At 35.6% G+C, this 57,671-nt stretch carries 43 protein-coding genes and 1 pseudogene (1 of these 44 running past the window's edge); 42 read left to right on the top strand and 2 right to left on the bottom strand.

Going from position 1 to position 57,671, the window contains the following annotated elements; genetic code table 11:
- The 6 genes from ACK4M9_RS16125 to ACK4M9_RS16100 all read left to right on the top strand — a co-directional run.
- Nucleotides 1-652: the 3' portion of a sn-glycerol-1-phosphate dehydrogenase gene (locus ACK4M9_RS16125; RefSeq protein WP_409852748.1), read on the top strand. The gene continues 542 nt to the left of window position 1, outside the view; the window shows 652 of its 1,194 coding nt (coding positions 543-1,194); its start codon lies off the left edge, out of view; it ends in the stop codon at nt 650-652.
- A 237-nt stretch (nt 653-889) separates the two neighbouring features.
- Nucleotides 890-1,600: an L-ribulose-5-phosphate 4-epimerase gene (araD, locus tag ACK4M9_RS16120; RefSeq protein WP_409852746.1), complete on the top strand. Its 711-nt coding sequence runs from the start codon at nt 890-892 to the stop codon at nt 1,598-1,600.
- A 110-nt stretch (nt 1,601-1,710) separates the two neighbouring features.
- Complete coding sequence (araA, locus tag ACK4M9_RS16115; protein WP_409852743.1) at nt 1,711-3,198, top strand: L-arabinose isomerase; 1,488 nt, start codon at nt 1,711-1,713, stop codon at nt 3,196-3,198.
- Nucleotides 3,199-3,241: 43 nt separating this feature from the next.
- Nucleotides 3,242-4,729 (top strand): alpha-N-arabinofuranosidase, encoded by a 1,488-nt coding sequence (locus ACK4M9_RS16110; RefSeq protein WP_409852740.1) that lies wholly within the window; start codon nt 3,242-3,244, stop codon nt 4,727-4,729.
- Nucleotides 4,730-4,972: a DUF6171 family protein gene (locus ACK4M9_RS16105; protein ID WP_409852737.1), complete on the top strand. Its 243-nt coding sequence runs from the start codon at nt 4,730-4,732 to the stop codon at nt 4,970-4,972.
- Nucleotides 4,973-5,083: 111 nt separating this feature from the next.
- Nucleotides 5,084-5,770 (top strand): HAD family hydrolase, encoded by a 687-nt coding sequence (locus tag ACK4M9_RS16100; protein ID WP_409852734.1) that lies wholly within the window; start codon nt 5,084-5,086, stop codon nt 5,768-5,770.
- A 156-nt stretch (nt 5,771-5,926) separates the two neighbouring features.
- Here ACK4M9_RS16100 and ACK4M9_RS16095 read toward each other — a convergent pair whose 3' ends face one another.
- On the bottom strand, nt 5,927-6,844 hold the full coding sequence (locus tag ACK4M9_RS16095) for an ArsR/SmtB family transcription factor (RefSeq protein WP_409852731.1): 918 nt from the start codon (nt 6,842-6,844) through the stop codon (nt 5,927-5,929).
- A 437-nt stretch (nt 6,845-7,281) separates the two neighbouring features.
- Between ACK4M9_RS16095 and ACK4M9_RS16090 the strand changes: the two genes are divergently transcribed.
- From ACK4M9_RS16090 to ACK4M9_RS15985, 22 genes and pseudogenes are all read left to right on the top strand, one after another.
- Nucleotides 7,282-8,385 carry a GntR family transcriptional regulator gene (locus ACK4M9_RS16090; protein ID WP_409852728.1) on the top strand — a complete coding sequence of 368 codons (1,104 nt, stop codon included), beginning with the start codon at nt 7,282-7,284 and terminating at the stop codon, nt 8,383-8,385.
- 411 nt (nt 8,386-8,796) lie between these two features.
- Nucleotides 8,797-10,299 carry a methyl-accepting chemotaxis protein gene (locus ACK4M9_RS16085; protein ID WP_409852725.1) on the top strand — a complete coding sequence of 501 codons (1,503 nt, stop codon included), beginning with the start codon at nt 8,797-8,799 and terminating at the stop codon, nt 10,297-10,299.
- Between the two features lie 254 nt (nt 10,300-10,553).
- Nucleotides 10,554-11,384, top strand: coding sequence for a rhamnulose-1-phosphate aldolase (gene rhaD, locus ACK4M9_RS16080; RefSeq protein WP_409852722.1), 831 nt, complete (start codon nt 10,554-10,556; stop codon nt 11,382-11,384).
- Nucleotides 11,385-11,573: 189 nt separating this feature from the next.
- The gene (locus tag ACK4M9_RS16075) at nt 11,574-12,530 is read left to right on the top strand and encodes an AraC family transcriptional regulator (protein ID WP_409852719.1); all 957 of its coding nucleotides are present in this window, start codon (nt 11,574-11,576) and stop codon (nt 12,528-12,530) included.
- Between the two features lie 285 nt (nt 12,531-12,815).
- On the top strand, nt 12,816-14,246 hold the full coding sequence (rhaB, locus tag ACK4M9_RS16070) for a rhamnulokinase (protein WP_409852717.1): 1,431 nt from the start codon (nt 12,816-12,818) through the stop codon (nt 14,244-14,246).
- Nucleotides 14,237-15,490, top strand: coding sequence for an L-rhamnose isomerase (rhaA, locus tag ACK4M9_RS16065; protein WP_409852714.1), 1,254 nt, complete (start codon nt 14,237-14,239; stop codon nt 15,488-15,490). The genes rhaB and rhaA overlap by 10 nt, the downstream gene beginning before the upstream one ends.
- A gap of 146 nt (nt 15,491-15,636) precedes the next feature.
- On the top strand, nt 15,637-16,398 hold the full coding sequence (locus tag ACK4M9_RS16060) for a DeoR/GlpR family DNA-binding transcription regulator (protein ID WP_409852711.1): 762 nt from the start codon (nt 15,637-15,639) through the stop codon (nt 16,396-16,398).
- A 264-nt stretch (nt 16,399-16,662) separates the two neighbouring features.
- Nucleotides 16,663-17,811, top strand: coding sequence for an iron-containing alcohol dehydrogenase (locus tag ACK4M9_RS16055; RefSeq protein WP_409852708.1), 1,149 nt, complete (start codon nt 16,663-16,665; stop codon nt 17,809-17,811).
- 212 nt (nt 17,812-18,023) lie between these two features.
- Complete coding sequence (locus tag ACK4M9_RS16050) at nt 18,024-18,239, top strand: hypothetical protein (RefSeq protein ID WP_409852706.1); 216 nt, start codon at nt 18,024-18,026, stop codon at nt 18,237-18,239.
- A 191-nt stretch (nt 18,240-18,430) separates the two neighbouring features.
- On the top strand, nt 18,431-18,745 hold the full coding sequence (rhaM, locus tag ACK4M9_RS16045) for an L-rhamnose mutarotase (protein WP_409852704.1): 315 nt from the start codon (nt 18,431-18,433) through the stop codon (nt 18,743-18,745).
- A 470-nt stretch (nt 18,746-19,215) separates the two neighbouring features.
- A complete protein-coding gene (locus ACK4M9_RS16040; protein ID WP_409852701.1) occupies nt 19,216-20,253 on the top strand; it encodes an autoinducer 2 ABC transporter substrate-binding protein in 1,038 nt (345 codons plus the stop codon).
- Between the two features lie 10 nt (nt 20,254-20,263).
- Nucleotides 20,264-21,409: a cache domain-containing sensor histidine kinase gene (locus tag ACK4M9_RS16035; protein ID WP_409852698.1), complete on the top strand. Its 1,146-nt coding sequence runs from the start codon at nt 20,264-20,266 to the stop codon at nt 21,407-21,409.
- Between the two features lie 12 nt (nt 21,410-21,421).
- Nucleotides 21,422-21,625, top strand: a pseudogene (locus ACK4M9_RS16030) (histidine kinase); the annotation flags it as partial.
- 45 nt (nt 21,626-21,670) lie between these two features.
- Nucleotides 21,671-22,042, top strand: a complete 372-nt coding sequence (locus ACK4M9_RS16025; RefSeq protein WP_409852902.1) for a sensor histidine kinase — start codon at nt 21,671-21,673, stop codon at nt 22,040-22,042.
- Nucleotide 22,043: 1 nt separating this feature from the next.
- Nucleotides 22,044-23,663, top strand: a complete 1,620-nt coding sequence (locus tag ACK4M9_RS16020; RefSeq protein WP_409852695.1) for a response regulator transcription factor — start codon at nt 22,044-22,046, stop codon at nt 23,661-23,663.
- A 172-nt stretch (nt 23,664-23,835) separates the two neighbouring features.
- A complete protein-coding gene (locus ACK4M9_RS16015; protein ID WP_409852692.1) occupies nt 23,836-25,347 on the top strand; it encodes a sugar ABC transporter ATP-binding protein in 1,512 nt (503 codons plus the stop codon).
- A gap of 24 nt (nt 25,348-25,371) precedes the next feature.
- A complete protein-coding gene (locus ACK4M9_RS16010) occupies nt 25,372-26,409 on the top strand; it encodes an ABC transporter permease (RefSeq protein ID WP_409852689.1) in 1,038 nt (345 codons plus the stop codon).
- A gap of 4 nt (nt 26,410-26,413) precedes the next feature.
- Nucleotides 26,414-27,439: an ABC transporter permease gene (locus ACK4M9_RS16005; RefSeq protein ID WP_409852687.1), complete on the top strand. Its 1,026-nt coding sequence runs from the start codon at nt 26,414-26,416 to the stop codon at nt 27,437-27,439.
- An 86-nt stretch (nt 27,440-27,525) separates the two neighbouring features.
- Nucleotides 27,526-28,578, top strand: a complete 1,053-nt coding sequence (gene rhaS, locus ACK4M9_RS16000; protein ID WP_409852685.1) for a rhamnose ABC transporter substrate-binding protein — start codon at nt 27,526-27,528, stop codon at nt 28,576-28,578.
- A gap of 149 nt (nt 28,579-28,727) precedes the next feature.
- A complete protein-coding gene (locus ACK4M9_RS15995; protein WP_409852683.1) occupies nt 28,728-28,904 on the top strand; it encodes a methyl-accepting chemotaxis protein in 177 nt (58 codons plus the stop codon).
- 187 nt (nt 28,905-29,091) lie between these two features.
- Nucleotides 29,092-30,690, top strand: coding sequence for a xylulokinase (locus ACK4M9_RS15990; RefSeq protein ID WP_409852681.1), 1,599 nt, complete (start codon nt 29,092-29,094; stop codon nt 30,688-30,690).
- Nucleotides 30,691-30,940: 250 nt separating this feature from the next.
- Entirely contained in the window at nt 30,941-32,044 is a 1,104-nt protein-coding gene (locus ACK4M9_RS15985; protein ID WP_409852679.1) for a GntR family transcriptional regulator, read from the top strand.
- A 292-nt stretch (nt 32,045-32,336) separates the two neighbouring features.
- Here ACK4M9_RS15985 and ACK4M9_RS15980 read toward each other — a convergent pair whose 3' ends face one another.
- Nucleotides 32,337-32,927: an MSMEG_1061 family FMN-dependent PPOX-type flavoprotein gene (locus ACK4M9_RS15980; RefSeq protein WP_409852676.1), complete on the bottom strand. Its 591-nt coding sequence runs from the start codon at nt 32,925-32,927 to the stop codon at nt 32,337-32,339.
- 247 nt (nt 32,928-33,174) lie between these two features.
- On the opposite strand from ACK4M9_RS15980, the gene ACK4M9_RS15975 reads away from it, so the two are divergent.
- From ACK4M9_RS15975 to ACK4M9_RS15910, 14 genes are all read left to right on the top strand, one after another.
- Nucleotides 33,175-34,899, top strand: a complete 1,725-nt coding sequence (locus tag ACK4M9_RS15975; RefSeq protein ID WP_409852673.1) for a sensor histidine kinase — start codon at nt 33,175-33,177, stop codon at nt 34,897-34,899.
- Nucleotides 34,900-34,926: 27 nt separating this feature from the next.
- Nucleotides 34,927-36,510 (top strand): response regulator transcription factor, encoded by a 1,584-nt coding sequence (locus tag ACK4M9_RS15970; protein ID WP_409852670.1) that lies wholly within the window; start codon nt 34,927-34,929, stop codon nt 36,508-36,510.
- Between the two features lie 30 nt (nt 36,511-36,540).
- Nucleotides 36,541-38,268 carry an extracellular solute-binding protein gene (locus ACK4M9_RS15965; protein WP_409852668.1) on the top strand — a complete coding sequence of 576 codons (1,728 nt, stop codon included), beginning with the start codon at nt 36,541-36,543 and terminating at the stop codon, nt 38,266-38,268.
- Nucleotides 38,269-38,744: 476 nt separating this feature from the next.
- A complete protein-coding gene (locus tag ACK4M9_RS15960; protein WP_409852665.1) occupies nt 38,745-40,088 on the top strand; it encodes an ABC transporter substrate-binding protein in 1,344 nt (447 codons plus the stop codon).
- Between the two features lie 149 nt (nt 40,089-40,237).
- The gene (locus ACK4M9_RS15955) at nt 40,238-41,161 is read left to right on the top strand and encodes a carbohydrate ABC transporter permease (RefSeq protein ID WP_409852662.1); all 924 of its coding nucleotides are present in this window, start codon (nt 40,238-40,240) and stop codon (nt 41,159-41,161) included.
- Nucleotides 41,158-41,991 (top strand): carbohydrate ABC transporter permease, encoded by an 834-nt coding sequence (locus ACK4M9_RS15950; protein WP_409852659.1) that lies wholly within the window; start codon nt 41,158-41,160, stop codon nt 41,989-41,991. Before ACK4M9_RS15955 ends, ACK4M9_RS15950 begins: the two co-directional genes overlap by 4 nt.
- A 43-nt stretch (nt 41,992-42,034) precedes the next feature.
- The gene (locus ACK4M9_RS15945) at nt 42,035-45,052 is read left to right on the top strand and encodes an FAD-dependent oxidoreductase (RefSeq protein ID WP_409852656.1); all 3,018 of its coding nucleotides are present in this window, start codon (nt 42,035-42,037) and stop codon (nt 45,050-45,052) included.
- 265 nt (nt 45,053-45,317) lie between these two features.
- Nucleotides 45,318-47,324, top strand: coding sequence for a beta-galactosidase (locus tag ACK4M9_RS15940; protein ID WP_409852653.1), 2,007 nt, complete (start codon nt 45,318-45,320; stop codon nt 47,322-47,324).
- A gap of 378 nt (nt 47,325-47,702) precedes the next feature.
- The gene (locus ACK4M9_RS15935; RefSeq protein WP_409852651.1) at nt 47,703-48,542 is read left to right on the top strand and encodes an AraC family transcriptional regulator; all 840 of its coding nucleotides are present in this window, start codon (nt 47,703-47,705) and stop codon (nt 48,540-48,542) included.
- Nucleotides 48,543-48,804: 262 nt separating this feature from the next.
- Nucleotides 48,805-50,076 carry a sugar ABC transporter substrate-binding protein gene (locus ACK4M9_RS15930; protein ID WP_409852649.1) on the top strand — a complete coding sequence of 424 codons (1,272 nt, stop codon included), beginning with the start codon at nt 48,805-48,807 and terminating at the stop codon, nt 50,074-50,076.
- A gap of 70 nt (nt 50,077-50,146) precedes the next feature.
- Entirely contained in the window at nt 50,147-51,472 is a 1,326-nt protein-coding gene (locus ACK4M9_RS15925) for a carbohydrate ABC transporter permease (protein ID WP_409852647.1), read from the top strand.
- Between the two features lie 35 nt (nt 51,473-51,507).
- Complete coding sequence (locus ACK4M9_RS15920) at nt 51,508-52,320, top strand: sugar ABC transporter permease (protein ID WP_409852900.1); 813 nt, start codon at nt 51,508-51,510, stop codon at nt 52,318-52,320.
- Between the two features lie 40 nt (nt 52,321-52,360).
- Complete coding sequence (locus ACK4M9_RS15915; RefSeq protein WP_409852644.1) at nt 52,361-54,451, top strand: beta-galactosidase; 2,091 nt, start codon at nt 52,361-52,363, stop codon at nt 54,449-54,451.
- A gap of 147 nt (nt 54,452-54,598) precedes the next feature.
- The coding region (locus ACK4M9_RS15910) for a glycosyl hydrolase 53 family protein (RefSeq protein WP_409852641.1) at nt 54,599-57,671 on the top strand (3,073 nt) is incomplete at its 3' end.

The raw sequence follows: 57,671 nt of genomic DNA, 5'->3' as shown, positions 1-57,671 counted from the left end.
GATTGCAGCTGGTTTTGGTGATATGTTAGGCAAATATACTTCACTAGCCGATTGGCGTTTTAGTAGCCTTATCGGTGGAGAAGCATTTTGTCCGTTAAGCTTCGATGTTACTAAGGGTGCATTAGAAACTTGTGTAAATAATCTTGAATTGATAGCGGCAGGGGAGAGTGAAGGGATTAAAGTTTTAATGGAAGCTTTAATTAATTCAGGATTCGCGATGCTATTAATCGGACAGTCCTTCCCAGCCTCAGGAGCAGAACACCATGTATCTCACTATTGGGAAATGGAGTTTATCCGGAGGAAAAAACCGCAAGTTCTTCATGGGACAAAGGTGGCAATCTCGTGCCAATTAGTAGCAGATTTTTATAAAAATACTGTTAGAAAGTCGGTTGTTCGGGGGCGAAGTATAAATTCAAAAAATGAAATTTTAAAGAAAGTACAAGGAAATCTGGACACTGTTTTAGAGATTATTGATAGTATTCCAGAGAGTAGTGTATTAAAAGAAATGGTAATTAGATTAGGTGGAGAAACATTGCCAGCCGAACTGGGAATTAGTAATGCGCTTATTAAAAAAAGCTTAAACGAAGCGCATTATATTAGAGATCGTTTTACCCTTTTGCGTTTTTATAATGAATATATTCGAGGACAATAAAGGTTCCTAGAATTTATCAGAGCTTTTGTCATAAAAATCCATACTTAGTATTACGTTTGCATTTGTACGTACATAAAATGTTTAAAGTGAAAAAACACTAGTATATCTAATAAATAAGCTCATATTTTTAGAAAAAGTTCAATAATTCTTACGATATATTAAAAAAAACAGTGGAAAAATGTACGTACAAGTGTATAATTAATTTGAAGTTGAATTTAGCATGGAAGGAGAAAAAACATGTTAGTACAGTTGAAAGAAATTGTATTTAAAGCAAACCTCGCGTTACCCAAACACGAATTAGTTACTTTTACATGGGGGAATGTTAGTGGGATTGATCGCCAAAGTGGTCTTGTAGTTATTAAACCGAGTGGTGTTGAGTATTTTGAAATGAGAAGTAGGGACATGGTCGTTGTTGATTTGGATGGGAATGTCGTACAAGGTGATTTAAATCCATCATCTGATACAGCTACACATCTAGTTCTTTATAAAGCTTTTCCTGAAATTGGTGGAATTGTGCACACGCATTCGAGAAATGCAACAAGTTGGGCGCAAGCAGGACGGTCAATACCAGCGTTTGGTACGACTCATGCTGACTATTTTTATGGAAGTATTCCATGTACAAGAGAAATGAGAGAACACGAAATAAAGGGTGCCTATGAGCTCGAAACAGGAAATGTTATTGTTGAAACATTTGAGACATTACAGCTCAATCCTTTGCATACTCCAGGTATCCTAGTCCATTCACATGCTCCATTTACATGGGGAAAAGACCCATATAGTGCCGTTCATAACGCAGTCGTTTTAGAGGAAGTTGCCAGAATGGGGCTTAATACACTGGCGCTTAATCCACAAACGCCACCGATGGACCAAACCTTGTTGGAACGTCATTTTTTACGAAAGCATGGAGTAAATGCATACTACGGACAAAGTAAAAAAAGAGAGGATTAATTTTGGGCGCGATGAAAATATTGTGATGAAGCGTTTAAAATCAATTTAAGAACAAAATTAGGTTTTAGATTAATAGATTTACTATTACATTTTTTAGGAGGACAATATCAATGCTAAAAACAAAACAATATCAATTTTGGTTTGTGACAGGTAGTCAACATTTATATGGACATGAAACAATTCAACAAGTAGAAGATCATTCTCGTCAAATCGTCGAAGGTTTAAATCAAGATGAAACAATCCCGTTTGAAGTTGTTTTAAAACCAGTCTTAACAACGCCGGATGCTATTCGTAGGCTGTGTATCGACGCAAATACTGATGAGAATTGTGCAGGACTGATTACATGGATGCATACGTTTTCACCAGCAAAAATGTGGATTGCAGGTCTTTCTGAATTAAGAAAGCCACTATTGCACCTACATACACAATTCAATCGTGATATTCCATGGGATAAAATTGATATGGACTTTATGAATCTAAATCAGTCAGCTCATGGTGACCGTGAGTATGGATTTATTGGTGCGCGTATGAAAATTGCCAGAAAAGTTGTTGTTGGCCACTGGCAGGATCCAAAAGTAAGAACAAGAACAGCAGACTGGATGAGAACAGCAACTGCTTTTACTGATGGAAAGAACCTGAAGGTCGCGAGATTCGGAGATAATATGCGCGAAGTCGCAGTAACTGAGGGAGACAAAGTTGAAGCTCAAATTAAATTAGGATGGTCAACATCTGGATTTGGGATTGGTGATTTAGTTCAAAGAATGAATGACATCTCAGAACAAGAAGTAAATGCTCTTTATGAAGTCTACAATGAGTTATATGATATCGACCCAAAGGCTACTACTTCAGCGGATTACCGTAATTCAATTTTAGAACAAGCGCGGATTGAATTAGGCATGAAAGCCTTTTTAGAAGAAGGTGGGTTTACAGCTTTCACAACAAACTTTGAAGACCTTCATGGAATGAAGCAACTACCAGGTCTAGCTGTCCAACGTTTAATGGAGCAAGGGTACGGCTTTGGTGGAGAGGGCGATTGGAAAACTGCAGCTTTACTCAGAATGATGAAAATCATTGCTGGTGGAAAAGGGACTTCATTTATGGAGGACTATACGTATCATTTAGAATTAGGCAACGAATTAGTACTTGGATCACATATGCTAGAGGTTTGTCCAACAATTGCTGCAAATCGACCGAAAATCCAAGTTCATCCATTGGGAATCGGTGGGAAGCAAGATCCTGCAAGGATGGTGTTTGATGGTGACGCGGGCCGTGCGTTAAATGCATCGATTATTGACTTAGGTCATCGTTTCCGTTTAGTTGTTAATGAAGTAGATGCAGTAAGACCTATGAAAGAGATGCCAAAGCTTCCGGTAGCAAAAGTACTATGGAAACCGCAACCATCATTAAGTGAATCGGCAGAAGCGTGGATCCACGCAGGAGGAGCACATCATACAGTATTCTCATTCAAGGTAACACCTGAGCAATTGTTTGATTGGTCAGTAATGACTGACATCGAGTGTGTGTTTATTAATAATTCAACAAATGTGATGAGCTTCCAAAACGAGTTAAGATGGAATGAGATTGCTCGAAAGTTTTAAAATTTTTTATAGATTCGAAAAAAAATAGGAGGCTTCCTACTTTATGAAAAATACAGTAATCATTAATACTGATGTTGAAAAAGGAATTATTAATAAAAATATTTATGGCCAATTTGCAGAGCACTTAGGTAGATGTATCTATGAGGGTCTATGGGTAGGAGAAAATTCCCCAATCCCAAATACAAACGGTATTAGAAATGACGTTCTTGAGGCGTTAAAAAATATCAATGTTCCAGTATTACGTTGGCCTGGTGGTTGTTTTGCAGATGAATATCACTGGAAAGATGGAGTGGGCCCGCGCGAGCAGCGAAAAAGAATGGTAAATACGCACTGGGGTGGCGTTATTGAAAACAACCATTTTGGAACCCATGAATTTATGCAACTGTGTGAACTGCTCGATTGTGAGCCGTATATTTGTGGTAATGTAGGAAGTGGGACTGTCCAGGAAATGTCAGAATGGGTAGAGTATATGACACTAAATGGAGAATCACCAATGGCCGATTGGAGAAAAGAAAATGGTCGCGAAGAGCCTTGGAACTTAACGTACTTTGGTGTAGGAAACGAAAACTGGGGCTGTGGTGGAAATATGCGCCCAGAATATTATGCGGATCTTTATCGACGTTATCAAACCTACGTAAGAAATTATGGGAAAAATAAAATTTATAAAATTGCTGGTGGCGCTAATGTTGATGATTACCGTTGGACAGAGGTGCTGATGCGTGAAGCTCACTGGCTAATGGATGGTTTAAGTCTTCATTACTATACTATACCAGGAGATTTTTGGTTAGGGAAAGGATCTGCAACTGATCCGAGAGCTGAAGAATGGTTCGTGACAATGAAAAAAGCACTTCATATGGATGAATTAATTACAAAGCATTCAACAATTATGGATAAGTACGACCCAGCTAAGCGGATCGGTATGATCATTGATGAATGGGGCACTTGGTTTGACGTAGAACCTGGTACAAACCCTGGTTTTCTCTATCAACAAAATACAATTCGGGATGCACTAGTAGCAGGAGTTCACTTCCATATTTTTCATAAGCATAGTGATCGTGTACAAATGACAAACATCGCACAAGCAGTAAATGTATTACAAGCGATGGTCTTAACAGAAGGGGAAAAGATGCTCCTTACTCCTACTTATCATGTATTCGAAATGTTTAAAGTACACCAAGATGCTACCAAATTAGATATTGAGACAATTGTTGAAGAATATGAGATGAATGGTGAAAAACTACCATCTGTCAGTGCATCTGCATCAAAGGATGCAAATGGGAAAATTCATATCAGTTTGTGTAATCTTAATCATCAAGCAGAAAGTACAGTAAACATCGATTTACGTGGGTTATATGATGGTATAGCCAAAATTTCAGGAAGAATTTTAACTGCAGATAAACCTAATGAACATAATACATTTGAACAACCAGAAGTAGTAAAGCCAGTTGAATTTAAAAGCTTTACAGTATTCAATAGTGAGTTAACTGTAATACTACCAGCGATGTCTGTTGTTGTTTTAGCTGTAGAGTAAATGAGTAGAAAAACCGAATGTAAATGGTGCCGTCCTATTGTTGTTGAAGGTATCAATGATATTGATGAACTTGATGATACACAAACAGTCTCTGAGGAGATTTATGAACAAAGATTGGCGATTTGTATGGATTGTTCTTCCTTGCAATACGGAACAACCTGCAAACATTCAGGATGTATCGTAAGCTATCGAACTTTGCTTATAGATAAGAGCTGTCCTTATCCAGGGGAAGCTAAGTGGTAAAACGAATAAGGTAGAAATAAATATATTTAGGGGTTATTCTATGTAGAGTAACCCTTTTTTTATTGTTGATCATTTCAACATAATAAAAATTTAGTGGCGGTGATAAATATAATGGTAAAAAAAGCATTTTTCTTTGACCTTGACGACACTCTCTATGATCAATTACAACCTTTTAAAGAAGCAGTTATTTGTTCATACAGTACTATAGAAGAGTTGCCATTTGAGAAAATATTTAAAAGATCAAGGGAATATAGCGATATACTTTGGGACCAATATTGTTCGAATAAAGTAAGTTTAGAAGAATTAAGGGTAAAAAGACTAGTACTTGCATTTGAGGATTTTAAATACAAGTTAGAACCTAAGCAAGCAATGGAAATCCAAGAAAGATATGAGGAAAGACAGAATAAAATTAAACTTTCTAAGGGGGTTATTTCCTGTTTGACTAGTTTAAAAGAAAAAGGGTTTTTGGTCGGTATAATAACAAATGGTCCAGTTGAGCATCAGATGAAAAAAATTATAAATTTACAACTGGATGCATTTGTATCAAAGGAGCTAATTTTTATTTCTGACGGGGTAGGAATTGCAAAACCAGATCCCCGAATTTTTTTACATGTAAATAATAGAATTGGGATTAAACCGGAGAATTGCTACTATGCCGGGGATTCCTGGCGTAATGATGTAGTTCCATCCCTTAATGCGGGATGGAATAGTGTCTGGTATAATTTTCGTTGTAGGAAACCAGAAACAACGGATATCCCATACAAGGTGATTTATAGTTACCATGAACTTGATATGTAAGTTGTCAAGAAATAGCAGTTAAAGAAAATGAGGCTGTCCCACGTTTCAGAGCACCTCGAAATCACACTATAGATAGAGAAGTGTATGTTTGTACATAATCTATTTATAGTAGGGGAGTTGACTGATACATTGGGACAGCCTCATATAGATCAGTTGTCATTCGTTTTTTTGGTAATATAATTTAAAAATAATGTCTTGATTATAGTTGCCAAACGAGGAGCCGAATAACGTTAGCCCGCCAACATGTTTTGCATCTTCTAAGACGGCAAGTCGGAAGGTCCATAAATTTTGATTTACATTTAATTGATCTATAGTGACATTGGAAATTTGTTGACCATCAATAAAAGTTCCAACTGAGTTAACCTTTAAAACTTTTAGCAGTCCATATTGATTGATTTCATCCCACCACCAATCAGGTGTATACTTTCCTTTTTTACCACCACCAAAATCTCCTGGGCTAGTCCAACTTCCAATTAAAACTCCATTTAAAAAGAAGGAAATATCTGAAGGCCAATTATCATTTGCATACGGTGCTTCAGAACATAATTCCATGGAGATTTCTAATTCAGTAGGTTCTTCATCCTTCATTAAGTAATTTGGCACTTTGTACTCAACGAAACCTTGTCCGAACCAGAAGATACCAGCATTAACTCTTTCAGGGTCAAGAAAATATCGTGGCTCATCAAAAATCCCAATTACATTTTGAGAGGTGGCGATCCCACATGTAGGTTTTATCTCAAAATCAGTGTAATGGCCTACGGATACTACGGTTTTGTGATAATGCTTCTCTTGAATGTCTGATTTTTGTGGGAAGGAAATTTCGATCGTTTTAGTAATTAGTGAACAAACTTTTTTAGTACCGCCTTTTCCAGGGACCATCTTTGTTTTAATAATTCCAGCCTTTTCCAATTTTCTTATATGCATTGTCATAATGGCACTACTCAGCTCAAGGGCTTCTGCAATCTCTTTAATGTTCATTTCTTTATCTGCTAACAAATGAATAATTGACAACCTAACTCCACTTGCCAGCGCTTCATATATTGGTAATGAATTAGTTGAAATATCAGCTTCCATATTAGTCCTCCCGGTATTAAAAAATGTTAATGCTAAGAGCATCAAACCTTAAGTTTCTTTTCATAAACATAATCATTAACTATAATATAACGCTATTTCATTATAAAGCAAGAGAAATAGCGTTTTATATTAATTGTAAAACCCTTGAATGGATAACGATAACATTAAGAGTTACTCGGAGTAGATTTACTTCGTATGGTATGATCACCGAGTTGTCACGAATACAAACCAAATTTTTTTATTGGATAATAATAGTAACATAAAATAAAATTAATTATAGTGAAAGATTGTCCGTACAAGTGTATAATGTTTTTATTAGGGATTAAAAATTTACAGGTTGAAAAACAAAAATGACTTTGTAATACTCAAATATAAAAAATGAAACTTTCTTTTTATATCAGTAATGTCGCAAGGTTTAGAAAAAAAGAGGTGTCTATATGGAGACAAAATATAGTATGGTCAAACAAAACATTAAATCGAAAATACTTGATGGCACGTTTAATTCTCAACAGCGAATAAGTTCAGAAAATGATTTAATGAAGGAGTTTGGGGTTAGTAGGCACACCGTTAGGATTGCTATTGGAGAATTAGTAAATGAGGGTTGGTTATACCGGGAACAAGGTGCAGGGACATTTGTGGCTGACCGTTCGAAAGAGGAGAATAGAGCCGAGAAAAAAACGAAAAACATTGCCATTGTTACAACTTTTATTTCTGATTATATCTTTCCATCGATTATTCGTGGAGCAGAGTCTTATTTAAGTGAAGAGGGATATCAGGTCAGTTTGTATAGTACGAATAATAATCACGAAAGTGAGATGAGGATTTTAGAAAATCTCCTTTCCCAAAACATTGATGGAATTATTATCGAACCAACAAAAAGTGCGTTTTCCAATCCAAATATAAACTACTATTTTAACCTTGAACGCTTAAATATCCCTTATATTATGATCAATGCTTTTTATGATGAACTAGAGCCAATTTGTTTAATTATGAACGATGAAAAAGGCGGTTTTATTCAAACGGAGCATCTAATTAAGCTTGGCCACAAAAATATTGTTGGTTTTTTTAAAAACGATGATATTCAAGGAGTAAAACGAATGAAGGGCTATATAAAGGCTCATCGCACAAACCAAATACCTATAAATCCTACAAATATTATTACGTATAGTTCAGAGGAAAAAAAAATCAAGCCAGTGGAAGAATTAAAAAAATTATTAGCATCAGGTGAACAACCAACTGCTCTTGTCTGTTATAATGATGAGCTCACTCTGTTTTTACTAGACGTTCTAAGAGAAAAGAAATTGCATGTTCCCAATGATATTTCGATTGTAGGTTATGATGACTCATTTTTGGCTCAGGCTTCTGAGGTTAAATTGACGACGATCAAACATCCCAAAAATGAATTAGGCGAAACTGCTGCAAAAATGATTGTTGAGCTTGTAAAAGTAAAAGAAGGTAATAGTCGAAAATCAGACGTTAAAGTTGAAACGGTTGTTTATGAGCCTGAACTGGTCTTAAGAAGTTCTACAAGGAAGCTGTAAAGATATTATAGAAATAAAAATGCATATTTTCTTTTGGAGTTCAGGTATGAAAAGTGGCTAGAACAGTTTTTTTAGAAGTAGTGATAAAGGAATTAATCCCTATCTGAAAAACCTAACTGTGAAGTGAACTGCTCACAGTTAGGTTTAGTATTAATAATGAGTCCATTTTTTTAGTGAGCACGGAAGATTTCCATCATCGTAGTACGTCTTCTTTATTTGCCTGCCACGTAGCGATAAGCTAACGAGCCATTAAGCTTAAGAAACAAATGCGGTATTCCTTTATTGAGGAATGTATGAAATACAGCTATGAAAATATGAAAAAATAATTATATATATTAATAGCTAAATCAGTTTCATTTACCTTATACTTAATCATGGTAAAGAATTAAAACAACTAGGGAGAGATACATATTGAGTAATGAAATTACGGAATTAAACAAAAAAGAAGAACTTATCTATTTAAGGAACAAGCTACTAATTTTGGTTTTGTGGTTTACATCCATTCTTAGCATGGCATTTATCATAATGTCAGGTTTTGGTATTATTGAGACACTACTCATGTTTTCAATAAGTATATTCATTAATGCGGTCATAACATTCCTTGTTATTAAGAGACTGTTTATTTATGTTACAAAATATATCATTGTAGGTTCATTTATAATATCTATTTTTTTCACATTCTTTGGACCAGCTGTAACCCTGTCTTTATTTTTTCTTATCGCATTTTACGTAGTATTAATCGCAATGTACGAAGATTGGATTTCAACTCTTATTGTTGGGGGAGGTTCCTTAATTATAGCTAATATTGGCTTTTCTAAAAGTTATAACTTCGCACTTCCTGAAAATTTATTGCCGGAATTAATCTCTATTAACTTCTTTCTTGTTTTAATTATTGGAGTTATTTTTGTTCATGGTCGTTTTAATGTAAAGGTAAGAAACCATGTCGAGTCTTTAATAAAAGAAGTAATAGAAATGAAAGATAGAAGTGAGCAAAATAATGACTCTATTAGGAAATCTGTTACAACTTTAAAAAGCTTTAGCACTGGATTGGTTAAAAATATAAGTTCCACATCTAGCATCTCGCAAGACCTGTCACAAACGTTTAATGAAATGGCAACAGGGTCTTCTAATCAAGTAGAGAGCATTTCAAGAATTAATGATTCTATTCGCAATACCTCTAATTTTACAAATGGAGTAAAAGAAACAGCTGATGATATGTCTGGGAAGTCATCAGAAAATTTAAATGTTGTAAAAGAAGGGAATCAAAATTTAAACAAATTGCAGAACGAGATTGGTAACATCTCTAATGTTATAGGCGGAATGGTTAACGTTACACAAGAATTAAATGAACAGAGCTCAAAAATTGCAGATATCATTGTTGAAATAAATGATATTTCCAACCAGACTAATTTACTAGCACTTAATGCGGCAATTGAGGCAGCTCGTGCCGGAGAACACGGAAAAGGCTTCGCGGTAGTAGCAGATGAAGTTCGAAAACTAGCTGAGAGTTCCCGAAAATCAACAGAATTAGTTCAAACCATTTTAAATGGAATAGAAGAAAAAGTTCACATGGCAATAGAGCAAGCTCAAAAGGGTGACGAAGCTGCAGAATACAGTGAGAAAGCCCTATCATCTGTTCAAACTGTTTTTGAAAAAATAATATCAAATGCAGAAGAAACGACCAGTGCTTCTAAAAAAATCGAAAGAATGCTAAGCGAACTAAATCAATCCTCCGAAAGTATATCAGCAGAGGTAGAAGCAATCGCAAGTGTTACAGAAGAACATAGTGCATCTACACAGGAAGTGTTAAGTAGTTTTGACGAACAATACTCAAGGATAAAGGATATAGAAGCTCAATATACTGAATTAGAAAAGATCATTGAGCAACTCGATGAAATTGCAAATAAAAAATAATAGTAGAGTTTGTTTAGGAAAGGAGGGATTTTTAATTCCCTCCTTTTTTTCATTCTCTTTATTGGAACTACAGGGAAGAACATGTCATTGATAAAATAATTGTGACAAAAACAAAAACAAATCAAAGATAAATTTTGATTTGTTTTTGTTTGTTATTGACTCGTTTTGTTTTGTGGAGTAAGATAAAGCAAAGTTAATTATTAATTAATAATATTTTTAAATATATAAATAAAAGTAAAGAGGAGACGATCAAAATGAATACTTTAAAGATGGATGTACTGAGTGCCCAGTTTATTCAAGATATGATGAAGACAACAGCTAACCTTTATCGTTTAGGCTGGGATGAGCGAAACGGGGGAAACATTAGCTATTTATTAAGAGAAGAGGAAGTTACTCCTTATTTAGATATCAATGATGTGAAACGTACAGTGAAGATTAGCTTTAATGCAAAAGAAATTGCAGGAAGTTACTTTATCGTAACTGGTTCTGGTAAATATTTTAAAAACGTAATCGATGAACCAGAAGGGAATTTAGGAATAATTCGTATTGGTCAAGATGGAACAAGTGTTGATATTTTATGGGGCTTTGTAGGCGGAGCAGTTCCAACAAGCGAATTATCTTCTCATTTAATGAGTCACATTGAAAGACTTAAAGTAGATACAGAACATCGTATTGTTATGCACTGCCATGCTACACACTTAATTGGAATGACATTTACTCATGAACTTGATGAAGCTCTTTTCACAAAAACACTTTGGGAAATGTGTACCGAATGTATCGTTGTTTTTCCAGATGGTGTAGGCCTTATTCCATGGATGGTACCTGGTACAGATCAAATTGGACAATCGACTGCTGACAAAATGAAAACAACTCGTTTAGTAATATGGCCACATCACGGTATATTTGGTACTGGAACTACTATGGATGAAACTTTTGGGTTAATCGAAACAGCTGAAAAAGCTGCAGAAGTTTATACAATTGTTTGTGCTCAAGGTGGTAAGAAGCAAACAATTACAGACCAACAGTTAAAAGATTTAGCAGATGCTTTTGGTGTAGTACCGCGTTCAGGCGTTTTAGAGTTATAAAAATAATCCATGAAGGCTGAGACCTACTTTAGTAGGGGCAGTCTTTTTTTGTGGAAAAGGGGGACGGAGCGCTGTAACAAAGAAGTGAAATCGTTGAAGAAACTCTGCTCCACAGCCTTAATTAGAATTCCTAAAACATTGATTAAGTGATAGGATATCATTAGTAACTATTTTGTTGGAGGGGTAACAATGGATGAGCTTCTATATGAATTAATTCAGTTGACTGATGAGGAACAGCTAATCCTACAAAGTGATAAAAAAGTCTTAAAAGATATGTACACTAGCCAACGAAATTTTATTATTGAAAGTGAAAAGTTTTTAAGTAAAGATAAAATGATTATGGTACGAAAACATACACGGTTTGTTGATTTTCCTATGCATAAGCATAACTATATTGAAATTAATTATGTTTATAATGGAACGTTAAAGCAAAAAGTAGGAAAAGAAGAAATTACCTTAAAAAAAGGAGAATTACTTTTTTTAAACCAACATATTGAACATGAAATTGATGCATGTACAAAAGACGACATCATTATCAATTTTATTATTCAACCTCAATTTTTTGAGTTTATCCTTTCTTACTTAAATTCGGAAAATTTAGTTAGCGAGTTTCTCATTAGTAGCTTATACAACCACACACATAATGGCCATTTTCTTTATTTCCAAGTATCAGAAATTGAAGAAATTCAAGAATTAATTAAAAAGATGATTGTTGAAATAATGTCGCCAAGTTTGTTATCAGATTCTTCAATTAAACTGTATATGGGCCTTTTAATGGTTCAGTTAATAAAAAATGCCAGTAAAGCTGTTAATAATAAAGACCAATCTCTTCAGCACTATATAATAGTAGAATCACTAAAATACATCGATGAAAATTATAAACAGGCTTCCCTTTATGAATTAGCAAAAAAACTAAAGCAACCACATTATTCGTTAAGTAAACAGATTAAAAAAGCAACGAGTTATACTTTTAAAGAATTACTTCAAGAAAAGCGTTTATCTAAAGCTAAAGAGCTTTTTGATAGCACGAAATTACCAATAGTAACCGTTGTCGAAGAAGTAGGTTATGACAACATTAGTTATTTTTATCGAATTTTTAAAAAGAAATATCAGATGACGCCTAAGGAATATCGGAAGTTGGAATGAAACAGATTGCTATTACCGTAATGGTAGTAGTTTTTTTTGCTTTTGGATAATATAAAATTTTATTTTGAAAGCAGTCTAGCTACAGGTGCAGGTGCAGGTGCAGGTGCTTGCGCTTTCTTACTATCTTAATATGATAACTATGAAATTATTCTATGAACAAGAAGTTTACCAGTTTTTAAATGCAAATAAGGACAATAAAAAAACTACTGACGATATTATTAAATCTTGAAAATGCCTTTAAGATAGGAAATATAAGTAAACGTTTTCAGGTAAAGGGTGGTGCAAATGAAAAAATATAGTTTAGCTGTTGACATCGGAGCTTCAAGTGGAAGGCTCATACTAGGTTCACTTGATCAACAACAATTAAAACTAGAGGAAATTCACCGTTTTGAAAATAAGATTGTTCAAAAAGATCAACATTATTGTTGGGAAGTAGACAAGTTGTTTGACGAAATCAAGACAGGAATTAAAAAGTGTCAAGAAAAAGGGATCAAGCCAGAGAGTATTGGAATTGATACGTGGGCAGTTGATTTTGTTTTATTAGATGAGAATGATAAGTCGATCACTGAGGCAGTTGCTTATCGTGATCCGAGAACAGATGGGGTCATGGATGAAGTATTCAAACAAGTATCCAAAGAAAAAATTTATCAAGAGACAGGAATTCAATTTCAGAAATTTAACACTATCTATCAGTTATTTTCGCTAAAAATGAAACAACCTGAAATCTTAAATAAAGCAAGGACATTCTTAATGATCCCTGATTATTTTAACTTTTTATTAACAGGGAAGAAAGCAAATGAGTATACAAATGCTACTTCGACACAGTTGGTAAATGCATCAACGAAAGATTGGGACGATCAGTTATTAGATCAATTAGAGATACCTAAGAAAATGTTTCAGGAAATTAAGCCACCTAAAACGATCTTAGGTAATTTATCAGACGAACTCGTTGCAGAATTTGGTTTTGGCATGAAGGTGGTTCTTCCTGCTACTCATGACACCGGTTCGGCAGTTATTTCTGTACCAGAGTTAGATGAAACAATCTATTTAAGTTCTGGAACTTGGTCGTTAATTGGAATTGAAAATTCATTGCCTATTTGTGGTCCAAAAGCACTTCAATATAACTTCACCAATGAGGGTGGAATTGATTACCGTTACCGTTTCTTAAAAAATATTATGGGGCTTTGGATGATCCAAGAAGTAAAGAGAAATTATCAAGATCAGTATTCCTTTGCTGAATTAGTAGAATTAGCTCGTCAAGCAGATGGCTTTGCTTCTGTCGTCAACGTCGATGATGAAAGATTTTTAAAACCAGAAAATATGGTTATGGCTATACAAGGATATTGTCAAGAAATGAACATGCCCGTTCCAAAGACAGCAGGTGAGGTTGCCAAGTGTGTGTTTGATAGCTTGGTTAATAGCTATCAACAGGCTATCAATCAAATTGAAGAAATTTCCGAAAAGAGCTTTACTAAAGTCAATGTAATTGGCGGTGGTTGTCAAAATGAATATTTAAATCAACTTATTGCCAACAAGACAAATAAAGATGTATATGCAGGACCAATTGAAGCAACAGCAATCGGGAATATGGTTGCTCAACTAATGGCAATTGGCGAAATATCTGGTATTGATGAAGCGAGAACAATTATCATGAATTCTTTTGAAATTAAGAAATATACAACTAATTGTGAAGGGAAGGAAACGAAATGTCAGTAAAAGAAGCGTTTCAATGGGCGAAAAAAGAGTATGAAAAATGGGGGGTTGATGTCGAAGCTGCAATCGAAAAATTAAAAAATGTTCCGATATCGATACACTGCTGGCAAGGGGATGACGTAGCTGGTTTTGAAGTGAATGCAAGTGAATTATCAGGCGGAATTGATGTAACTGGAAATTACCCTGGTAAAGCGACAACACCGGAACAGCTACGTGCAGATTTAGAAAAAGCTCTGTCGCTTATTCCTGGTAAGCATCGAATTAATTTACATGCGATTTATGCTGAGACTAATGGAGAAGTAGTGGAAAGAGACCAACTAGAGCCAAAGCATTTTGCAAATTGGGTGCAATGGGCAAAAGAACAAGAGTTAGGCTTAGATTTTAATCCAACATTATTTTCGCATGAAAAAGCAAGTGATGGACTAACATTGTCTCACCCGAATGAAGAAATAAGAGAATATTGGATTAAACATTGTATTAAAAGTAGAGAAATTGGTGCTTATTTCGGGAAAGAACTAGGCACACCAGCTTTAACAAACATCTGGATTCCAGACGGATACAAAGACATTCCAAGTGATCGTCTTACTCCAAGACTTCGTTTGAAAGAGTCATTAGACAAAATCTATTCAGTAGAAGTAAATGAAGACTATAATATTGATGCAGTTGAAAGCAAAGTTTTCGGAATTGGTTCTGAATCCTATGTTGTCGGTTCACATGAATTTTATTTAAGCTATGCTTTAAAAAATAATAAATTATGTTTACTAGATACTGGACATTATCATCCGACAGAAACAGTATCTAACAAAATCTCTTCGATGCTTTTATTTAATGAAAAACTTGCCTTACATGTCTCTAGACCAGTACGTTGGGATAGTGACCATGTAGTCATTTTAGATGATGAATTAAAGGAAATTGCTCTTGAAATCGTTCGTAATGATGCTCTAAATCGAGTTATTATTGGGCTAGATTTCTTTGATGCAAGCATCAATCGTGTAGCAGCATGGACAATCGGCACGAGAAATATGATTAAGTCGTTGTTGTATGCAATGCTTGTACCAAATGAAAAGTTAAAACAATTGCAAGAAGAAGGCAACTTCACAGAAAGACTAGCGTTAATGGAAGAATTCAAAACCTATCCATTTGGGGCTATTTGGGATTACTATTGTGAAAAAATGGGTGTTCCAGTGAAGGAAACATGGCTAGAAGAAGTGAAAAAATACGAAGAAGAAGTATTGATTAAAAGATAAACAAGTATAAATAAATGGTGGAGGGATATCTTTATTTAGATCCCTCTGCTTTTTTTGTTTAGACATGTTATAATAAAAAAAACAAAGTAATCAAACATAAATAAACAATATACTTTTAAAAGGTATCAAGATATGGAGGAGACAGTATGTTAGTCGCAGAAAGACAGCGGAAAATCGTTGATTTAGTCAATGATCGACTTAGTATTAGAGTAACGGAATTAAGCCGAATTTTTTCAGTTACAGAAGAAACGATTAGACGGGACTTAGAGAAGCTAGAAAAAGAAGAAAAGTTGCTTCGTAGTCACGGAGGTGCGGTAAGTATTAAGAAAGATCAATCAGAACTTTCATTTGAAGAAAGAGAAATATTAAATGCAGCTGAAAAGAAAGCGATCGCAATCGAAGCCATTAATATAATCGAACCAGGTGAGCAAATCGTTTTAGATGCCAGTACGACTGCTTGGTACCTAGCAAAAGAATTACCGGATATGCCCTTAACCGTTCTCACAAACTCCATTAACGTGGCGATTGAACTTAGTAAAAAAGAAAAAGTGAAAGTCATATCAACTGGTGGAATGTTATTAGGTAAATCATTATCTTATGTAGGTCCTTTAGCAGAAAGATCTTTAAACATGTATCATGTGAATAAAGCATTTATTTCATGTAAAGGTGTCCACTTAGAAACAGGTTTGAGTGATACGTTAGAATGGCAAGCCTTGCTAAAAAAACAAATGATGTCAATAGCAGACAAAACCATTTTAATGGTCGACTGTTCAAAGTTTGGAATTCGCTCTTTTGCACATATTAATCCACTAGATAACGTCAATCAAATAATCACAGGAGGTTCTATGGACTCTCTTTATAAAGAAACAATGACAAAAATGAACATTCAAATAACGACAGCCAAATAAACTTAGGATAGTCACATGGATAATGTGGCTATCTTTTTTAAGTGAAAGAAAAATAAACAAAAGTTTAATGATGTCTAAATGGTGAATAAATAAAGAAAAGCAAAAATAAAACCATTAAAATTTGTTTGGATATGTTGACTGTTTAACAACTGGAAATTAAAATATATATATATAAGATAACCGCTGAAAGCACTTCACAAAAGGTGAAGTATTTCTTAGAGAATTATTGTGAAGTGTTGAACAAAAAATTAGGAGGAATAGAAAATGAGTAGAGTATTTACTGTACCATCAACTAATTTAATGGGGAGAGGTTGCCTAAATGATGTCGCGCCTTTCATTCAGGAGCTAGGATTAAAGAAAGCATTCGTCGTAACTGACAAATTTTTAAATAGTAACGGAATTGCCGATAAGGTATTATCTGTTTTGGCTGCAAGTGAGATTGAGACTGTTGTTTATGATGATGTAAATCCTAACCCAACAACTAAAAATGTTCATGATGGCTTAGCTTTTTATCAAGAAAGCGGTTGTGATTTTATCGTATCAATAGGTGGTGGATCACCACAAGATGCAGCAAAAGCAATCGGAATTGTAGCTACTAACGGCGGACATATTCGTGAGTATGAAGGTGTAGCAATGTCCAAAAACAAGTCGGTTCCAATTGTTGCTGTTAACACAACAGCAGGAACTTCAAGTGAATATACAATTAACTATGTAATTACTGATGAAGAGCGCCAAGTAAAAATGGTTATGGTTGATCGTAATAGTTTAGTAACGATCTCAGTAAATGATCCTGAATTAATGGTAGATAAACCAGCTGCATTAACAGCAGCAACAGGTATGGATGCCCTTACTCATGCAATTGAAGCAATTGTGACACCAGGTGCTTACCCTGTAACAGATGCAACAGCACTAGCATCAGTAGAAATCATTTTTAACTATTTACCAAGAGCAGTTAAGGATGGACATGATATTGAAGCGCGTGAACAAATGGTTTATGTTATGTTCTTAGCAGGAATGGCATTTAATAATGCAGGTCTTGGTTTTGTTCATGCAATGGCTCACCAGCTTGGTGGTGTATACGACTTACCACACGGTGTTTGTAATGCGATGTTATTGCCAATCGTTGAAAGAGAAAATGCGAAACGCGATCCTAAGAAATTCCGCGCAATTGCTAAAGCAATTGGAATTGAAGTAAATGGAAAAACAGATGAAGAGTGTGCAGATGCAGTGATCGAAGCAATTACAGCTTTATCTAAAGAAGTAGGCATTCCTAGTAAACTATCGGAATTAGGAGTTAACGAAGTAGACGTAAACAAATTAGCGGATAATGCATTAAAAGATGTTTGCGCACCAGGAAATCCATTCCAACCAACAAAAGATGAAGTTATTGCAATGTTTAAAGAAATAATTTAATGAAAAGGATAGAGGCTAGGACATAACAAAGTATCAGACACCGCCAGGCACCGAATATAGACATATGATAAATCTGTAAGTCTATATTTAGTTAAATCCTCGTGGTGTCAGACATTTTTGTCCTAGCCTCTTTTCCTTTTATAGAATTAAATTAAATATTTATTAAATCAGCAGACAAAGTAAATCAGAAAAATCGGTTTGCGGTAAGTGCTGTGTTAGGAATTGTAGCTTCGATTATTTTGACGTTTGGTAATATGGGGATCATTGTGTTAATGCTATTTGTAACATTATGGGGAGTAGCTGCCGGGTTTGGTGCACTAGCATTTTATGATTTGTGGTCAGCGGAGATAGTTCATACGAAGTACAGAGCAGGTGCACAAGGATTACTATTCTTTATTGCTCGAGTAGGTGTAGGTATCATTTCTTAAGCTGTTCCAATTATGTTAACAATGTTTGGATTTAAATTTGCAGGAACTTAATGATTGTTTTATTAAATATCCACTTTATTGTCGGGGTATTACTAGCTCCAAATAATAATGGTAATTCTTTAGATCAAATCCAATAAGATTCCTATGGTAAATCTGCATAAAAATTAAAATGGTAAAAGGTGGCGAGAAACATGATCCGTAAAGCTTCAATTATGAAAGTAAATCCTGATAGCTTTGAAGAATACAAAAAACGTCATGATGAGCTTTGGCCTGAAATGGCTAGTTTGTTAAAGGAGCATGGCTCACATAATTATTCGATTTTCTTAGATGAAGAAACGGGGACGTTATTTGCTTATGTCGAAATTGAAAGTCAGGAGAAATGGGACCAAGTAGCTCAAACTGATATTTGTCAAAAGTGGTGGGCATTTATGAAAGATATTATGGAGACTAATGAAGATAGTAGCCCAGTGTCGAAAGAACTTCTGGAAGTATTTTATTTAGCTTAAAAAGAGTTTAAGCAAAGAGGCAACAAATTTCGTTATCAATTGTTACTGAAGAGAAGGGTTGTCTCTTTTTATTATTCGCATTTATTGTAGATGGTAAAAGACGTGAGTAACTTATGCTATGTTAACAATGTAGTTATTATATAAACAGAAGTAAACAGAAATAAATAGATTCATACAAATAAGAAATATATTTGATTATGTTGACTAGGAGGATTGTTTGAAATAAAATATTGATAAAATAGTAGTACTTCATTTTTATCAAAGGTAGGTAGTTGAGAATAAATATGGTGTTAAGATTTTAGTAGAACAATTCTATGATTAAAAATATCATGGGATTATTCTTTTTTATTATCAGTTAATGTAAAATTTTAGTAACTGTAGTTTTTTGTTTCGAGTTAATTTGTAAACGCATTCACTCTTATGTTATTATTCAAAGCTCTTAAAATTTATCAAAGGAGAATGAGTAAAAGATGAGACAATATTTCATTTTTTTTTGCATCTTATTTTTTATGAGTGGTTGTTCTTCAAATTCGATTAATGAAAGATTTGAAGTAGTATATACGATAAATTCACGTTCTTCTTTTCAATTAGAGGGCGAAACTAGACAACAAGTTACTATTGCTGTTGTCCCTAAGCTCATTAACATTTCTTATTTTAATGCTGTGAGGGACGGAGCTTTAGAAGCAGGTAGAGATTTAGGAGTGGATATCATTTATAAAGGTCCGTTACTTGCGGATGTTAATCAGCAAATGGAGATTGTTAAAGAATTCATTGACTTAAAGGTTGATGTGATTGCGGTCTCGGCAAATGATCCGATTGGATTGGCTCCGATTTTATTAAAAGCAAAAGAGGAAGGTATTCACGTAATTACATGGGATTCAGATACTGTCACGGAAGCTCGTGACTTTTTTGTAAATATGGTTGAGCCTGAAACACTAGGAAGGCACTTAATGAATACGTTAGCCTGGAATACAGAAGAAGATGGTGAGTTTGCTATATTAACAGGCTCCCTATCTGCTTCAAATTTAAATGAATGGCTACACTGGATTAAAGTACAGAATCAAGAGTTTTATCCTAATATGAAATTAGTTGAAGTCGTTGCTACTGATGATGATCCAACTAAAGCGTATATTCTTTCTAAGGATCTACTTACTTTATATCCGAACCTAAAAGGAATTATCGGAAATACATCAGTTGGTCCACCTTCCGCTGCCCAAGCAGTGAAAGAATTAGATAAAGTTGGTGAAATATCTGTTGTTGGCTTATCACCACCGAATCAGATGAATGAGCATTTAAAGGATGGATCAGCACAAATTGTTACTTTATGGAGTCCTAAGAAACTAGGCTACCTAACTGTGGCCCTTGCAAAGAATATCCAAATGGGTGTGTCTCCATTTGATGGCCAAGAAATTCCGAAGGTAGGAAAAATACGTGTTATTGATGATATGATTATCATGGAACAGCCAATTGATTTTACGAAGGAAAATGTGGACCAGTATGATTTTTAAGTGGATAAAATTGCAAAATCTTCGTTTACGTACGAAGTTAATTGTATCTTATATTTTTCTTACTGTGCTTCCAATGTCTCTATTAGGTTACATTGCCTATGGACAATTTACTGATTCTATTGAGGCAGAGGTTGGAGAATACATCCCAAAGCTATTAGAACAAGCAAATGAAAATATAGATAATCAACTAAGAGAAATACGTCAGTTACCTAATCAACTCTATAATTCTAGTCAAGTCATTGCTGTATTACGAAAAGATGCTTACCAAAACCAGTCATCATTACTTACTGACCAATTTATCGTAAATAACTACTTAACAAGGTCCTATATAAATGGAAGTCACATAGATATTTTGGGTGTGTTTATATTATCAAAGAATCGAACCTATGAGAGTGTGAAAGTGCCATATTCAAATTTTGATTTATCTCAACAAATTTTACCTTATGGAACCAATTTAGATTTACGAGGAAATGAAGAATGGGTAGTTCTTCCCCATCAAACGACTCTCCAATTTCAAGGCGCCCCTCCATATATTATTTTTATGAGACAGCTTACAGATTTTGAGAATCAAACCAATTTAGGTACGATGCTTATTGTTGTTGAGTTGACATTCATAAAAAGCGTTATCAATAAATTAAATGCAGACGAGAAAGCTGAATTATGGATGATGGATAAGAATGGACGAATTATCTATCATTCTAACCCACTGTTCATTGGTGAAATTGATGAGGACTTTAGCTATTATCCAAAAATAAATGGAAGTTTTCGAACCGTTGGAGAGACTTCCAATCGTTTAATAAGTATCAATGAGTTAGAGAGTTGGGGATGGACGTTAGCTCACAGTATATTAATGAAGAATTTAACGGAAAGAACAGAAGTAGTGAAAAATATGACCGTGATTGTCTTTCTGATTATCATCGGTTTTAGTATAGTCATTTCGATCATCATGGCCATGACGGTTACTAATCCGCTCAATAGTTTAATGAAATTAATGAAAAGTGTTGAAAAAGGAAACTTTAATGTTGATTTTCCAATTCATTCAAGGGATGAAGTAGGGATGCTTGCTAAAAGCTTTAATTCGATGGTTAATGAAATTCAGGATTTAATACGTGAAAAATATCAAATTGAATTAAAACAAAAAGAAGCAGAATTATAAGCATTACAGTCGCAGATTAACCCTCATTTCATGTACAACACACTTGAGACGATTGCCATGTCCGTCGAGGATGACCATAAAGATATGGTTGTAAAAATGGTTACAATCCTAGGTAGGATGTTAAGATTTTCGATTAGTAATAAAGATACAATGGTTCCTATCTCTCAGGAACTATTACATATGAGAGATTATTTAACAATCCAAAAAATTCGTTTTCAAGATAAACTAGAGTTCGAGATTGAAAACACTATTGAAAGTTCCGTGTATTATACACCTAAATTTATTTTACAGCCTATTGTTGAAAATTCAGTTAAATATGCACTTGTAAGTGGACATATTACAACGATTAATGTTTCTATTGAAAAACAATTCAATTTAGAACTAGGGTCAGAAGATATTGTCCTCTTAATTAAAGATAATGGACCAGGTATGAACAAAAATATGCTTGTTACCATTCAAAGTTATCTTGAGTCAGACCCAATGGCTAAACGTGAGGCTCAATTTGGATTACTTAATGTTCAAGCTAGAATCAAAATGAAGTTTGGTAAACACTACGGCCTACGTATAGATAGCTGCGAAAAGAAAGGGACTGAAGTAGAAATAAGAATTCCAGTTTTATATGGAGCGGAATAGGGTGGATAAATTGACTCATAGACAAATTAGAACTGTAATTGTGGATGACGAGACATTACTGCGCAATGGGGTTACTAAATTGGTTCAGTCACTTGGTGAAGAGTGGAATGTGATAGCAACATTTTCAGATGGGCAGGAGCTGGTTGATAAATATATACAGGAACCGTTTGAATTTGATGTACTGATAACGGACATCAGAATGCCTATCATGGATGGGCTTACTCTCATAAAAGAAATGAAAAATTATTTAACCTTTAGTCCAATCGTTATTAGTGGATATGACGACTTTACCTACCTCCAAACAGCGATACGTGAAGGAGCTCATGAATACTTAATTAAACCTATCGATCGAGATGAATTCAGAGAACAGTTAACTAGAATTAAAGAAACAATTAAAAACAAATGGGCGGAAGATGAACAAATTATCTATACAAAGCAAGTTGAGTATTTATGTGAAATTACTAGAAATAGTGAAGTGGAACCGTCAATAAATTTGACAGAAATATTCCCTTCTGGAAACTTCTTCCTTCTTAATCTTGACCTTGATAGCGCGTATAGTTATTCAAGGTCGCTAGCAAACGACGAATGGAACAGTTGGTTATTTGCTTACGAAAACATTTTAAAAGAAACATTAAGTACTTCCAGTGAAAAGTACTGGAAATGGAAGGGGGCAGGGGCTTCTTTTTGGGTTTTGTTTTGTTGTGAGGAAAAGAAAACCGATGAAGATAAAAAGAAAGTAATTTTAAATTTTGCTCACCTCTTACAAGAGAATATCCAATCATATACACTGTTGACAATATCTATTGCTATCAGCAAAGTTTTTCAAGATTTAAGTGAAGTAAATGTGATTACAAAGGATTTAGTAGTACTTTTACAATACAGATTAATATTTGGAGAAAGCCAAATATTAGAACAAGATTTAGAGGAAAAGCTAATCAAAAACGATAAAGAAGTTAGTTTAACTAATGAAGCACAGATAACTATAAAAAAATTAATCCAATCGCTTGAACAGCAAACTGAAATCACTCTTCAGGAACAACTTGCTATTTATATTGAAGAGTTAAAGACGTTTCAATCGCCGATCAAAATAGAGTGGTATGTTCAGGCGCTTATGATTGAATTAACTCATTATCTATTAAGGCAGACACCACGGTTAAATAAAGAAGTACTTAAGATTCGAGAAACAACTGAGTTAGTAAGTAAAATAGGAAACTTTAGAGAGTTAGGATTGGAGCTTGAAAAAATAGTAATGTCTGTTTACAAAATTCTTTCAAAAGCTGACGAAGAAAAGGTACATGATCAAGTAGAAATAGCTAAAAATTGGATAATGGACCATTTGAATGAGAATATAACGATTGTGAAGATATCTAGTCAAGTCTATATGAATCCGACCTATTTTTGTGAATATTTTAAAAACCAAACGGGTCAAACCGTCCTTGACTTTGTAACTAGTGCTAGAATCAATAGGGCACGTGAATTATTATTAACAACAAATTTAAAAGTTTATGAAGTCGCAGAAAAAATAGGTTATTCTGACACAAAATATTTTAGTAAACTTTTTAAAAAACATTATGGTGAACTACCCTCCAAATACAAAAGCATGATTAAGTCAAAAGGATGAAAACCTCCAACTTGAAGGGGGTTTTTCTTTTTATTTATGGATAGGTTAATACTTCTGAATAATCACCACCTATATCCGAAATTCATCTTATTTTTGTAAACTGAAAAATGAACTAAACTTAATGTAAGCGTTAACAACGAAGCGTTTGAAAAGAAAAACTAGGAGTGAGGCTATGACAGAGTATGTTCTTGAATTACGTGGAATAACAAAGAAGTTTCCAGGTGTTACTGCTCTTAACAATGTGCATTTTAAACTAAAACCGGGTGAGATCCATGCATTGATGGGAGAAAATGGAGCAGGTAAATCTACTTTCATAAAAGTCATTACAGGAGTCCATTCTCCAAATGAAGGCGAGATTTTTCTAAATGGTCAAAAGATTGAATTCTCAAATCCAAAAGAAGCTCAAGCTGTTGGTATAGCTGCCATCTATCAACACGTGACAAACTATCCTGATCTAAGTGTAACGGAAAATATTTTTATGGGGCATGAGAAAGTTCAAAAATTGACTGGAAGATTACTTTGGAATGAAATGCACGAAGAAGCAAGAAAACTCCTTAGATCGCTAGGATGTTCAGTCGATCCAAAATCAGAGATGGGTGCTCTAAGTGTAGCACAACAACAAATTGTTGAAATAGCTAAAGCAATTTCTACAAAAGCAAAAATTATTATCATGGATGAACCAACCGCAGCATTAACAGCAAGAGAGAGTGAGGAACTCTATAAGATCGCAGAAAATCTTCGAGATCATGGTGCTTCCATCATTTTTATATCACACCGCTTCGAAGATATGTACAGATTAGCAACTCAAGTGACGGTATTACGCGATGCAAAATATATAGGTTCTTGGAAGGTTGATGAAATTTCAAATGAAGACCTTATTGTAGCAATGGTTGGTCGTGAGATTACCCAAGTGTACCCTGCGAAAAAAGGTCAAATTGGAGAAAAGTTATTAGAAGTAAAGGGTCTTTGCAAAACGGGTTATTTTGCAGATATCTCATTGACTGTTCACCGTGGTGAAATATTAGGGTTGACGGGCCTCGTTGGTGCTGGCCGAACGGAAGTATGTCAATCATTATTTGGAATAATGCCTTATGACAAAGGAGCGATTTTCATAAATGGCAAGGAAGTAATAATTAAAAATCCTAAGCAAGCGATGGGGTTAGGAATTGGCTATTTACCTGAAGATCGACAATTGCAAGGTCTTATCCTTCAATGGGGAATTGGAAGAAATATTACTCTTCCTGCTTTATCAAGATTAGGGAAAAAAGGCTGGTTAGATGAAAATAAAGAATCTGAGATAGCGAAAGAATTAGCAGAAAAAGTACATGTAAAGGCAAATAGTATTTTTGATCTTATTAGTTCTTTGTCAGGTGGAAACCAACAAAAAGTTGCAGTTGCCAAACTATTAACAGCTGACTTAGATATTATTATCCTTGATGAACCAACAAAAGGTGTTGATGTTGGTGCGAAATCAGCTATTTATGAAATCATTAATGAATTAGCTGCTACAGGCTATGGAATCATTATGATTTCTTCAGAAATGCCTGAAGTCATTGGAATGAGTGATCGAATAGCTGTTATGAAATCAGGCAGAATAACTAGAGTTCTAGATAAAGAAGGTGTAACTCAAGAGCTAATACTTGAAGCAGCTATGACTGATTTTTCGAAGAAAAATGTAGGGTGACAGAAAGGATATGAGGTGAAGCATATGAGTGAAACTGTATTACAGGGAGCAAACCCTCCTGAACCTGCCGAAGAAAAAACATCGATACTCGCTTCGATTTCTAAGTTTCGTGAGTTAGGGTTATTAGGGTTTATCATACTACTTTCAATCGTAGTTCAAATGAGAAATCCTAGCTTTTTAACAGTAGAAAATATTAATGACATGATTACGAATACGGCCATTTTAAGCATTCTAGCCCTTGGGATGGCGCTGGTTATTATTACAAGAGGAATTGATTTGTCTATTGGTGCTACATTAGCTCTTTCAGGAATGATTGTAGCTCAGACTGTAAGTGTTTACCAAGGTTTAAACCCTTTATTAGCAATTTTACTTGGAACAGTAATTGGAATTGCTTGCGGGTTGGTAATCGGTTTTCTTGTTTCAAAGATTGGGATCCTTCCTATCATTGCAACTCTCGCAATGATGAATATATTTCGGGGATTAACTTTTACAGTAAGTGATGGGAAATGGATTAGCTCATATCAAATGCCTGAAAGTTTTGTAAGTATTGCAACGAGTAAAATTCTTGGTATTAATACATTAATTGTCATTGCTATTGTTATTTATTCTATTGCCTTTTACTTTATCGATCATACGAGAACTGGTAGACAAATATACGCTGTAGGTAGTAACCCAGATTCTGCCAAAGTAAGTGGGATTAATCAGACTAAAATACTGATGCTTGTTTACACAATTATGGGTGGTTTAGCAGGTTTATCTGGAGTATTATGGGTTTCAAAATTTGCTTCTGCACAAGGAGATACAGCTTCTGGTTATGAATTAACCGTCATTGCTGCTTGTATCCTAGGTGGAGTTAGTATTGCGGGTGGTTCAGGGAAGCTGTCTGGTGTTATTCTAGGCGCATTGTTATTAGGAATTTTGAACAACGCACTACCATTATTAAATGTTTCACCATTTTGGCAAACAGCTATACAAGGGTTAATTATTCTTGTGGCAGTTATTATCAATGTTCTAGTAAAACGCGGTGTAGATCGTAATAATCTACTGAGGAGGAAAATATAACGCCATGGAACAGAGAATACAGAGTGAGTATGTGCAAAGAACATTGACAAATAGACAGGAATTTTCTCTAAAGAAATTTTTCTTTCAGTGGGAATGGTTATTAATCTTAGTCTTTCTACTAGTGATGATAATTAACACAAGTTTATCGCCATATTTCTTAACTGCGTCTGGCTTACGTGATGCTACTATGATCTTTTTAGACAAAGCATTTATTGTATTTCCAATGGTTATGATTATGATTTTAAGAGATATCGATATTTCCGTTGGTTCTACGGTAGCTTTATCATCAGTGGTAATGGCAACTGTTTATAATAGTTTAGGTGTTTCAATGGAAATAGCCATAGTTATATGCTTATTTGTTGGTGCTTTATGTGGTTTAATTAACGGCTTACTAATTGTAAAGTTTAAAGAGCTTTCAGCTGTAATTGTAACACTAGGAACGATGATTTTATTCAGAGGTATTGCATATGTCATTCTTCAGGACCAAGCTTCCGGTAATTTCCCTGATTGGTTTAGCTTCTTCGGTTGGGGTCATGTTGGTGGAATTCCTTTTATTCTATTAGCTTTTATCATTTTTGCGATCGGTTTTACCTTGTTACTTCATAAAACCACCTTTGGTAGACAAATATTTGCTATGGGGAACAATCCAACAGCTAGTAGATTTTCAGGGGTTCAAGTAGATAAATTAAAAGTGATTGTTTTCGTACTAGCAGGTTTAATGGCAGCAATTACCGCTATTTTCCTTACATCCAGAATGGGTAGTACAAGACCGAATGTGGCAACGATGTACGAACTTGATGTTATTGCGATGGTAGCACTTGGTGGTATTAGTACGGCTGGTGGTAAAGGCAGAATGATCGGAGCAATTATCGCGATCTTTATCATTGGGTTCCTCCAGTATGGGCTAGGATTAATAAATGTTCCTTCTCAAACCTTGCTTGTGATAGTCGGTATTCTGTTAATTGTATCAGTAGCTATCCCGAAATTAAATGTATCAATGAAGTTTGGCAAAAAGAACCAATCCAATTAAGTTACTTGATAGAACATTACAAGTAGTGTAGTTGTCTCTATTACGTATAAATAATCAAAATATTACATCGAAAAGGGGAAGAAAAGATGAAAAAAATCTTGTTAAAAACAATGGCAGCAGCTCTAGCGTTGGTAATGGTTGTAGGATGTGGCAGTGAACCATCGAATAATAATTCTTCTGATCCAAAAACGAATGGATCACAAAGTGAAACAATGAAATATGCAATGGTGTTTAAGAATACAGGAAACCCTTATGGAGAAAAAATGTTGGAAGGTTTTGAACAAGCAATTAAAGAAATTGGTGGCGAGGTTATTTTAAGGTCCCCAGATCAACCGACTGCTGAAGGGCAAATCCAGATTATTGAGCAGTTAATTACTCAAAAAGTGGCTGCGATTGCGATTGCTGGTAATGATTTTGATGCACTTCAACCAGTACTGACAAAAGCTATGAACCAAGGAATTAAAGTAGTTTCGGTAGACTCTGCAGTTAACTCAAAAAGCCGTATCGTTCATGTAAACCAAGCTAACCCTGAACGAATCGGTCGAATTCAAATTGAAGCGGTATCGGATATGATTGGTGGCGAAGGCCAAATTGCTGTATTAAGTGCAACATCACAAGCCGCCAATCAAAACTTGTGGATTGAATGGATGAAAAAGGAATTAGAAAAACCTGAATATGCCAAAATTGAATTGGTCAAAGTAGCTTACGGTGATGATTTAAGAGATAAAAGTGTATCAGAAACGGAAGCATTATTAAAATCATATCCTGATTTAAAGGCGATTATTGCGCCTACTACTGTAGGAATAGCAGCAGCTGGAAAAGTTATTACCGATAAAGGTTTAAAAGGAAAAGTGCTTGTTACCGGTTTAGGTCTTCCTAGTGAAATGGCAAGCTATATTGAGAGTGGTGTATCGCCATGGATGTACCTTTGGAATCCTATTGATGTAGGTTATGCAGCAGGAATCACAGCACATGCATTAGTAGAAGGAACTATTACTGGTGCAATTGGTGAAACCTATGAATTAGGTCGCCTTGGATCTAATGACATCGTTGAAGATGGTGATGGAACTCAAGTAATGCTAGGAGACCCATTCCGATTTGATGCAAGTAATATTACTGAGTGGAAGGAAGTTTACTAATTTGATAGGTTCTGAAAAAATGGTGGGCGTGTAAGAAAGATTGTTTGAAAACTAAAAATGGTAATAATTCAATCAAAGAGTTGACGGAAACGTTTTTATTAAGCATAGTGAATACTAAACCAAGTGAATTCGTAAGTTAATAAGCTCTCTTGTCGTTTACAGACAGGAGAGTTTTTGGCGAGTATATTTTTAACCAGACTCAATTACTAGCTCTAAATGCGGCAATTCAGGCAGCTCGTGCAGGAACACGGATAAGACTGGCGGTAGCAGAAGAAGTTCGAAAACTAGTTGTCAATTACCGAAAACATTATAGAAATCCCTTTTAAAATTGTACGTACTATATATAAAAATAAAAACGAAAATATTTTCTTGTACGTACAAAATTGATTGTAATGCATGAACATCTATTTTATAATAGTTTTAACAGATACTTTTTATGGAGCCAACTACGATTGGTTGTTTTCTAATGTTTAGAAATTTATTTATTTGAAACTATTATAGGAGGAAATGTATATGGTTCTTGATGTAAAAAATGCCATTCAGAGTGGCAAAACTGTACTTGGTATTGAACTTGGTTCAACTCGAATTAAAGCAGTACTTATTGGAGAAGATAATGCACCAATCGCTTCTGGTAGTCATGATTGGGAAAATAGCTACGTGAGCAATATCTGGACATATAGTGTAGAAGATATTTGGAAGGGTATACAAGATAGCTACCAAAAACTAGGCAATGATGTAAAAGAACGATATGGAGTCACTTTACAAACGGTAGGAGCAATCGGTTTTAGTGCAATGATGCATGGATATATGATTTTCAACAAAGAAGGGGAGCTTCTAGTACCTTTTCGTACTTGGCGTAACAATATTACCGAACAGGCTTCGGTAGAATTGACAAAGTTATTTAACTACAATATTCCTCAAAGGTGGAGTATTGCTCACTTGTACCAAGCGATCTTGAACGAGGAAGACCATATTAATGAGATTACCTTTCAGACAACGTTAGCTGGTTATATCCACTGGAAACTGACAGGGAATAAAGTTTTGGGAGTTGGTGAAGCATCTGGTGTTTTCCCAATTGACTTGAATACGAAGAATTATAATCAAAAAATGGTTGGTCAGTTTAATGGACTACTTGCATCTAGAAATCTAGCGTGGACACTAGAAGACATTTTGCCAGATGTTCTTGTAGCTGGTGAAAGTGCTGGAGTACTTACAGAAGAAGGGGCAAAGCTTCTTGATGTCAGCGGTAACTTAAAGCCTGGTATTCCACTTTGTCCGCCAGAGGGAGATGCAGGAACTGGGATGGTCGCAACAAACAGTATAGCGAAACATACTGGTAATGTTTCTGCTGGGACTTCAGCATTTGCAATGGTTGTATTGGAGAAAGATTTGTCCAAAGTATACCCAGAAATTGATCTTGTAACAACACCTACTGGTAATCTAGTAGCAATGGCTCACTCGAATAACTGTTCTTCAGACTTAAATGCCTGGGTAGGATTGTTTGAAGAGTTTACAAAAAAAATGGGTATAGAAGTAGACGTGAATAAATTATATGAAACTTTATTTCAGCAAGCTCTTCAAGGTGATCCTGATGGTGGAGGTCTGTTATCTTATGGATACCTTTCAGGTGAACACATGACCCATTTTGAAGAAGGGCGTCCATTGTTTGTTCGTTCTTCAAATAGTAACTTCAATCTTGCAAATTTCATGCGTATTCATTTATTCACAGCATTTGGAGCGATGAAAATGGGTATGGATATTCTTCTCAAAGATGAAAAAGTAAAACTGGATGAAATTTTAGGTCATGGTGGATTATTTAAAACAGAAGGTGTAGGACAAAGTATCTTAGCGGCTGCTCTTAATGTACCTGTTTCCGTAATGGAAACAGCTGGAGAAGGTGGAGCATGGGGGATTGCTTTGCTTGGATCATATATGATTAACAAAAAGAAGACCGAAACATTGGAAGAGTATTTAAACGAGAAAGTATTTAAAAATCAATCGGTAAAGAATGTGTCTCCAGATCCGAAAGATGTCGAAGGTTTTGAGCAATTTATGGAACGATATAAAAAGGGCCTTGGGATTGAAAGAGCTGCAGTAGATAACCTTAATTAGTATACTGAATTGGTGCTTACTTACCTAGTATAATTCAACAAAACACGCAAAGTTCAAATAGTACGTTGATCTATCTCTTACTGTGGTACGTTCTTACAGTAAGAGATTTTTTTGTTTAAAAACTTGTTATGTTTGGCAAAACTAGTTGTAAACTGTCCGTACAAATGTATAATTAAACTTATTTAAATAGAGTACTGTTTTTTAGAGAGTTTATTAAATAGTTTGGCAAAAGTAGAAAAGAGGTAGTTTGATGGAAACAAAATATAATAAGGTAAAACAAGATATAAAATCAAAGATTTTAGATGGTACATATAATTCCAATCAGAGAATAAGCTCTGAAAATGAATTAATGAGAGAATTTGGTGTAAGCCGACATACAATAAGAGTGGCTTTAGGTGAATTAGTAAATGAAGGATGGTTGTACCGTGAGCAAGGAGCAGGAACGTTTGTAGCAGAACGAACAAAAGAGGGTATTCGTCCAGAGAACAAAATAAAGAATATCGCTATTGTAACAACGTATATTTCGGACTATATCTTTCCATCGATTATCCGAGGGGCGGAGGCTTACCTAAGTAACCAGGGATATCAAGTTAGTTTATATAGTACAAATAATAATCATGAAAATGAAAAGCGTGTTTTAGAAAGTATTTTATCTCAAGATGTTGATGGGGTAATTATTGAACCGACAAAAAGTGCTTTTTCTAACCCAAATATAAACTATTACTTTAATTTGGAACGTCTAAATATCCCATACATAATGATTAATGCCTTTTATGATGAGCTTGAGCCATTATGCTTAGTCGTCAATGATGAATTAGGTGGCTTTATGCAAACTGAACATCTTTTAAAGTTAGGTCATAGAAATATTGTTGGTTTTTTTAAAACAGATGATTTACAGGGCATTAAACGGATGAAGGGCTATATTAAGGCACATCGTATTAATCAAATTCCAATTTCCCCAAACAATATAATTACCTATTCTTCCGAAGAAAAAACTAGGAAAGCCCCAGATGAACTGAAAAAACTATTATCTTCTGAAGAAAAACCAACTGGAATTATTTGTTATAATGATGAAATAGCTCTAATCCTCCTAGATGTTTTACGAGAAAAAAAGCTACAAGTGCCTAAAGATGTTTCGATCGTAGGGTATGATGATTCATTTTTAGCTCAAGCTTCAGAGGTGAAATTAACGACGATTAATCACCCAAAAAATGAAATGGGAGAAACAGCTGCCAAAATGATTGTTCAGCTTGTCAAAGGTAAAGATGGTCCTAATAGAAAATTCGATGTAAAAGTAGAGACAGTCATTTATGAGCCTGAATTGATCGTAAGAAGTTCTACAGCAGAGCTGTAAATGAGGGCGGGACAGATACATCCAATCGGGGTTTATTAGATATCTTCAATCTCACTTTCATGACCTGCTCCGTGTGAGCGCTTATGGAAATCTGAAAATAATTGCTAAGCTTTCCCGAAAACAATCGCTATTCCCCCTAATAAATAAAAGCTTCTCGTGAAGATACGAGGAGCTTTTATCTTATGGACAGATAAGTAATAATAAAGGTGGATTTAATAAAAATCCCTTTGTGGGCAATAGCTAAGGAAAGTGTCAATCCCTACTATGAGCTTCATAGTAAGGATTTTTCAGATCAATAATCTATTCCATTTATCTTCAAGTGAGCACGAAAGATCTCCATCATTGAAGGTACATCTTGATTTTCTGTCCATGCTTCATGATTCCATATTGCAGCTTCACTCAATGCTCTAGGACAATGAATAAAACATTCCTCAACGTCTACACCTATGCCTAGTAAAGGAGGTTTACCCTTTAAGTTCATTTTCTCAAGAATGTTATTATCTTTAATAATTGTAGCTTTCCCATTCATGCGCAGCACCTCGTCAAAACCAGGGATTAGAAAGATTAAGCCAACATGAGGATTAGAAAGGATATTTAAAATCGAATCAAGTCGTTTATTACCAGGGCGATCTGGAATGACTAGCTGATCATCATTTAATACATAAATGGAACCTGGTTGGTCTCCTCTTGGGGATACATCACAGTTGCCATTAGCATCAGATGTAGCAAGAAATAGAAGTGGTGATGCTGCGATAAATTTTTTAGCTTGTTCATCTATCTTTGTAATTGTTTTCTTTGCAACAAGGTCATGGGGGTTACCAATGAGTTTTCTCAGTTCTTCTTCTGATGTTATCGCAGTATCTTTAAAATTTACTGTCTTCACTTGACCATCCTCATTTCTCATTGTTCGTTTTAAGTTAACATAACATAATTGACGTTTGGAGACTAGTGGGAAAAGTTGCTTAATTTGAACTTATAGAAACATAGTACACGTCCATACACTATAATAATAGTGGGAGTTGAAGTCCATTAACACGGCTTCACTTTCCTCTTAGAAGAATTGATATTTACACTATGTTAGCATGATAGTTATAATAGATTTAATCTAAACGGCAGCCTGGAGTGATGATATGTTAAGTAAGTGGGGAATTTTTCAACGCTTAATTATCTTAATCTGTTTATTGTTAATACCAGTAATTCTCATTTACAGTTATTCCAATCAGAATATCCAAAGGAGCCTGCAAAGGGAAATTGAGTCTACAAGTCTTAATCATGTAAAGTTTTTTTTAGAACAGTTTGAATCCTTAATCGACTACTTTGAAAACGCTTCCATAGTTTTTGCGCAAGATCCAGATATAACACAATTTCAATATCATCATTTGTATAGTGACAGCTTTGAGCAACTCGTTTCTGTTGATAAAGTATCTACGAAGCTATTATTTCAGAGTACGGTAAATGAACCAGGAAGTTATTTTGCAGTCATTTCTCCTCAATCTGAAAAAAAAGTTTTTTCCTATAACTCCAGTGTGCATACGATGTCGTATTTATCAACTGAAGATGATATTAAGCAACAGTGGTATTTTAAAGAAGATACAATTGGTATTGACAAAAATACCCTATTAAAGTGGAATGTTCTCATTCCTTCCTATGCCTATAATGATTTGGAGAAAACCAAACTAATTGTACAAGTTGGAATATCAGAAGAAAGAATAAGAGATTTATTAGATCAATTTAAGCAGAATGGAAAAGGAGACCCTTTGTTAGTGTTTGATGACGCCTCTTTAATTACTAATCGAACGGTAAATGAAGATATTGCATACCCAATTCTTAATAATTTACAAAAATCCTTTTATAACGAAGCGGGAAATATAGTTATTAAAATTGCTAGGAAGGACTATCTAGTTAATTATGTAAAGGTCCACCAACTAAACGCATATCTCATAAATTTTGTACCTTTACAAGAGTTGTTTGTGCCAGTAAAAAGAGGTCAAAAATTATTTTATCTAACAGTCATGCTCCTTATTTTACTTGGAATATGGCAAGTAGGTTTACTGTATAAAAACGTAAAAATTCCTATTAAAGAGCTACTAACTGGAGTACAAAGTTTTGAAAAAGGTGATTATTCAGTCCGTATAAAGGCAAGAAAGGGCTCAGAATTTTATTATTTATTTAATGGATTTAATAGAATGGCAAACCGTATTCAAGAACTGATTGAAAGAATATATCTTGAAAAGATACGAGCAAAAGATGCCACCCTCAAGCAGCTACAATCTCAAATAAATCCGCACTTTTTATATAACTGTTTATATTTTATTGAGAGCATGGTTCAGCAAGATAAAAAGAAGGCTGCAAGTGAAATGGTGATGAATTTAGCAGATTACTATCGTTCTACCATTCAAATGGATGATAGTTTAGTCGAACTAAGAGAAGAAATCAAAATTGTAGAAAACTATTTAAAAATACAAAGACTAAGAATGAACAGAATTAGCTATAAGATACTTATACCTGAAAATATTCTTAATTTGAAGGTGCCAAGATTAATTATTCAACCACTAGTAGAAAATTCTATTATCCATGGTATCGAAAAGAAACTTACAGGAGGAAGTATTTTTATTTATGCAGAAAAAGAGTGTAATGAATATCGAATTATCATTGAGGATGAAGGGGAAGGATTAAGTGAACAAGATATAATACTACTTGAAGCTAGTCTTAGCAACCATGATGAAAATAACGATAGAATTGGTCTTCACAATGTACATGAAAGGTTGAAGTTAACCTATAATAGTCAATCAGGTCTAAAATTTGAACGATCTAAATCTGGTGGTTTAAAAGTAATAATTTATATTTTTACTTAACTATCAATCATGGAAGGCGAGGGTGCTATGTATAATTTACTTGTTGTTGATGATGAACAATATGTGACTGATTATCTGACAAAAACGGTATCCTGGGAGTCAGTTGGAATAGATAAAGTATTTTCTGCACTCTCTGCACAAGAGGCAATAGAAATAATGGAAAGTGAACCAATCGATATAATAATTACTGATATACGAATGCCTGGTATGGATGGTATTGAGCTAATTAAAGTAATTAATAATAAGTACCCTACAAAATGCATAATGCTATCTGGCTATGCAGATTTTAATTATGCAAAAGAAGCGCTAAAGGCAAAAGCAGTAGAGTATTTACTTAAGCCAGTAAGGAACAGTGAAGTACTTGAAGTGGTTAGTAAAACTGTAAACATGATTAAGGATGAAAAAAAACAGCAAGAGCTATATCAATCTGCATTACACACATTAAAAGATAATTCACAAGTGATGAGACAAAATTTTTTCCAAGAACTTATCGAGGGAAAAGAATATACAGATGAGATGATAGATCATAAAGTAAACCAGCTTAATCTTCCTTTAAAGCAAGGTGATTTTTTTACTACTATTATGATTAGGGTTGAAAAAGAAACAAACACAATTTCAGGAAGTTTATCCCTAGAGATTTTTGCCACAATGAACATAGTAAATGAAATTATGGAGCCTAATTTTGAGTTATGCTACTTTAGAGATTCTTTCAACTACCTTGTTCTTTTAGTTAAATATAACAAAAATTATAATAAATCTTTGCTCGAAAAATCAACAAAGGAAATTGTACAAATACTTAAAAGTTCTATAGATATTGATATTTCAATAATATTACTTCAAAATGGGATCTTTCCTACCGATGTAATATCTCAATACCAACAAGCTATGTTGAAAATGCGTAGAAGTGTAGGACAAAGTAATAAAACTATAGGAATAACAAGTCTTGAAGAATTTGTAGACACGACCTACACTAGTGCTTTGTATGAACCCCCAAGCTTCATGTATGTATTAGAGGAAGGCAATTGGGATGAAATTGATAGGAGGTTAGACAGTATTTTTGAGGAATTAAGATGTAAGGATAATCTAAATCATGATCAACTGATGGAGGTTTTTTTTCATCTAACGAACGCATTTATCTATGTCATTCGAAAAAAAAATTTACAATTACATGATGTTTTTGGTCTTAAACTGGAAAAGTTATTTACTCCACTAAACACTCTGGTATCATTGGAAAGTTGGGTTCGAGATATAGTACATGGTGTGAAGCAAAGTATAGTCATTGATCAAAAAGGAGAAAGAGTAAAGATTGTGCAAAAAGTGAAGGGTTACATCGATAGCAACATTGCAGAGGATTTATCTTTACAAAAAATATCCGACTTTGTTTACCTTCATCCGACCTATTTGTCAAAGATATATAAAGATGAAACGGGTGAAACATTGAGCGACTACATTTGCAGAATTCGAATGGGGAAGGCTGCGCATTTGTTGAGACACACACACCAAAAAATAAACGATATTTCAAAAAAAGTGGGATATAGCAACCCTTCTTATTTTATCAAGGTGTTTAGAAAGTATTTTGTATTAACACCACAAGAATACCGTAAAAAATAAAATTATATTTTTATAGGCGGTTATATTAATATGAAAAAAGAAAAAAATCTTCTACTAATTATAATTACCTTTATATTTATTTTTATTGTACTAATTCACTTTCTTTTCCAAGAAAAATCGGTTGATACATCTAACCAAAATGACAAAGATGTTCAAAAAAATAATCAGTTAGGAAAAAGTGTTTACTACACTGCGATATTTAAAGAGGGGAGATATATCGAACCCGTTAGAATTACGACAGCTAGAGTATTGGATGGTAATGTTACATTTAAAAATGGAGAGACAATGAAAGAAAATGTGCATACGAGATGGGCAAAAGATACTTTAGGGATAGAAATCGACACAATATGGCATACAGATACACTAGAAGCATTTGCGATAAAAATCCGCCTATTATTAGCTTCTAATGAAGAGCTTCCAGACATTATCCCTACAAGGGATATGGGGTTAGCACAAGAACTAATTGATTCAGGATTATTTATGCCTATTGATGAATTATTTAGAACATATGCATCAGACATATGGAAAGAGGCTGCTGCTATTGACCCAAATGTTTGGACGCCTTTTATGAGGGATGGATTAACGTATGGAATTCCCGTACTAGACTTTACGTATAACAATGATCATATATTATGGATTCGAGAAGACTGGTTAGAAAAATTAGAACTAGAGGTACCAACTACGATGGGGGAATTGGAGAAAGTCTTACATGCATTTACCTATTTAGACCCTAATGGTACAAAGCAACATGATACCTATGGCTTAGCATTTTCTTATAGGCATGATTTAGAAGAACTTAGTTGGATTTTTGGCGCATATGGTACAATACCTAGTTTTTGGCATGAAGATGTATTGGGAAATCTAACATATGGTTCCGTTCAACCAGAAATGAAAGATGCATTAAGAATAATAAGTGAATGGACAAAAAAAGGTTATGTTCCAAAAGAAGCCTCATTACTTACCTGGTTGGATTCAGCGGAACTGTTTGTTACTGGGAGGGCCGGTATAATCTCTGGTCCCCATTGGATGCCAACCTGGCCTCTAAACGAGTTAGCAAAAAACATCCCGGGTGCTAAGTATAAGCCTATAAAAATTCCTGCTGGTCCCACTGGACAAGCTATGCGCTGGGGGAACGACACTTACAATGGTGTAATATTGATCAATAAGAATATGAAGCATCCAGATGCATTTTTTGTATACCAAAACTATTTATTTGACAATTATGCAAATCCGATAGAAGGAAGTCCCTTCGAATTTGGCTTAGCTAAAGATTATGACTGGACATTGGTGGATGGGCGACCAACAACAGTCCCAGAAAAAATCCCTGGTGGCTGGGCTAATGTAACAAAATATACGTTAATGTTTGATGGTGCGAGAATACCAGATATATATATGAGTAGTTTGGCAAAATTTCATAAAGGGAAGAAACCCGAAACCCCATTTGAAACGATTATACATGGGAAGTTTCCTCCAGCCGCTTGGGAAGCGGCTGCAATCTTACTTGAACAAAAAGATATCTCGACTACTGATAAATTTCAAGGACCACCAACTAAAACTATGGTTGATATCTGGGGTTTTTTAGAAGGGTTAGAGAAACAAATGTTAACTAATATTATGACTGGAAGCGCGGAGGGCGATACATTTGATGAATTCGTAGAAAGGTGGAACAGTAAAGGCGGGCAAATGATAGTACAAGAAGTTAATGAATGGTATCAGGAAACAAAATACCTTGAGAGAAATAAATTTCTGTCCAAATAAGTTGTGAAATTATTGAGATTCTGAAAAAAAGTGAATGGCAAAAAACAAGGGTACGGTAACTCGTACCCTTGTTTTTTTATAAAAGGTTTTTTAACTCACACGGAGAAAGGATTACTATTATATTTAAATTTTTTAATTCACTTGCTGTAAAGTCTAAGTTCAAATTTAATATGAAATTGAGATAGTTTCATAATCCAAAGATTTTATTATATAAACAAAAAGTAAATTAACCTATATTTAAATTAACAAGATCCTTAAACTGTTTCTTTAACTACAGGGTGCAACATCTGACATAAAGGTGCGCTGCTAGTTTATATGTAAACGCTTTCCTTTTGTTGAGGTGCTCCGGATGAAAGGAAATAGTTTAAGTAATGATTTTGCAACAATGAAGATGACCAACTTTTGAGGAGGGATTAAATCTAATTAGAACGATATTTTTAATATTAATTAAATTAATTAACAAAGGGGTGTTTAAATTGAAAAGAAACTTATTCAAAACTATGAATTTGATGGTTATTATTTTTTTCGCAGCTTTGGTTAGCGTTGGATGTAACTCTAATTCAGAAACAGGAGGAAAGTCTGAGCCATCTGGTGAAGGAACAACTGATTCCTCTGGTGAAAAAGTAACACTTGATTGGTGGGATTGGGGGACGCTTCAAGGAGTAGAAGCAATGACTACTGCTCTGTTTGAAGCATTTCCAGAATATGAAGATCAGCTTGAAATTAGTGGTGTTCTTCAAGAGAACGAGCAAGCTATGGCATCGCAGTTGAGGCTTCTATTATCTGCCAACGAAAATGTCCCTGACATTATTAAATTTAATAGAACACAAGTCATAGAGTTTGCGCATGCGGGTATATTAGAAGATCTAACTAGTCACGTTGCTCCATATTTGGATAATGTCGTCCCAGGTGGTCATGAATTAATGATGTACGGTGAAGAAGTAATTGCTTTCCCTTATGAAATAAAGCCAAAAGTTTGGTTCTATAGAACAGACATGTTTGAAGAAGCTAACATTGATGTAAATGACATTAAAAACTTAGATGATTTTATTAATGCTGGTAAGAAATTAAAGCAACATTTTCCCGATAGTTACATGTTTAATATGGGCGGAGAAATTGCTACGTATACATTGCAAATGGTACTAAGTGGTAATGGAGCGAAATTTGTAGATGATGATGGTAACTATATTGTTAATAAAGATCCTGGAGTTCGAAAAGCCTTTGAAGCGTTTAAAGAATTAACCGACTCTGGTGTAGTAGTAAACATTGGTGATTGGACTCCAGACTGGGAACATGGATTCGCTGACGGAACAATCGCATCAACATTACTTTCTGGTTGGTTTGTAAACTTCCTCCCAACTTATGCTCCAGATCAAAAAGGCTTATGGGGTGCGACTACTTGGCCTGAAATTGGAGGCGCAGTAGGTGGAAGTGATGCTGGAGGATCCGTGTTTGTTGTCCCAAAAAATGCTCCTAATAAAGACCTAGCGATCGAAATACTAACAAAATTAACTTTAACTGAAGAAGGTAGGGTAGGCTTATTTAAACATCGTTCTATTCTTCCTATTATTGAGTCAGTACACAATGATCCTATCCTACAAGAGCCTCATCCTTATTTCGGTACAGCGTTAATGGAAGCTAATCGAAAGGCTTTAGAGAACTTTAGTGTCTTTCCATTCACACCGGCAACATCCTTAGAAATGCCAATAGTGGAAGAACACCTTAATGCTTATAGAAGTGGAAGTGTAACACTTGATGAAGCTTTGGATAGGGCACAGCGAGATTTAGAAACGCAAATTGGAAATCCATTTGATTTTTAAGTTAAAGTAAGAGGCTGGGACAAAACAAAGTGTCAGACACCGCTAGGCACCGAATATAGACATATGATAAATCTGTACGTCTATATTTAGTATGATCCGCGTGGTGTCAGACACTTTTGTCCCAGCCTCACTAATAAGGAGGGTTATCCGTGGCTATTATTCAGAAACAGGCTCAAACGATCGCCCAAAAAAAGAAAATATCTTTTGGTAAAAAGAAAAGCTGGGATAAGCTAGTGCCGTATATGTTTATTTCACCATTTATATTTACTTTTTTTGTATTCTTTTTATTTCCTTCTATTTATTCGTTTGTTTTAAGTTTCTATCGTTACAGAGGATATGGGGAGGCGAGATTTGTTGGAATTGACAACTATCTAAATTTATTGCAATATCCAACTTTTTGGACAGCTGTCTATAATACGATGTTTTATTTAGTTATTCATATATTCCCAGTAATGATTATTTCCTTTTTATTAGCGGTTGCTATGAATTCCAAATTCATCAAATGGCAGAAAGTATACAAACCATTGATATTCTTACCTCAAATTATGGCGGTTGTAGCAGCTGCCCTAGTATTTAGAATTCTTTTTTCAACAAGAACTGGTGTAATTAATAATGTCTTCGGAACACAAATCCCGTTTCTTGAAGATCCGTCCCTTATGAAATGGACCGTTGTTATCTTAATAGTATGGAGAGCAGTGGGGTGGTTCTTAGTCATATTTTTGGCAGGGCTCACTACAATTAGTCCTAGTCTAAATGAGGCAGCTGAGATAGATGGCGCAAATGCTTTTCAACGCTTATGGTATATTACGATCCCATTAATGAAACCAATTCTTTTATTTGCTTTTGTAATAGACACGATAGGTTCCTTGAAGATCTATGCAGAACCATTAATACTAATATCTGGTTGGATAAATGCCCCTACACATGTTATTCCAATAATGGCTTTATTAACAAACAACCTACAGGGCGGAAACTTCGGAATGGCCTCTGCGGTTGGTTGGGTATTATTTCTAATGATTCTCGTTGTATCAGCCATACAATTTAAGCTTTTCAAAGGGTGGGGGAGAGAATGAAACTAAAAATAGTTAAATTTTCACTGAATATTGTAGTTATTATTATAGCTCTACTATGTTTATATCCATTCATAATTATGGTTATTGGTTCACTGAAAACTGCAGCAGAGCTTTCATCTAATCCTGCAGGTATTCCATTGAGACCAACGATTGAAAATTATATTAGGCTATTAACTCATAGTGGCGGACTTGTAGCGCGCACTTTCTTTAATGCGATTTTTATTTCTGTGACACATGTAGTACTTACGCTAGCTGTTTCTTCATTAGCTGCGTTTGCCTTTGCGAAATATACATTTAGAGGAAAAAATATTATGTTTGTTATCTTATTGGCAACTATGATGGTGCCTTTTGAGTTAGCAATTCCACCTTTATATGTAATGCTTAGTCGAATTGGTTGGCTGAATACTTATTCAGTTCAAATATTTCCAGGTATTGCTAGTGTGTTTGCGATGTTTTTGTTAAGGCAATTTATGATGAAAATACCGGATGATTTAATAGATGCAGCCAAAATTGATGGAGCAGGTCATATTCGGACATTTCTTAGTGTCATAGTGCCAACTTCTGCCCCAGTATTAGGAGCATTAGCTGTACTCATATTTTTAGGTAAATGGAATGACTTCTTATGGCCAGTTATTATGGTTAGAGACACGGCGAAACTTCCCATTATGCTTATCCTACCTTTACTAAGTGATACAGATCAAACCTACTCCTTACCATGGGAATTAATATTGGCAGGTTGTACATTAGTCACAGTTCCACTTGTTCTCGTATTTTTGAAATTTCAAAAAAAGTTCATGTCTAGTGTCACAATTGGAGCAGTGAAAGAATAAGGAGATAGCTCTTAAACTAAAAAATATGGGAGAGATAACTATTATGAGAATGAACGGGTTAATATCCCCTCAGCTTAATTCGGATGTGTTGGTTATTGGTGGTGGATTTTCTAGCGTTTCAGCTGCATGTGAAGCGGCAGATAATGGGATGAAGGTCACCCTGATCGAATCCCGTACTTATCTTGGAGAAGAGTTAATGGCTACTCTAAACTCATGGGTTTCATCGGAAGAATATGATCAAATTAATGATTTGTTTAATTGGAAAGACAAAAAGTATGTTAAATTACTCGAAAATGAAAAGGAGTACCCGATAATACCAGATCAACTGAAACTAGCATTGGAAGAAGAGCTCCTTGCTAGAGATATTAAATTAATTTACAATGCAAGAACAATTGGCTGGGAAAAAATAAATAATTTATATAAGGTTGAGATTGTGGGTAAATTTGGTATCAAATATATCTATGCTAAACATGTTATTGATGGAAGTGAAAATGCGGTTAGTCTTAGAGGGTCTGTCAGCTCGAAGCCACGATATCAAGATAAGGTAGTTTCGAGTAGAACCTTTGAAGTAAGCGGTGTAAATCTGGAAGCGTTGGAGAAACAGTCCATCGAAATTCCGAAGGAACTGACTCCTGAATATAAAATCTATAAAGGAGCTTATGAGAGAGGACATCTATATATTGAGTATACAAATGAATTACAGGTAAACTCACAGAAAAATTGGTTAAACGAACAAGAAATTCAATCTAGGTTTCTCACCATGGATATTTTTAAATGGTTAAAGACGACACATGAGGCATTTCAAAAAGCTCGTATAGTTAATACAGCACATAAGCTTTCTATTCCTCCTTTAAGAAGGGTTAAAAGTAATCACAATTTAAAAGGTACTGTAAGAACTTCCTTTGGGGACATTCCGCTTCGTCAGTTTTATAGTGAAAATGGGATCTGGGTGGCTAGTGGTGCGGCAGACTTTCCTAATGATATATCAGAATCTACCTTCAAGAGTCCAGTTGCCATGTTACAAATTGGGAAAGCGATTGCTCGTCATTTATCCGCCCATGAGTTGGTAGCAAAGGTTACTGGTTCGTGTATTCTACCAGTACAGAAACAAGTAGTTGATGTATTGGTTATAGGTGGAGGTACAAGTGGTGCCTCTGCGGCCATTGCTGCAGCAAGGAAAGGAAGTAACACGTTACTAATTGAAATGAATACAAGCTTAGGTGGATCTGGTACTGTTGGAGGAGTGGATAGTTACTGGTTTGGAAGGCGTAGTGGATTTAACCTGGAAGTAATAAAGTGGGTTTCTGAAGTTCATGAGTGGATGGGAATAACATGGACTGGAAAAACTGCGGAGAAATGGAATGTGGAAGGGAAAATGTACGCACTATTAAATGCTGCTCAAAAAGCAGGAGTGGAAATTCAGTTTAATAGTGTTTTAGTTCAAGTGAAAAAGAAAAAAAACAAAGTAATAGGAGCTGTTGTAGTTACTCCAGAAGGTATTATAGAAATTACCTCAGAAGTGATCATTGATGCAACGGGTGATGGTGATGCAGCTGTTATGGCAGGTGCGGAGCACTTCTATGGTTCTGACAGGGAGAGTGCTACCATGTGGTACTCAAAGGTTCCGCAAATCAAGCCAGGTGTTTATATGAATAACTTTACAAGCACAGTAAATGTTGGTGATGCAGATGATTATACCCGAGCAATTTTATCAGCACGAAGAAGATTTGTTGGATATGATCATAGTCCTTATCTAGCAGTAAGAGAGTCTCGGCATATTGTTGGTGAGGTTAGATTGACATTAACGGATCAACTAACCTTTAAAAAATGGCCAGATGTGGTAAATATCGCTTTTAGTAATCATGACATGAAAGGCCATACTAGTTCAGAGTGGGTCCGCTTAGGATTAATACCCCCAAACTTAGAAATTGAGGTTCCATATCGTGCGTTAGTTCCTAAAGATATTGATGGATTAATTATTACAGGTAAAGCTATATCAGCGACACATGATGCCCTCCCAGCCATCAGAATGCAGGCAGATTTAGAAAATCTAGGAGCAGTTTGTGGAATAGCTGCAGACATGGCAGCTAAACAAAAAAAGGAACTGAGAAATCTAGACATCTCTGAGCTACAAACTAATCTTATTGAGTGGGGGATTATACCTGAGAGTGTGGCAGATAGAAAGATGCAAAGTGTAAAGCAAAGTAAGGAAGAGATGGCTTATTGGGTATCTCAACTAAATGATGAGGATAAACTCTATGAATTTGCCAATATGAATTTCATAGACATTCATACAGAACCAATTCCTATTGTAAAAGTGTGTACTGCTGGCAGAGAAATTATCCCTTTGCTTTATAAGGAGCTAGAAGATCAAACCTCCCCTAGAAGATTAATGGCTGCTAGGGCGTTAGCCTGGTACGGTGACCGAGCTGCAACACCTATATTAATCGAGTACTTAGATCCCGTTCTTGAACTGGACGAATTACCTGGAAGAGAAGCAAAAATTAAATATGTACACGCACCACCTGATCATGGAGCCATGCCAGAGCCAGCCTATTTATTATACACTTTAGCAATGGTAAAAGATGATAGATCTATCTCTGTATTGGAACGTGCTATCGATAAATTAAAGCCTACAAAGGAAAAGTTTACTGATGTTAATCACGGTCTGTTCTATTATGTAGATAGCATTTGTCATATTGCTGAGCGCTTAGGACTACGAGCGTGTATTCCAAGCTTGGAGAGGCTACATTCCGAAACGTTATTTCACAATAAAATGAATAGAGACGTTATACAGCAAGATTATTTTGAAGAGCGAATGGCATTTTTAGAAATAGTTATTGGTAGAGCGTTAGCTCGCTGTGGCAGTAAGGGAGGTTTATCTATTATCATTGATTATTTACAAGACTCACGTAATTTACTAGTTCAACACGCTTATCGAGAATTAGTAGATATTAGTGGTGAAACATTAAGAAACGACCATATGGAATGGAAGCAATGGCTTTCTAGTTTAGAAGAGTTAGAACCTAAACCATGGGTGGAACCAAAAGAAATGGTATAGTGATCCACTGAAAAAAAGAGTGATTTGGTTGTAATTGCTAGAGGATTGAAAAAAGTAAGTGAAATTACTAGAGAGTTGCCTTGTGAGAAGACTTCTCTCTTTTTCAATTCAAGAAAAAACTTAAAATGGATGATGGCTAGAAGTCAGGAGTCGTTATACTCAATTCCATTATTGAAAAGTGAACCTATATTAAAATGAAGTGGAAATTTTACGGATTGAAAATTAACTTTTTTAAGAGAGCTTTTATAAGGGAGGATTGACATAAATGATAATTTCTAACTTAATTCCTAGGATTAGTTACGGTGGGGACTATAACCCAGAACAATGGGAAAGGTCGGTATGGCAAGAGGATGTCGAATTAATGAAAGAGGCAGGAGTGAATATGGTCTCCCTCGGTATTTTTAGCTGGGCAAGCTTAGAAAAAAAGGAGGACGATTTTTCATTTGAATGGTTAGATGAGATCATGGATTTATTACATGATAATGGGATTTCAATTGATTTGGCAACAGCTACGGCTTCAACACCAGGGTGGTTTGTTCGAAAGTATCCAGAATCACTTCCGGTGGATGAGAAAGGTAGCCGATACGCCTTTGGAAGTAGACAACATTATTGTCCTAATAACTTTGATTTAAAACGGCGTATTCAAGTCATAGTTACGAAACTGGCAGAACGTTATCAATCACACCCTGGGTTAAAAATGTGGCATATTAATAACGAATATGCATGTCACGTTTCTCGTTGTTACTGTAATACATGTGCAAATGCGTTTCGAACGTGGCTGAAAAATAGATATGTGAATTTGGAAGAATTAAATGACCGATGGGGTACGCGGTTTTGGAGTCAATATTATTATGAATGGGAGGAAATAAATCCTCCAAGAATGGCCCCTACCTTTTCTAATCCAGGACATGAGCTAGATTATACTCGATTTATGAATGATTCCATTTTTCAATTGTATTTAACAGAAAGGGATATCTTAAGAAGGTTAACACCAACTATTCCAATTACAACGAATTTTATGGGACCGTTTAAGCCTTTAAATTATTTCGAGTGGGCAAAGGAAATGGATATAGTTAGTTGGGATTCATATCCTGATCCAACAGAGGGTACCCCAGTCACACAAGCGATGTGGAATGATCTGATGCGAAGTTTTCGTAAAGGGCAGCCTTTCTTTTTAATGGAACAGGTAACAAGTCATGTAAACTGGCGGGATATTAACGTACCGAAGAGCCCAGGAGTAATGCGGGCGTGGAGTTATGCCACAATTGGACGTGGGGCAGATGGAATACTATTTTTTCAATGGCGCCAAAGTAAAGCTGGCTCAGAAAAATTTCACGGAGCGATGGTTTCCCATGCACCAAAAGAAAAAAGTAGAACTTATCAAGAAGTAAAGCAATTAGGGAATGAATTAAAGAAACTTGAAAAGATAACCGGTTCCACTATAGAAGCGAAAGTTGCAATATTATTTGATTTTGAAAATTGGTGGGCATTCGATCTTCCTTCGAAACCACACAATAAAATAAATTATATAGAGCAAGTTCAAAATTACTTTCGTCCTTTTTATGAAAAGAACATTCCAGTAGATTTCGTACAACCAAGCGATGATCTAGAGCAGTATGATTTAGTTTTAGCACCATTATTATATATGGTGAAACAGGGAGAAGATAAAATGCTCGAACAATTCGTTTCCAAAGGCGGAACATTAGTAGTTTCCTTTTTTAGTGGCATAGTCGATGAGAATGACCGAGTACATTTAGGTGGTTATCCAGGTCCGCTGCGCGACTTGCTAGGAATATATGTTGAGGAGTTTGTTCCTTTGGCAGAGAATGAATGTAGTACTTTTAGTTCAAATAATAAAGAGATCAGTTGCGGTTTATGGCGTGAACATATTCATCTAGAAGGAGCCAATGTGTTAGCTGCTTTTAAAGAAGATAATTTTCTTGGGAGGTCACCTGTGATCACAGAAAACCAATATGGTAAAGGAAAGAGTGTTTATATTGGAACAGATCCAGAAAGAGGCTATCTCTCTGAATTACTCCTAGAATTGGCAAGTGAGAAAAATATTTCACCGCTATTAAATGTTCCTGAAAACGTAGAGGTAAGTGTGAGGGTTTCAAAAGAAAAGCAATTTCTTATAATAGTGAACCATAATGATGAGCAAGTAACCGTAAATATTCCAAATTTTGTTGATTATCAAGCAATAATAGGTGCCGATTTTGAAGAAGAGAATTTGGTCCTATGTGCTTATGGTGTCGCTGTACTGGAAAAGTAAAAGACTAGAGTTCTGCTTTCGTATCTCTCCTGATAAGGGTCCAATATCTAATTCTTTTTAAAGATACAATTTTTCGCTAAGGCGATGTTTTGTGTCTTTTTTTTGCTAAATTATGTATTAGCCTTTTTAAACAATAACTCACCAGTAATGATATTATTATAAAAGGTTTATCTGATATGATGAGTTTAATATCCCCCTTTTGTGGCTCTAATCATGATTAAGTAAATTGGAACAAGAGAACTGGATGGCATCTGGTACTAGCGAGAACTTTTTTACGTGAAATGATTTTTAATTGAGATAGAGCATGCTCACATTGAAAAGTCCTTTCAATGTGAACCGTTACGGTTAAATTACAATTAATCTGAGGTGATGAAACAAATGCATTACAAAAAAGTGAGATATACATATACTACAGCGGAGGATGCATTGCCATTGTATGTGGAAAGTGTCGGTTTTAACCCACAAGAGCAAGACTTCACGAGACCTGAAGGTTATCCTTACTATCACTGGTTACAGACGATAGAGGGAGAAGGCAGATTTACTTTTAATGGCCAAGAGTATAGTTTACCTAAGGGACGTGGAATTTTATTGAAACCGTATACACCGCATTCCTATGTTACATCAGGGAGGAAATGGTCAACGGTTTATGTTACTTTTGGCGGAGTGTCTGTAGTGTCAATTTTAGATTCTTTAAAATTGAACTATTCAAGTCTTTATACTGATATGGAAAATTTGCCATTCGCCAAAATCATAGAAGAGATGTTAAAAAAGATTGAATCCGATTCGGAATTTTCTAGGTTGGATTTATCTAGCTATTTATATAATTTTCTTATCCATTTACGAAAATATGGGAAGGTTAACAACCAACCATCGCTTTCCCATTTATACGATAAAGTTCGTCCTATTGTCGAATGGCTTGAGACAGTCTATGCAGAAGAAATTGGCTTAGAGGACATGGCAAAGCATTCAAATGTAAGCCCTCAATATTTAAACAGATTATTTCAAGAAACCTTCGACGTAAGCCCGTATTCCTTCCTTATTCAGCTAAGGATACGAAAAGCAAAAGAACTACTAATTCAAAATCCTGAAATTTTACTGAAAAATCTTGCGTTCCTCGTAGGCTTTAACGATTGTAGTAACTTTGTTGCTACCTTTAAAAAGAAAGAGGGAATTACTCCAAAAAAGTATCGTGATTTATATGTGAAGCAAAAGTTGTAAATTAGAATAAAAATCTTAATACGCTGCCTTTTGGGGCAGTTTTTTTTATTTTAAATAATCTAAATAACCCCCTTTTTTTTAGATAGTCGAAACGAGTGAATTAATTCAAATTTAGCCTCTATGGTAAATGTTTAAATTTTGCAAATTAACTATGATGAAGTTTCATATTTTTATATAAACAGATAATTTATTCATACAATAAAGGATTGGTATCGTTTACAATGGTGTTGTATTCTTACATTAAGAAAGAGGGGAAACACTTATGAAAAAACTTTTAATGCTGTTAGTAGTTATGTTTGCTTTATCTTTAGTTGTAATCGGATGTGGACCAGCTGATGAAACTCCAGATACTGCAAAAGAAGAAACGGTTGGTACTGATGAAGAAACTGCAAATGTTCCAGCCAAACCTGATAAATTAGAGATTTGGGCAAATGATGATGACTATCAATTTGCTGCTGTAAAATATTTAGTTGACCAATTTGTAGAAGAACACGGAATTGAAGTTATTGTCACACCTAGATTAATGGCAGATCAAGACGAAGCGTTCGCTTTAGATGCCCCTGGGGGAATTGGTCCTGACCTTATTTTCCAACCGCATGATCGATTAGGGAACTTAACATCACAGAATTTGTTAGCTCCACTAGAAGTTGATGAAGCAACATTAGCGCAATACACAGCAGAGGCTGTTGGTGCATTTATGATAGATGGTGTGGCATACGGTGCACCGTTAGTAATGGAAAACACAGCTTTATATTATAACAAAGACCTCGTACCAGAAGTGCCAGGCACAATGGAAGAGCTTTATGACTTAGCAGAAGGATTAACAAATGTTGCTAATGATGAATATGGATTTTTATTTGAAGCTTTGAACTTCTACCATGCGTTTCCTTGGATTGGTGGACATGGTGGCTATGTATTTGGACAAGACGCTGATGGAAACTATGATCCTGAGGATATTGGTTTAAACAATGAAGGGGCGGTTCGTTCATACGAAGAGATCCAATCGTTATTTAATAGAGGGATTGTACCACGTGGAATAAATGAGGATGTATTAAATGGTTTATTTACACAAGGGAAAGTAGGTATGGTTGTTTCAGGTCCTTGGGCTTTAGCATCTTATTCAGATGCATTAGGTGATAGCCTGGCTGTTGCGCCACTTCCACTATTATCTAATGGTGAGCGACCTACTCCGTTTGCTGGTGTGAAGGGTTGGTTAGTATCTAATTATTCTGATCATAAATATTGGGCTTCTCAATTAGCGTTACACTTAACAACTGCTGAATCTCAAGCCTACTACTATGCTGAAACGGGAGAAATTCCTGCCCGTCCAGATGCAAACATTGATAATGTTTTTGCAGAAGGGTTCTTAGCGCAATCTCAAACAGCAATACCAATGCCGAACATTCCTGAAATGGGCCAAGTTTGGGCGCCAATGGCAGATTCATTACAATTTAATGCAGCAGGAGACAACGCAAAGGAAATTCTTGACGAAGCTGTTGAGGAAATTCATGAATTTATCAAAATGATGAAATAAACATTTTTTAGGGATAGGAAGGCACTTAGCCCTTCCTATTCTCATTCTATCGTGTATAGGAGGTTAATGGATGGAATCAAAACAGCAAGACGAACCTGTAGGAACAAAAAGCAAATCCCATAAATTCTCCAACCATAATCCAAAGTTATCGTTGCTTTTATCGGTTATACCAGGACTAGGTCAATTTTATAATCGTCGATTTATGAAAGGGTCGGTCTTTCTCATTTTAGCAGCTTCATTTTTAATCGTCTTTACTGATTTTATTAATATCGGATTGTGGGGGATTTTTACTCTTGGAACTCAACCAGGGAGAGATCACTCCCTAGTTTTAATTATCCAAGGATTAGTTACAATCATCCTTCTTTTGTTCAGTGCGGTGTTTTATTATATTAACTTGCGTGATGCTTATAAAGATGCATCAAAATTAAAAGAAGGCTTTGGCATTCCAACGTTAAGAGAGGCCTTTCATAATACGTATGATAAGACATTTCCGTACTTTTTGGTAGGACCAGGATTATTTTTAGTCATTTTTTCTATCATTTTACCACTTGGTTTTATGCTTTCACTCGCGTTTGTAAACTATTATTTACGAAATTCTCCACCCGCGAATTTGTTGGATTGGGTAGGATTTGATAATTTTGTCTCGCTAGCAACGACGCCAATGTGGCAAAACACGTTTATGAGCGTTTTTAGCTGGACAATTATTTGGACGTTAGTAGCGACAACTCTTCAAATCGCGTTAGGGTTATTCCTTGCGATCTTAGCTAACGATAAGCGAATTAAATATAAGCGTACGGTAAGAACAATGCTTATTTTACCTTGGGCTGTCCCAGGTTTTGTAACAATCCTAATCTTTGCGGCGATGTTTAATGATGGCTTTGGGGCAATTAACCGTCAAATTATGGAGCCGCTTTTTGGTTTAAGTATTCCTTGGATGACAGATTTGTTTTGGACAAGAACAGCGATCATATCTATTCAAGTTTGGTTAGGATTTCCATTTGTTTTCGCCTTGTTTACAGGTGTTTTGCAAAGTATATCTGACGATTGGTACGAAGCAGCTACTGTCGATGGCGCTAATCGTTGGCAGAAGTTTAAGGCGATTACCTTCCCACATGTGATGTACGCTACTGCTCCGCTAATGATCATGCAGTACACACACAATTTTAATAATTTTAATATTATTTATCTATTCAACGAAGGGGGACCAGCAATTCGAGGACAAAATGCTGGTGGAACCGACATTTTAATATCATGGGTGTACAGTTTGACCTTCCAACAGCAAAACTATAGTATTGCTGCGGCTATTTCTATGATTATCGGGCTCATTGTTGCTATATTTGCCTTTTTCCAATTTCGTCGTACTAGCACATTTAAAGAGGAGGGGAAAATCTATTGAGATTAAAAACGAAAACAAAAAGCAGATTAGAAGTCATGGGTATTTACTTCATTTTTGCAGTGATGTTTGTCATCATTGCTTATCCCCTCTTATGGGCGGTGGGAATTTCTTTAAATCCTGGTCGTAGTATGTTCTCTGCCAGTATGATTCCTGAAAATTGGAGCTTGGAACATTACAAGTGGTTGTTTTTTGATGACCCAAGAGGTCGGTATGTAACTTGGTATAAAAATAGTTTAATTGTCGCAGGTTTTACCTCGTTGTTTTCGGTAATCGTTTCAACTTTTACAGCTTATGCCTTCTCTCGTTATCGTTTTGTGGGCAGAAAGAACGCAATTTTTATTCTATTAGTCTTACAAATGTTCCCGATACTGATGGCAATGGTTGCCCTTTACTTGTTATTAAATTTAGTAGGATTACTTAATTCGTTAACAGGGTTAATTATCATCTATGTAGGTGCAAGTGTACCTATGATGACCTTCTTAGTGAAAGGGTATTTCGATACAATTCCAAAAGAACTAGATGAAGCGGCGAAAATAGATGGAGCAGGTCATTTGCGGATTTTTGTACAAATTATGCTTCCGCTAGCGAAGCCAATTTTATCAGTTGTAGCACTTTTCCAATTCATGACACCGTTTATGGACTTCTTATTGCCGAGAATTGTATTAAGAAGTGAAGAAAAGTATACATTAGCTTTAGGGTTGTTTAACTTTGTAAGCAATCAGTTCGACAATAACTTTACCCGTTTTGCAGCAGGGGCCATGTTAGCGGCAATACCGATTGCATTACTGTTTCTTTTCTTACAACGGTATTTGATTGCGGGGTTAACTGCAGGAGGAACGAAAGGGTAAATGTACAATCTTAACTAAAGCAATTAGAAAAGGTGATTAGATGAATAAAAAATTTCCACCTATAAGTGGTAAAATTCCAAACATGTTACATGGAGCTGATTATAACCCAGAGCAATGGTTAAATTACCCAGGCGTTTTTGAAGAAGATATTCGCCTGATGAAACTAGCAAATTGTAACGTGATGTCTGTTGGAATTTTTTCATGGGCGACATTAGAGCCTGAAGAAGGAGTATTCCAATTTGGATGGCTTGATCATATCCTCGATACATTTGCAGAAAATGGAATTTATGCATTTCTTGCCACTCCAAGCGGGGCGCGTCCTGCTTGGATGTCTCAAAAGTATCCGGAGGTACTCCGTACAGGGGCAAACCGCGTGCGAAACCTGCACGGGGAACGACACAACCATTGTTATTCTTCACCTGTTTATCGGGAGAAAGTAAAGATCATTAACACGAAGCTTGCACAACGCTATGGAAATCATCCGGCTGTCATCGGCTGGCACATTTCCAATGAATTAAATGGTGGATATTGTCACTGTAATCATTGTCAAAATAATTTCAGGGAATGGCTGAAGAAACGTTACGGCACGTTAGATCAACTCAATCATGCCTGGTGGACAACGTTCTGGAGTCATACGCTCACAGATTGGTCGCAGGTTGAATCTCCTGCCCCTCATGGGGAAAAGTCGGTACATGGTTTAAACTTGGACTGGAAACGATTTATCACTGATCTATCTATTGACTTTATTAGGAATGAGGTTACGCCTCTTCGAAAGGTCAATCCGGAATTACCGATAACGACGAATTTCATGGAAACCTTTGAAGGGTTAAACTACTTTAAATTTGCAGATGTATTAGATTTTGTATCCTGGGATGCGTATCCAACATGGCACGATGCCGATGATACAGTCGATCAAGCCGTTTTGTTCGCCTTTAATCACGATATTATGCGCTCTATTAAAGGTGGCCAACCGTTTGCATTAATGGAGAGTACACCAAGCTTAACTAACTGGCAGAGTGTAAGTAAGCTCAAGAAACCGGGAATGCACTTATTATCATCGCTTCAAGCAGTAGCTCATGGCTCTGATACGGTTCAATACTTCCAATGGAGAAAGAGCCGAGGTTCAAGTGAGAAGTTTCATGGTGCTGTTGTAGACCATGTCGGCCATGAACATACACGGGTATTTCAAGATGTAACGGAAGTAGGTACATCGCTTAGTAGCTTAACAGATGTTATTGGTACTTCAGTAGAAGCTGAAGTGGCAGTCATATTTGATTGGGAAAATCGCTGGGCGATAAAGGATTCTCAAGGGCCTCGAAATAGCGGAATTCATTACGAGAAGACTGTATTGAGTTACTATAAGTCGTTTTGGGAACGTGGAATTACTGTTGATGTTATTGACATGGATTTTGACTTTTCTAAGTATAAGGTTGTTGTCGCACCGATGTTATATATGGTGAGATCAGGTGTTGGCGAAAAAGTTGAGAAGTTCGTTGAAAACGGCGGAACGTTTGTAACAACCTACTGGTCAGGAATCGTGAACGAGAATGATTTAACGTTCTTAGGTGGCTTCCCTGGTCCGTTACGTAACACACTAGGAATTTGGTCAGAGGAAATTGATGGATTACATGATGGCCAAAAAAATAGTGTCGTCATGACTGAAGGCAACACGTTAGGTTTGAAAGGTTCATATGTTGCTCATGAATTATGTGACCTAATTCATACAGAAGGTGCGGAAGTCTTAGCAACATATGGAAGTGATTTCTATGCTGGTCGACCTGCACTGACCGCCAACAAGTTTGGTAAAGGAAAAGCTTATTATGTGGCATCCCGCAACGTGGAACCGTTTAATAGTGACTTCATGTCTAGAGTGATTGAAGAAGCAGGTTTGGCTTTGACGATTGCTACTGAATTACCTTCTGGTGTAACAGCACAACTAAGAACTGATGGTGAAAACGATTATATATTCTTAATGAACTTTAGTGATAGTGAACAGGAAGTAGAGCTAGGATCAGATGAATACACAAATATGTTAGAAGATTTTGTAGTGACAGGAACAATATCACTCCCTTTAAACGGAGTAGTAGTGTTGAAGCGAAAAAGTAAAGCAAATGTAGGTCCAAAAGCTTAAGTTTTAACAACTAAAACTAGTAGTAACTAGGATGCTGAGTATAAACAGATTTTATAATCTGTTTATACTTTCAATTTAAATGAAAGCGTTCTATTTGAATTTAAAGAATATCAGTGACTAAAAGGAAGTTAATAGGAGGAAATGTCTATGTCAAAGAAAAGTTTTAAAAGAGTTATCGGAATAACACTAACCATTATTTTACTTCTAGGAAACTTTCCTCTAGCTAGTCTTGGAACAACAGCAGCACAAACGGCTTCACTTGTAACTAATCATAGTTTTGAAAATGATTTAGTTGGGTGGCAAACCAACGGTAGCAATGCGATTACAACACCAACAAGCGGTTGGCTACCGGCTAATGGTGGAAGTAAACTATTAAACTACTGGAATGCTGGTGCTTATACAGCAGACACGAATCAAACGATAACAGGATTAGAAAATGGGTCTTACACACTGTCTGCTTGGGTAGCGAACAGTGGTGGCTTTAACGAAAAATCAATCTATGCAAAAAAATCAGGCGTTGAAATTGCGAAAAAAGAAATTCCGACGGCATCTAGTTGGACAAAAGTCGAACTGCCGATTGTTGTAGATAGCGGCCAATTAACAATTGGTTTTTATGCAAATGCATTAGGAGGTGGCTGGTTAGGAGTGGATTTAGTATCTCTAGTAAAAGATGCCGACCTGCCTCAAACACCTTCTAAACCAAAAGATTTCATTTATGGTGTTGATATATCAACTTTAACCAAAGTGGAAAATTATGGTGGTAAGTTTTATGATCAAGGTGAAGAAAAAGATGTGCTAGAAATTCTGACTAGCTATGGATCTAACTGGGCTCGATTAAAGATTTGGGAAGATCCGACAGACGTCTATTCTGATGGAATAGCTTATAACGATTTAGAGGATACGATAGTAAAAGCAGTACGAATTAAAGAAGCTGATATGAAGTATTTACTTAATTTTCATTATTCGGGATTTTGGGCTGATCCAGGAAGACAAGATAAGCCAGCATCATGGGTTGATTTATCGTTCGCAGATCTCGTTCAAGCTGTTTATGACCATACAGCAGATACAATTGAGGCATTAATAGAAGCTGGTGCAGCTCCTGATATGGTTCAAATCGGCAATGAAATTAGACCAGGAATGCTATTCCCAGATGGTAGAATAGTAAATAACAATTATAATAATTTAGCTAATCTTTTAAATTCTGGAATAAAAGCAGTTCGTGATACGTTAGGTGAAGAGGTAGACATTATGATCCACCTTGATCAAGGTGGCGAAAATGGTATCTATCGACGATGGTTTGATGGAATTATTGCCGCTGGTGTAACAGACTTTCAAATTATTGGTGCATCCTATTATCCGTATTGGCACGGAACATTAGCGCAACTAGAGTACAATTTAAATGATATCAGTCAACGCTACGATAAAGATGTTGTGGTCGTTGAAACAGCGTATGCATTTACGCTTGCGGATGCAGATGGTCACGGAAATATCTTTACAAGAATTCAAGAAGAAAGAGCCGGTTATCCCGCTACAGTGGAAGGTCAAGCGAGATTGGTTTATGACGTAATGGAAGTAGTAAGAAATGTTCCTAATCAGAGAGGACTTGGAGTATTCTATTGGGAACCAGCGTGGTTAGGTGTTAAAGGTGCAGGGTGGACAGCAGGAGAAGGTAATGGTTGGGAAAACCAAGCGATGTTTGATTTTGAAGGAAACGCTTTAGAATCGTTAAAGGTTTTCACAGAAGGATATGTACCACCAGTACCAGAACCAAGAGAGATTGAAGATGAAGAAATTGATGAAATATTAGCAGGTTTAATTCTACATTCTGGAAATAAACCTGCAGTAGCCTCTGGTAGCGCAGGATTAGGTGGAGGGATACCAAATGCACCTGAAAATGCAGTTGACGGTGAACAAGGGACATCATGGGGTACGAATACAGGGGTTGGAGCATGGTGGCAAGTAGATTTAGAGAAATCAGTATCTTTAGAACGAATTTTATTTACTACTTGGGATGCAGTTAGAGTAGTAGAAATTGAGATTGCAGAGAACGGAGAGCAGTTTTCTAAATTAGGTATGTATGAAGTTAGTGAAGGAAAAATAGACGTTACACTACCTGAAGGTACATCAGCTAGACATATTAGAGTAACGATAACAGAGTCATCTGGTGAATGGGTCGGGTTTAATAACTTTCAAGCATACGGACCACCGCCTCAAAATCTAGTTATTAACCCTAGCTTTGAAGACAGTGATAGAAGTATGTGGAAGATCATTCACGGAAGTGGAACTACACCTCACGCAAGCTTTCAAAATAAAGCTGTAGATGCGCGTACCGGTAATTATACGGTCCATTTTTGGTCGGCGAGTGCTGTAGACTTTAAAGTTGAGCAGACGATTACAGGATTAGCTCCGGGCTATTATAACTTTTCGATGTATCTTCAAGGCGGAGATGCAGGGAACAACCCTGAAATGTATATTTATGCTAATACTACGGAAAAAGAGTATAGGAAAGATACAGGAGTAAAGGGTTGGACAAACTGGAATAATCCAGAGGTAACGGAAATACTTGTTTTAGATGGAACGGTTACAATTGGTGCCCACATAAAAGCAGGTGCAGGTGCATGGGGAACTTTAGACGATTTTTATTTTTATCTTTTAGAACCTGTTCATCAAGAACCAGGTGATGGAGATCAAGAGCCAGGAGATGGTGAAAAAGAGAAGCAATTAGAAAAAGGTAAACAAGAAGAGGTTAAAGCTGACACAGTAATTTTAATAGAAGATAGTAGATCTTCTTTAAAACTGCCAGCTAATTTACCAATTGGAAGTAAGCTAACTATTTTAGAAGTAGATGAATCGAAGAAAGTAAAACAAAGCTCTAAAGTTGCAGGAGATGTGTTAAAGTTTGACTTTGAATATCCTAATGGTGAAGAGTTTACTGGAAACTTTACGTTAGTATTGGCTTATGACGATGAGAATTTTGCAGCAAATGAAGTGGGAATTTACTACTTTGATGAAATTAGCCAAGAATGGATATTTAAAGGTGGCCTAGCAGAAGATGGTGTTATTACGTTAGAAGTACCTCACTTTTCAACATATGGTGTATTTTCAACTAATAATGTAGACCAAACACCAGTACCAGGTGATGGAGACGAAACAGCAGTACCAGGTGATGGAGACGAAACAGCAGTACCAGGTGATGGAGACGAAACAGCAGTACCAGGTG

The organism is Anaerobacillus sp. (assembly GCF_046314235.1).
GTDB lineage: Bacteria > Bacillota > Bacilli > Bacillales > Anaerobacillaceae > Anaerobacillus.
The sequence above is the reverse complement of the archived record's forward strand: the minus strand, read 5'-3'. Positions and strand labels throughout refer to the sequence as shown.

Excerpts from the sequence above, each read along its gene's own strand:
- ACK4M9_RS16110 (WP_409852740.1), top strand. The coding sequence starts at position 3,242 with ATGAAAAATACAGTAATCATTAATACTGATGTTGAAAAAGGAATTATT.
- ACK4M9_RS15935 (WP_409852651.1), top strand. The coding sequence starts at position 47,703 with ATGCATTACAAAAAAGTGAGATATACATATACTACAGCGGAGGATGCA.
- ACK4M9_RS15990 (WP_409852681.1), top strand. The coding sequence starts at position 29,092 with ATGGTTCTTGATGTAAAAAATGCCATTCAGAGTGGCAAAACTGTACTT.
- araA (WP_409852743.1), top strand. The coding sequence starts at position 1,711 with ATGCTAAAAACAAAACAATATCAATTTTGGTTTGTGACAGGTAGTCAA.
- ACK4M9_RS16055 (WP_409852708.1), top strand. The coding sequence starts at position 16,663 with ATGAGTAGAGTATTTACTGTACCATCAACTAATTTAATGGGGAGAGGT.
- araD (WP_409852746.1), top strand. The coding sequence starts at position 890 with ATGTTAGTACAGTTGAAAGAAATTGTATTTAAAGCAAACCTCGCGTTA.
- ACK4M9_RS16095 (WP_409852731.1), bottom strand. The coding sequence starts at position 6,844 with ATGGAAGCTGATATTTCAACTAATTCATTACCAATATATGAAGCGCTG.
- ACK4M9_RS15930 (WP_409852649.1), top strand. The coding sequence starts at position 48,805 with ATGAAAAAACTTTTAATGCTGTTAGTAGTTATGTTTGCTTTATCTTTA.
- rhaM (WP_409852704.1), top strand. The coding sequence starts at position 18,431 with ATGATCCGTAAAGCTTCAATTATGAAAGTAAATCCTGATAGCTTTGAA.
- ACK4M9_RS15925 (WP_409852647.1), top strand. The coding sequence starts at position 50,147 with ATGGAATCAAAACAGCAAGACGAACCTGTAGGAACAAAAAGCAAATCC.
- ACK4M9_RS15940 (WP_409852653.1), top strand. The coding sequence starts at position 45,318 with ATGATAATTTCTAACTTAATTCCTAGGATTAGTTACGGTGGGGACTAT.
- ACK4M9_RS16105 (WP_409852737.1), top strand. The coding sequence starts at position 4,730 with ATGAGTAGAAAAACCGAATGTAAATGGTGCCGTCCTATTGTTGTTGAA.
- ACK4M9_RS15975 (WP_409852673.1), top strand. The coding sequence starts at position 33,175 with ATGTTAAGTAAGTGGGGAATTTTTCAACGCTTAATTATCTTAATCTGT.
- ACK4M9_RS15915 (WP_409852644.1), top strand. The coding sequence starts at position 52,361 with ATGAATAAAAAATTTCCACCTATAAGTGGTAAAATTCCAAACATGTTA.
- ACK4M9_RS15920 (WP_409852900.1), top strand. The coding sequence starts at position 51,508 with ATGGGTATTTACTTCATTTTTGCAGTGATGTTTGTCATCATTGCTTAT.
- rhaD (WP_409852722.1), top strand. The coding sequence starts at position 10,554 with ATGAATACTTTAAAGATGGATGTACTGAGTGCCCAGTTTATTCAAGAT.
- rhaS (WP_409852685.1), top strand. The coding sequence starts at position 27,526 with ATGAAAAAAATCTTGTTAAAAACAATGGCAGCAGCTCTAGCGTTGGTA.
- ACK4M9_RS16040 (WP_409852701.1), top strand. The coding sequence starts at position 19,216 with ATGAGACAATATTTCATTTTTTTTTGCATCTTATTTTTTATGAGTGGT.
- ACK4M9_RS16015 (WP_409852692.1), top strand. The coding sequence starts at position 23,836 with ATGACAGAGTATGTTCTTGAATTACGTGGAATAACAAAGAAGTTTCCA.
- ACK4M9_RS16005 (WP_409852687.1), top strand. The coding sequence starts at position 26,414 with ATGGAACAGAGAATACAGAGTGAGTATGTGCAAAGAACATTGACAAAT.
- rhaB (WP_409852717.1), top strand. The coding sequence starts at position 12,816 with ATGAAAAAATATAGTTTAGCTGTTGACATCGGAGCTTCAAGTGGAAGG.
- ACK4M9_RS16060 (WP_409852711.1), top strand. The coding sequence starts at position 15,637 with ATGTTAGTCGCAGAAAGACAGCGGAAAATCGTTGATTTAGTCAATGAT.
- rhaA (WP_409852714.1), top strand. The coding sequence starts at position 14,237 with ATGTCAGTAAAAGAAGCGTTTCAATGGGCGAAAAAAGAGTATGAAAAA.
- ACK4M9_RS15970 (WP_409852670.1), top strand. The coding sequence starts at position 34,927 with ATGTATAATTTACTTGTTGTTGATGATGAACAATATGTGACTGATTAT.
- ACK4M9_RS16100 (WP_409852734.1), top strand. The coding sequence starts at position 5,084 with ATGGTAAAAAAAGCATTTTTCTTTGACCTTGACGACACTCTCTATGAT.
- ACK4M9_RS15965 (WP_409852668.1), top strand. The coding sequence starts at position 36,541 with ATGAAAAAAGAAAAAAATCTTCTACTAATTATAATTACCTTTATATTT.
- ACK4M9_RS15985 (WP_409852679.1), top strand. The coding sequence starts at position 30,941 with ATGGAAACAAAATATAATAAGGTAAAACAAGATATAAAATCAAAGATT.
- ACK4M9_RS16090 (WP_409852728.1), top strand. The coding sequence starts at position 7,282 with ATGGAGACAAAATATAGTATGGTCAAACAAAACATTAAATCGAAAATA.
- ACK4M9_RS16010 (WP_409852689.1), top strand. The coding sequence starts at position 25,372 with ATGAGTGAAACTGTATTACAGGGAGCAAACCCTCCTGAACCTGCCGAA.
- ACK4M9_RS15950 (WP_409852659.1), top strand. The coding sequence starts at position 41,158 with ATGAAACTAAAAATAGTTAAATTTTCACTGAATATTGTAGTTATTATT.
- ACK4M9_RS16075 (WP_409852719.1), top strand. The coding sequence starts at position 11,574 with ATGGATGAGCTTCTATATGAATTAATTCAGTTGACTGATGAGGAACAG.
- ACK4M9_RS15945 (WP_409852656.1), top strand. The coding sequence starts at position 42,035 with ATGAGAATGAACGGGTTAATATCCCCTCAGCTTAATTCGGATGTGTTG.